The sequence below is a fragment of the Cellulosimicrobium composti genome (assembly GCF_010287905.1).
Classification (GTDB): domain Bacteria; phylum Actinomycetota; class Actinomycetes; order Actinomycetales; family Cellulomonadaceae; genus Cellulosimicrobium; species Cellulosimicrobium composti.
In genome coordinates this window covers 1-54,460 of record NZ_JAAFAN010000024.1, presented here as the reverse complement: position 1 = coordinate 54,460, position 54,460 = coordinate 1, and the positions used below count along the sequence as shown (strand labels likewise).

General features: G+C 74.3%; 51 protein-coding genes and 1 pseudogene. 34 read left to right on the top strand and 18 right to left on the bottom strand.

What is annotated here, in order from left to right; all coding sequences use genetic code 11:
* Positions 1 to 221 precede the first annotated feature (221 nt).
* From GYH36_RS09060 to GYH36_RS09050, 3 genes are all read left to right on the top strand, one after another.
* The gene (locus GYH36_RS09060; RefSeq protein WP_162289687.1) at positions 222 to 2,213 is read left to right on the top strand and encodes a thioredoxin domain-containing protein; all 1,992 of its coding nucleotides are present in this window, start codon (positions 222 to 224) and stop codon (positions 2,211 to 2,213) included.
* Between the two features lie 72 nt (positions 2,214 to 2,285).
* A complete protein-coding gene (locus GYH36_RS09055; protein ID WP_115942194.1) occupies positions 2,286 to 2,762 on the top strand; it encodes a dsRBD fold-containing protein in 477 nt (158 codons plus the stop codon).
* On the top strand, positions 2,759 to 3,019 hold the full coding sequence (locus GYH36_RS09050; protein WP_024841029.1) for an acylphosphatase: 261 nt from the start codon (positions 2,759 to 2,761) through the stop codon (positions 3,017 to 3,019). Before GYH36_RS09055 ends, GYH36_RS09050 begins: the two co-directional genes overlap by 4 nt.
* Positions 3,020 to 3,052: 33 nt before the next feature.
* Here the strand turns inward: GYH36_RS09050 and GYH36_RS20325 are convergent, their stop codons facing one another.
* Positions 3,053 to 4,174, bottom strand: a complete 1,122-nt coding sequence (locus GYH36_RS20325; protein ID WP_162289686.1) for a M15 family metallopeptidase — start codon at positions 4,172 to 4,174, stop codon at positions 3,053 to 3,055.
* 247 nt (positions 4,175 to 4,421) lie between these two features.
* Here GYH36_RS20325 and GYH36_RS09040 point away from each other — a divergent pair, with 247 nt between their 5' ends.
* Both GYH36_RS09040 and GYH36_RS09035 read left to right on the top strand, forming a co-directional pair.
* Positions 4,422 to 5,552 carry a T6SS phospholipase effector Tle1-like catalytic domain-containing protein gene (locus GYH36_RS09040; RefSeq protein WP_162289685.1) on the top strand — a complete coding sequence of 377 codons (1,131 nt, stop codon included), beginning with the start codon at positions 4,422 to 4,424 and terminating at the stop codon, positions 5,550 to 5,552.
* Positions 5,553 to 5,618: 66 nt separating this feature from the next.
* On the top strand, positions 5,619 to 6,164 hold the full coding sequence (locus GYH36_RS09035) for a DsbA family protein (RefSeq protein WP_312028570.1): 546 nt from the start codon (positions 5,619 to 5,621) through the stop codon (positions 6,162 to 6,164).
* 63 nt (positions 6,165 to 6,227) lie between these two features.
* Here the strand turns inward: GYH36_RS09035 and nhaA are convergent, their stop codons facing one another.
* Positions 6,228 to 7,643 carry a Na+/H+ antiporter NhaA gene (gene nhaA / locus GYH36_RS09030; protein ID WP_024841033.1) on the bottom strand — a complete coding sequence of 472 codons (1,416 nt, stop codon included), beginning with the start codon at positions 7,641 to 7,643 and terminating at the stop codon, positions 6,228 to 6,230.
* A gap of 400 nt (positions 7,644 to 8,043) precedes the next feature.
* Between nhaA and GYH36_RS09025 the strand changes: the two genes are divergently transcribed.
* From GYH36_RS09025 to GYH36_RS09010, 4 genes are all read left to right on the top strand, one after another.
* Entirely contained in the window at positions 8,044 to 8,523 is a 480-nt protein-coding gene (locus GYH36_RS09025; protein ID WP_024841034.1) for a nucleoside deaminase, read from the top strand.
* Between the two features lie 49 nt (positions 8,524 to 8,572).
* Positions 8,573 to 10,060: an NCS2 family permease gene (locus GYH36_RS09020; protein ID WP_162289684.1), complete on the top strand. Its 1,488-nt coding sequence runs from the start codon at positions 8,573 to 8,575 to the stop codon at positions 10,058 to 10,060.
* 94 nt (positions 10,061 to 10,154) lie between these two features.
* The gene (locus GYH36_RS09015) at positions 10,155 to 11,408 is read left to right on the top strand and encodes a molybdopterin molybdotransferase MoeA (protein WP_162289683.1); all 1,254 of its coding nucleotides are present in this window, start codon (positions 10,155 to 10,157) and stop codon (positions 11,406 to 11,408) included.
* A complete protein-coding gene (locus GYH36_RS09010; RefSeq protein WP_162289682.1) occupies positions 11,405 to 11,833 on the top strand; it encodes a molybdenum cofactor biosynthesis protein MoaE in 429 nt (142 codons plus the stop codon). The genes GYH36_RS09015 and GYH36_RS09010 overlap by 4 nt, the downstream gene beginning before the upstream one ends.
* Positions 11,834 to 11,861: 28 nt before the next feature.
* Here GYH36_RS09010 and GYH36_RS09005 read toward each other — a convergent pair whose 3' ends face one another.
* Positions 11,862 to 12,134, bottom strand: coding sequence for a DUF456 domain-containing protein (locus GYH36_RS09005; protein WP_024841038.1), 273 nt, complete (start codon positions 12,132 to 12,134; stop codon positions 11,862 to 11,864).
* Positions 12,135 to 12,220: 86 nt separating this feature from the next.
* On the bottom strand, positions 12,221 to 13,327 hold the full coding sequence (gene moaA / locus GYH36_RS09000; protein ID WP_024841039.1) for a GTP 3',8-cyclase MoaA: 1,107 nt from the start codon (positions 13,325 to 13,327) through the stop codon (positions 12,221 to 12,223).
* Positions 13,328 to 13,587: 260 nt separating this feature from the next.
* Here moaA and GYH36_RS08995 point away from each other — a divergent pair, with 260 nt between their 5' ends.
* The 3 genes from GYH36_RS08995 to GYH36_RS08985 are packed head-to-tail and all read left to right on the top strand — an operon-like array spanning position 13,588 to position 18,568.
* Positions 13,588 to 14,802, top strand: a complete 1,215-nt coding sequence (locus GYH36_RS08995) for an XdhC family protein (protein WP_024841040.1) — start codon at positions 13,588 to 13,590, stop codon at positions 14,800 to 14,802.
* Entirely contained in the window at positions 14,802 to 15,683 is an 882-nt protein-coding gene (locus GYH36_RS08990) for an FAD binding domain-containing protein (protein WP_024841041.1), read from the top strand. Before GYH36_RS08995 ends, GYH36_RS08990 begins: the two co-directional genes overlap by 1 nt.
* Positions 15,680 to 18,568, top strand: coding sequence for a molybdopterin-dependent oxidoreductase (locus tag GYH36_RS08985; RefSeq protein WP_162289681.1), 2,889 nt, complete (start codon positions 15,680 to 15,682; stop codon positions 18,566 to 18,568). Before GYH36_RS08990 ends, GYH36_RS08985 begins: the two co-directional genes overlap by 4 nt.
* Positions 18,569 to 18,640: 72 nt before the next feature.
* Here the strand turns inward: GYH36_RS08985 and GYH36_RS08980 are convergent, their stop codons facing one another.
* Complete coding sequence (locus GYH36_RS08980) at positions 18,641 to 19,282, bottom strand: nucleotidyltransferase family protein (protein WP_312028569.1); 642 nt, start codon at positions 19,280 to 19,282, stop codon at positions 18,641 to 18,643.
* Between the two features lie 235 nt (positions 19,283 to 19,517).
* On the opposite strand from GYH36_RS08980, the gene GYH36_RS08975 reads away from it, so the two are divergent.
* The gene (locus GYH36_RS08975) at positions 19,518 to 20,642 is read left to right on the top strand and encodes an SPFH domain-containing protein (RefSeq protein ID WP_162289679.1); all 1,125 of its coding nucleotides are present in this window, start codon (positions 19,518 to 19,520) and stop codon (positions 20,640 to 20,642) included.
* Positions 20,639 to 21,715 carry a hypothetical protein gene (locus tag GYH36_RS08970; RefSeq protein WP_162289678.1) on the top strand — a complete coding sequence of 359 codons (1,077 nt, stop codon included), beginning with the start codon at positions 20,639 to 20,641 and terminating at the stop codon, positions 21,713 to 21,715. Before GYH36_RS08975 ends, GYH36_RS08970 begins: the two co-directional genes overlap by 4 nt.
* A gap of 2 nt (positions 21,716 to 21,717) precedes the next feature.
* Here GYH36_RS08970 and GYH36_RS08965 read toward each other — a convergent pair whose 3' ends face one another.
* On the bottom strand, positions 21,718 to 22,128 hold the full coding sequence (locus GYH36_RS08965; RefSeq protein ID WP_024841045.1) for a winged helix-turn-helix transcriptional regulator: 411 nt from the start codon (positions 22,126 to 22,128) through the stop codon (positions 21,718 to 21,720).
* A 139-nt stretch (positions 22,129 to 22,267) separates the two neighbouring features.
* Here GYH36_RS08965 and GYH36_RS08960 point away from each other — a divergent pair, with 139 nt between their 5' ends.
* A complete protein-coding gene (locus tag GYH36_RS08960) occupies positions 22,268 to 23,146 on the top strand; it encodes an NAD(P)H-binding protein (protein WP_155099670.1) in 879 nt (292 codons plus the stop codon).
* Between the two features lie 51 nt (positions 23,147 to 23,197).
* Here the strand turns inward: GYH36_RS08960 and GYH36_RS08955 are convergent, their stop codons facing one another.
* Positions 23,198 to 23,602, bottom strand: a complete 405-nt coding sequence (locus GYH36_RS08955; protein ID WP_225873366.1) for a universal stress protein — start codon at positions 23,600 to 23,602, stop codon at positions 23,198 to 23,200.
* A 25-nt stretch (positions 23,603 to 23,627) separates the two neighbouring features.
* Complete coding sequence (locus tag GYH36_RS08950; protein WP_162289677.1) at positions 23,628 to 24,506, bottom strand: IclR family transcriptional regulator; 879 nt, start codon at positions 24,504 to 24,506, stop codon at positions 23,628 to 23,630.
* 68 nt (positions 24,507 to 24,574) lie between these two features.
* On the opposite strand from GYH36_RS08950, the gene eda reads away from it, so the two are divergent.
* From eda to GYH36_RS08920, 6 genes are all read left to right on the top strand, one after another.
* Entirely contained in the window at positions 24,575 to 25,234 is a 660-nt protein-coding gene (gene eda / locus GYH36_RS08945) for a bifunctional 4-hydroxy-2-oxoglutarate aldolase/2-dehydro-3-deoxy-phosphogluconate aldolase (protein ID WP_024841049.1), read from the top strand.
* Positions 25,235 to 25,236: 2 nt separating this feature from the next.
* Positions 25,237 to 26,364 (top strand): sugar kinase, encoded by a 1,128-nt coding sequence (locus GYH36_RS08940; RefSeq protein WP_024841050.1) that lies wholly within the window; start codon positions 25,237 to 25,239, stop codon positions 26,362 to 26,364.
* A gap of 189 nt (positions 26,365 to 26,553) precedes the next feature.
* Positions 26,554 to 26,925: a DUF8817 family protein gene (locus tag GYH36_RS08935; RefSeq protein WP_115942207.1), complete on the top strand. Its 372-nt coding sequence runs from the start codon at positions 26,554 to 26,556 to the stop codon at positions 26,923 to 26,925.
* A gap of 119 nt (positions 26,926 to 27,044) precedes the next feature.
* Positions 27,045 to 27,452 carry a TFIIB-type zinc ribbon-containing protein gene (locus GYH36_RS08930; RefSeq protein ID WP_024841052.1) on the top strand — a complete coding sequence of 136 codons (408 nt, stop codon included), beginning with the start codon at positions 27,045 to 27,047 and terminating at the stop codon, positions 27,450 to 27,452.
* 25 nt (positions 27,453 to 27,477) lie between these two features.
* The gene (locus GYH36_RS08925; protein WP_024841053.1) at positions 27,478 to 28,248 is read left to right on the top strand and encodes an SDR family NAD(P)-dependent oxidoreductase; all 771 of its coding nucleotides are present in this window, start codon (positions 27,478 to 27,480) and stop codon (positions 28,246 to 28,248) included.
* A gap of 78 nt (positions 28,249 to 28,326) precedes the next feature.
* On the top strand, positions 28,327 to 29,304 hold the full coding sequence (locus GYH36_RS08920; protein ID WP_024841054.1) for a bile acid:sodium symporter family protein: 978 nt from the start codon (positions 28,327 to 28,329) through the stop codon (positions 29,302 to 29,304).
* Positions 29,305 to 29,403: 99 nt separating this feature from the next.
* Here the strand turns inward: GYH36_RS08920 and GYH36_RS08915 are convergent, their stop codons facing one another.
* The 3 genes from GYH36_RS08915 to GYH36_RS08905 form a co-directional block, all read right to left on the bottom strand.
* Positions 29,404 to 29,862, bottom strand: coding sequence for a SufE family protein (locus GYH36_RS08915; protein ID WP_162289676.1), 459 nt, complete (start codon positions 29,860 to 29,862; stop codon positions 29,404 to 29,406).
* A gap of 155 nt (positions 29,863 to 30,017) precedes the next feature.
* On the bottom strand, positions 30,018 to 30,929 hold the full coding sequence (locus tag GYH36_RS08910; RefSeq protein ID WP_024841056.1) for a sulfurtransferase: 912 nt from the start codon (positions 30,927 to 30,929) through the stop codon (positions 30,018 to 30,020).
* Between the two features lie 152 nt (positions 30,930 to 31,081).
* Complete coding sequence (locus GYH36_RS08905; RefSeq protein WP_162289675.1) at positions 31,082 to 32,464, bottom strand: aspartate aminotransferase family protein; 1,383 nt, start codon at positions 32,462 to 32,464, stop codon at positions 31,082 to 31,084.
* Positions 32,465 to 32,552: 88 nt separating this feature from the next.
* Here GYH36_RS08905 and GYH36_RS08900 point away from each other — a divergent pair, with 88 nt between their 5' ends.
* The 4 genes from GYH36_RS08900 to GYH36_RS08885 all read left to right on the top strand — a co-directional run bounded on the left by GYH36_RS08900 (position 32,553) and on the right by GYH36_RS08885 (position 37,132).
* The gene (locus GYH36_RS08900; protein ID WP_162289674.1) at positions 32,553 to 33,479 is read left to right on the top strand and encodes a LysR family transcriptional regulator; all 927 of its coding nucleotides are present in this window, start codon (positions 32,553 to 32,555) and stop codon (positions 33,477 to 33,479) included.
* A gap of 68 nt (positions 33,480 to 33,547) precedes the next feature.
* A complete protein-coding gene (locus GYH36_RS08895) occupies positions 33,548 to 34,861 on the top strand; it encodes a sigma-54-dependent transcriptional regulator family protein (protein ID WP_312028568.1) in 1,314 nt (437 codons plus the stop codon).
* 161 nt (positions 34,862 to 35,022) lie between these two features.
* Entirely contained in the window at positions 35,023 to 36,546 is a 1,524-nt protein-coding gene (gene adh / locus GYH36_RS08890) for an aldehyde dehydrogenase (RefSeq protein ID WP_162289673.1), read from the top strand.
* Between the two features lie 118 nt (positions 36,547 to 36,664).
* Positions 36,665 to 37,132 (top strand): DUF779 domain-containing protein, encoded by a 468-nt coding sequence (locus GYH36_RS08885; protein ID WP_162289690.1) that lies wholly within the window; start codon positions 36,665 to 36,667, stop codon positions 37,130 to 37,132.
* A 210-nt stretch (positions 37,133 to 37,342) separates the two neighbouring features.
* Here GYH36_RS08885 and GYH36_RS08880 read toward each other — a convergent pair whose 3' ends face one another.
* Genes GYH36_RS08880 through GYH36_RS08870 form a run of 3 tightly spaced genes read right to left on the bottom strand, consistent with a single transcriptional unit; the run spans position 37,343 to position 38,937 of the window.
* Positions 37,343 to 38,083, bottom strand: coding sequence for a hypothetical protein (locus GYH36_RS08880; RefSeq protein WP_162289672.1), 741 nt, complete (start codon positions 38,081 to 38,083; stop codon positions 37,343 to 37,345).
* 25 nt (positions 38,084 to 38,108) lie between these two features.
* Positions 38,109 to 38,390 carry a DUF3892 domain-containing protein gene (locus GYH36_RS08875; protein WP_155099662.1) on the bottom strand — a complete coding sequence of 94 codons (282 nt, stop codon included), beginning with the start codon at positions 38,388 to 38,390 and terminating at the stop codon, positions 38,109 to 38,111.
* A 40-nt stretch (positions 38,391 to 38,430) separates the two neighbouring features.
* Entirely contained in the window at positions 38,431 to 38,937 is a 507-nt protein-coding gene (locus tag GYH36_RS08870; RefSeq protein WP_162289671.1) for a hypothetical protein, read from the bottom strand.
* A gap of 337 nt (positions 38,938 to 39,274) precedes the next feature.
* On the opposite strand from GYH36_RS08870, the gene GYH36_RS08865 reads away from it, so the two are divergent.
* The 7 genes from GYH36_RS08865 to GYH36_RS08835 all read left to right on the top strand — a co-directional run bounded on the left by GYH36_RS08865 (position 39,275) and on the right by GYH36_RS08835 (position 47,315).
* Positions 39,275 to 41,401 carry a hypothetical protein gene (locus GYH36_RS08865; protein ID WP_162289670.1) on the top strand — a complete coding sequence of 709 codons (2,127 nt, stop codon included), beginning with the start codon at positions 39,275 to 39,277 and terminating at the stop codon, positions 41,399 to 41,401.
* 92 nt (positions 41,402 to 41,493) lie between these two features.
* Positions 41,494 to 43,074, top strand: coding sequence for a class I SAM-dependent DNA methyltransferase (locus tag GYH36_RS08860; protein ID WP_203231716.1), 1,581 nt, complete (start codon positions 41,494 to 41,496; stop codon positions 43,072 to 43,074).
* Positions 43,067 to 44,242, top strand: a complete 1,176-nt coding sequence (locus tag GYH36_RS08855; protein ID WP_162289669.1) for a restriction endonuclease subunit S — start codon at positions 43,067 to 43,069, stop codon at positions 44,240 to 44,242. The genes GYH36_RS08860 and GYH36_RS08855 overlap by 8 nt, the downstream gene beginning before the upstream one ends.
* A 302-nt stretch (positions 44,243 to 44,544) precedes the next feature.
* Positions 44,545 to 44,715, top strand: coding sequence for a hypothetical protein (locus GYH36_RS08850; RefSeq protein WP_162289668.1), 171 nt, complete (start codon positions 44,545 to 44,547; stop codon positions 44,713 to 44,715).
* A 31-nt stretch (positions 44,716 to 44,746) separates the two neighbouring features.
* On the top strand, positions 44,747 to 45,427 hold the full coding sequence (locus tag GYH36_RS08845) for a hypothetical protein (RefSeq protein WP_162289667.1): 681 nt from the start codon (positions 44,747 to 44,749) through the stop codon (positions 45,425 to 45,427).
* Between the two features lie 50 nt (positions 45,428 to 45,477).
* Positions 45,478 to 46,707, top strand: a complete 1,230-nt coding sequence (locus GYH36_RS08840; RefSeq protein WP_203231715.1) for an AAA family ATPase — start codon at positions 45,478 to 45,480, stop codon at positions 46,705 to 46,707.
* Positions 46,704 to 47,315: a DUF4276 family protein gene (locus GYH36_RS08835; RefSeq protein ID WP_162289666.1), complete on the top strand. Its 612-nt coding sequence runs from the start codon at positions 46,704 to 46,706 to the stop codon at positions 47,313 to 47,315. The genes GYH36_RS08840 and GYH36_RS08835 overlap by 4 nt, the downstream gene beginning before the upstream one ends.
* A gap of 34 nt (positions 47,316 to 47,349) precedes the next feature.
* Here GYH36_RS08835 and GYH36_RS08830 read toward each other — a convergent pair whose 3' ends face one another.
* Both GYH36_RS08830 and GYH36_RS08825 read right to left on the bottom strand, forming a co-directional pair.
* Positions 47,350 to 48,603, bottom strand: coding sequence for a HipA domain-containing protein (locus tag GYH36_RS08830; protein ID WP_162289665.1), 1,254 nt, complete (start codon positions 48,601 to 48,603; stop codon positions 47,350 to 47,352).
* On the bottom strand, positions 48,600 to 48,872 hold the full coding sequence (locus GYH36_RS08825) for a helix-turn-helix transcriptional regulator (protein WP_246209294.1): 273 nt from the start codon (positions 48,870 to 48,872) through the stop codon (positions 48,600 to 48,602). Before GYH36_RS08825 ends, GYH36_RS08830 begins: the two co-directional genes overlap by 4 nt.
* A 259-nt stretch (positions 48,873 to 49,131) precedes the next feature.
* Here GYH36_RS08825 and GYH36_RS08820 point away from each other — a divergent pair, with 259 nt between their 5' ends.
* Positions 49,132 to 52,464 (top strand): type I restriction endonuclease subunit R, encoded by a 3,333-nt coding sequence (locus tag GYH36_RS08820; protein ID WP_162289663.1) that lies wholly within the window; start codon positions 49,132 to 49,134, stop codon positions 52,462 to 52,464.
* Positions 52,465 to 52,781: 317 nt separating this feature from the next.
* On the opposite strand, the gene GYH36_RS08815 is transcribed toward GYH36_RS08820, so the two are convergent.
* On the bottom strand, positions 52,782 to 53,240 hold the full coding sequence (locus tag GYH36_RS08815; RefSeq protein ID WP_162289662.1) for a hypothetical protein: 459 nt from the start codon (positions 53,238 to 53,240) through the stop codon (positions 52,782 to 52,784).
* Positions 53,241 to 53,416: 176 nt separating this feature from the next.
* Here GYH36_RS08815 and GYH36_RS08810 point away from each other — a divergent pair, with 176 nt between their 5' ends.
* Entirely contained in the window at positions 53,417 to 53,674 is a 258-nt protein-coding gene (locus tag GYH36_RS08810; protein ID WP_162289661.1) for a hypothetical protein, read from the top strand.
* Between the two features lie 19 nt (positions 53,675 to 53,693).
* On the opposite strand, the pseudogene GYH36_RS08805 reads toward GYH36_RS08810, so the two are convergent.
* Positions 53,694 to 54,460: pseudogene (locus GYH36_RS08805) on the bottom strand (hypothetical protein); the annotation flags it as partial.

Genomic DNA, 54,460 nt, shown 5'->3' with positions numbered 1-54,460 from the left:
CGCAGCGGGAGCGCCGGCGGGCGTTCCCCCCCCCCCCCCCCCCCTCACCCCGCCCCGGGCCGAACACGGGGTTGGTGTCGTTCTCCACGCCAATACGACACCAACCCCGTGCTCGGCCGCGCGCAACCTCGTGCTCGCCGCTGTGCTCCGCTGTGCGCCGATCGTGGGCGTCCCGGGCTCGTTCTGAGCGGGGCCGTCGCGGTCCTGGGAGAGTGGGGCGCATGGTCAACCGCCTCGCCGACGCCGTGAGCCCGTACCTGCGCCAGCATGCCGACAACCCGGTCGACTGGTACCCGTGGGGCGCCGACGCGTTCGCCGAGGCGCGGCGCCGGGACGTGCCGGTCATGGTCTCGGTCGGGTACGCGACGTGCTACTGGTGCCACGTCATGGCGCGCGAGAGCTTCTCCGACCCCGAGATCGCCGCGCAGCTCGCGCGCGGGTTCGTGGCGGTGAAGGTCGACCGCGAGGAGCACCCGGACGTCGACGCGAGCCTGCTCGCCGCGGCGAGCGCGTTCACCCCGGACCTCGGGTGGCCGCTCACGGTGTTCACCACGCCCGACGGCGCCCCGTTCTACGCGGGCACGTACTGGCCGCCCGTGCCCGTGGCGGGTCGCCCGGCGTTCCGGGACGTGCTCGACGCCGTCGCGCAGGCGTGGGAGCAGCGGCGCGACCAGGCGGTCGAGACCGGGGAGACGATTCGCGCCGCGCTGCGGGACGCGGCCGCGGGGCGCCGCACGGGGGTGCCGCGCGCGGCGGCGACGCCCGGTGCCGAGGTGCCCGGCACGCGCGCGCAGGACGGGCCGGTCGCCCGGCTCGCGGACCACGCCCGCACGGTGGTCGACCGGCTCGAGGCCGCGGAGGACCGCGTGCACGGCGGGTTCGGCGGCGCCCCGAAGTTCCCCGTCGCGCCCACGCTCGAGCTCCTGCTCGACGTCGCGGCGTCCTCGGTCGTGGACCCCGAGGTCGCGCGGCGCGCGCTCGTGCTCGCCGGGCGCACGGTCGACGCGATGGCCGCGAGCCCGCTGCGCGACGCCGACGGCGGGTTCTTCCGCTACGGCACCCGCCCGGACTGGTCCGAGCCGCACTACGAGCGGATGCTCTACGACAACGCGCAGCTCCTGTCGGCGGCGACGACGCTCGCGGTCCTGCGCCGCACCGGCCCCGCGGAGGCCGCGCTGCGCACGCCCGCCGCCACCCCGGGCGCGACCGACCCGGGGGACGCGACGGCCCGGGTCGCGGCCGACGTCGGGCGCTTCCTGCTGCGCGCGCTGCGCCTGCCCGGCGGCGCGTTCGCGAGCGCCCAGGACTCGGAGTCCGTCGTCGACGGCGAGCGCGTCGAGGGCGGCTACTACCTCCTCGCCCCCGCCGACCGCGAGCGCCACGACCCGCCCCCGCTCGACACCAAGGTGCTCACGGGGTGGAACGGGCTCGCGATCGAGGCGCTCGCGCGCGCCGGGCACCACCTCGACCTGCCCGACCTCACCGCCGCGGCGCGCGCCGCCGCCGACCACCTGCTGGCGACGCACGTGCGCGCCGACGGCACGCTCGTGCGCGCCTCGGAGGGCGGCGTCGTGTCCGACGCCGTCGCGACGCTCGAGGACCACGGCGCGTTCGCGTCGGCGCTCCTCGTGCTCGGCGGCCTCACCGGGGACGCGCGGTTCGTGCGCGCGGGGCTGCGGCTCGTCGACGCGACCGTCGGTCCCGACGGCACGCTGCGTCCCCCGCAGGGCACGGACCCCGTGCTCGCCGACCTGGGGCTCGCCGCGGGTGCGGCGGCGGACCCGTCCGAGGGCGCGGTGCCGTCCGGGCCGACGGCGGCCGCGCGGGCCGCGCTGCTCGCGCACCTCGCGACGGGCGAGCCCCGGTACCGGGACGCCGCGCTCGCGCACGTCGCCGCGTCGCCGTCGGCGAGCGAGCACCCGCTGGGCGCGGCCGGCGTGCTGCGGGTCGCCGTCGGGCTCGCGGAGCCGCCCCACCAGCTCGTGCTGGTCGCGGACCCGGACCTCCGCGACGCCTTCCGCGGGGCCGCGCGGGACTGGTACCACCCGGGCGGGCTCGTGCTCGGCGCGGCGCCCGAGGACGCGGCGGCGCTCGCGGACGACGGCGTCGCGCTGCTCGCGGGGCGCGGCCCGGGCGCGTACCTGTGCGCCGACTTCGTGTGCCGCCTGCCCGCCCGCGACCCCGCGGCGCTCCGGCTCCAGCTCGCCTCCTGAGCCGCGTCCCACGGGTGCGACCCGCGCACCGCGGTCGCATGATGGAAGGGCGGTGCGGCACGAGGAGGAGCCATGAGGGCATCGGTCGGGGACAGGATCGTGACCGCCTCGGGGGTCGTCGGCGGCGCGGTGCGCGACGGGGTGGTGGTCGAGCTGCGGCACGAGGACGGGTCGCCGCCCTACCTCGTCGAGTGGACGGACACGGGGGAGCGCACGCTCGTCTACCCGGGGTCGGACAGCTACGTCGAGCACGTGCCCGGGGCCGAGAACGGCGGCGGGACGGACACGACCAAGGTGTGGCGCGTGCAGGTGAGCGTCGTGGAGTCCGAGGGCCGCACGACGGCGGAGGCCGTGCTCGTCGCGGAGACGCCCGAGCACCTGCGGACGGTCGGCCGGGCGCGGCGCGACCCGCACGATCTGGACGTGCCGCTCATCGGCGACGAGATCGCGGTCGGGCGCGCGCTGCGCCGGCTCGCGGACCGGCTGCTCGACGACGCGGAGTCGGACATCGAGTCCTCGACGGGCGTGCCCGCGCACGTGCACCTGTGACGGCGCACGGCGGGGCAGCGACCGTGCGGGCCGTCGTGCACGGGCGCGTGCAGGGCGTCGGGTTCCGCTGGGCGACGCGCGAGCGCCTGGGCGCGCTGGGGCTCGACGGGACGGCGACGAACCTGCCCGACGGCACGGTCGAGGTGACGGCGTCGGGCGCGCCGGAGGCCGTCGGCCGGCTCGTGTCGTGGCTGCGCGACGGGCCGACGCCGGGCCGCGTGACGCGCGTCGACGTGGACACCGCGCCCGGGGAGTGAGGCGGGGACGCCGCCGGGCGGTGCGCGGCGGCGTCAGGAGTCGGCGCGCGCCAGCACCGACTCCCAGTGCCACGGCTCGGGCACGCGCCCGTCGGGCTCGGCGAAGTCGGGGTGCGTCCAGCCGTACGTCTCGGCGTTCTGCTTGAGCCACTCGTACTGCGGGGTGCCGAACGCCTGCACGCCGCCGCCGAGGTCGACCGCGTAGCCGAGGCCGTGGTTCGAGCAACCGGGCGGCGCGGCGATCGGCGACGACGGGTCGTAGAGCCCGGCCTGCTCCTCGTACGTGCGGTAGGCCGAGTTGATCGTCAGGTGCACGCCGAACCGCTCGACGTACGCGGCGTCGAGCGCGACGAGCCCGTCGAGCACGTCGGCCCGCACGCGGTCGTCCGGGGACCACGGGATCGCGGCGAGCTCGGAGTCGGGCACGCGGCCGCCGTCCGGGTCCCACTCCTGGTCGGGCGCGGGGCACGAGACGGCGTCCTGCGCGACCGTCAGCTCCTCCGTCGAGACGGACACGGTCGACAGGCTGGCCTCGAGCTCGCCCACGGCCCGCTCCAGCGCGGCGAGGTCGTCGCCCGCGAGCTCCGCCTCGGCGGCGCCCGACGCCGTCGCGGCCTCGTCGAGCGCGGTGCGCAGCCGCGCGCGCACGGCCTCGTCGGCGCCGAGCCCGTCGGTCGCGGCGTAGATCTTCTCGCCCAGCTCCTGGACGGGGACGAGGCCCGCCCGCGCGGCGGCGACCTCGTCGCGCGCGTGCGCGAGCATCGAGGCGTGCACGGCCTGAGACGCCGCGCGCAGCGCGTCCTGCGTGCCCGTCGTCCCGGTGGTCATCCGGGTGAGGAACGGCGCGTCGAGGAGGGAGCGGGCGCCCGCGACGTCGGCGGCCAGGGCCTCGCGGACCGCGGGGTCCGCGACCCGCCCCTCCGACGACGTCCACAGCTCCTGCGCGGTCGCGACCTGCGCCGCGAGGTCGTCGTACGCGGTGTCGCGGGCCCACGCGAGACCGCCGCCCCCGCCGCCCAGGAGCAGCGCGAGCGTCACGACGACCGCGACCCAGACGCCGCGGCGGCGGCGCGGCTCGCGCGCGTGCCGTCGGTCCCGGACGACGGGCAGCGGGCCCGACGGGTCGGTGGCGGGTGGGGTGCTCGTGGCGGTCACACCGCCAGAACCTACGCCACGCGCGCGCCCCGGCCGAACCGTCCGCCGGGTGCGCGGACACACGCTCACGGCTCGCTCACGAACCCTGCGCGAGGACCGCTCGTCCGCGGCCGGCGGGCGGCCCCGTCGGTGATCGGCGGCCCGCGAGCCCGGCGTCCCGGGCCGCCGTCGTGCATCACGTGCGGCGCCCGGGCCCTCCCCACATGGTGGGCCCGGCGACGGCGCCGGGAGGACCGGGGGAGGGGTCATGAAGCGGCTGGTGCTGTGCTGCGACGGGACGTGGAACTCGCCCGTCAACGCGAGCGTGTCCAACATCGAGAAGATCGCGCGCTCGGTCCGCACCGGGATCGGGCCGGACGGCGTGCAGCAGATGGTGTTCTCCGTCGAGGGGGTCGGGGCCCAGGGCTACCTCGTCGACCGGCTCCTCGGCGGCGCGTTCGGGTACGGGCTGACGCGCAACGTCGTGGCCGGGTATCGCCACCTCGCGCTCAACTACGAGCCGGGCGACGAGATCTACGTCTTCGGGTTCAGCCGCGGCGCGTACACCGCGCGCAGCGTCGTGGGGATGGTCGCGACGGTCGGGCTGCTCACGCAGGACGCGCTCGCGCGCGACCGGCTGTGCGACGCCGAGCGGATCTACCGGCTCCGCGACGCGCAGGAGCGCGCCGCGCAGGCCGCGGCCTTCCGCGCCGCGCACTGCCACGAGCACGTGCCCGTCGCGTTCCTCGGGGTGTTCGACACGGTCGGCGCGCTCGGCGTCCCCGGGCTCTCGCGCCGCCGCAGCACGTTCCACGACGTGCGGCTCTCGACCGACGTGGAGTGCGCGCGCCAGGCGCTCGCCATCGACGACCGCCGCATCACGTTCGAGCCGTGCCTGTGGGACGTGCCTGTCGCCATGGCGGCACGCGTCAAGCAGGTGTGGTTCCCCGGCGGGCACAGCGACGTCGGGGGCGGCGCGCGCGCCCGCGCGCTCTCGGACACGGCGCTGCTGTGGATGGTGGGCGAGGCGATCGCGCGCGGCCTCGCGTTCGACGAGGACCGCCTCCTCGCCCAGCTCCACCACGAGGACGCGTTCGTGTGCCGGTTCCGGCCCGGGCCGCTCTTCGGCGGTCTCAACCTCGTCAAGCGGCTGCACCGGCGCCCGCGGTTCCGCGGCGACCGGCGCGTGCTCGCGGGCGTGCCGACGCCGCCCGGCACCGTGGACGCCGTCTACCTCGCGCAGACGGCCGCGACCCTCACCGCCGACCCGTCGACCGCGTACGCGCGCCACGCACGCAACGTCGCGTGGTGGCGCCGGGACGCCGGTCCCGCGATCGAGGGCCTCGTCGAGCCGGTCCCCGGCGGGACCGACGAGTCGCGCCCGCTCGTCCTCGCGTGACCGCCCCGGGCCGCGCGGGGACCCTCCGCCGCTCACGGGCCGCCCGCGCGTGCCATGCTGGACGGCGTGACCGAGCAGACCGCAGCCCCGATCCCGGCCGAGCAGCTCGTCCCCGCCGACGCGCACGTCCTCGGCAACCCGGACGCGCCCGTGACCGTCGTCGAGTTCGGCGACCTCGAGTGCCCGTACTGCGCCGCCGCCGCGCCCGTGCTGCGGCGGACGGTCGAGGAGTCCGGCGGGCGCGTGCGCCTCGTGTTCCGGCACTTCCCCCTGTTCGAGATCCACCCCCACGCGCTCTCGGCGGCGCTCGCGGTCGAGGCCGCCGCCGCGCAGGGCCGGTTCTGGGAGATGCAGGCCGCGCTGTTCGAGCACCAGGACCACCTCGGCGAGGCCGGTCTCGCGGAGCGCGCCGAGGAGCTCGGCCTCGACGGCGCCTCCGTCGTGGGCGACGCCGCGCAGCAGTACGCCGCCCCCGTCCAGCGGGACTACGCCGACGCGCTCGCCGCGGGCGTCGAGGGGACGCCGACGCTGTTCGTCAACGGCCTGCGCTACGTCGGTCGCGTCACCCCGGAGGGCCTGCGCGCCGCGATCGAGGCGGCCGACCCGCGGTAGCCGCGGGGACCGGCCCGCGGCCCGGCCTCTCGCCGCCCGGCGGACCGGAGCCCGGCGCCGACGTCAGGCGGTCGCGGGCGGGCGCCAGGGGAGCGGCGGCAGCTCGGGCGGGGGACCGCCGGAGCCGGGGGAGCACAACGGCCAGCGCTCGCCGAAGGCGCGCAGCGCGATCGAGCCCAGGACCGCCGCGACGAGCGACCCGGCGAGGATGCCGATCTTCGCCTGCTCGATGAGGTGCTCGTCGTCGAACGCGAGCTCGGCGATGAAGAGCGAGATCGTGAAGCCGATGCCGGCGAGGATCGCGCCGCCGAGGAGGTGGGAGTAGCGCACGCGCCCGGGCAGGTCGCCGAGACCGAGGCGCAGGGCGAGCGTCGCGGCGCCGAAGATGCCGATCGCGTTGCCCGCGACGAGCGCGACGGCGACCCCGATCGTCACGGGCGACGTCGCGGCGGTCCGTAGCGTCTCGGCGTCGAGGCGCACGCCCGCGTTGGCGAGCCCGAACACGGGGACGACGACGTACGCGCTCCACGGGTGCAGGACGCGCTGGAGGCGCTCGCTCGTGGGGACGGCGGCGCGCGCGGCGAGCTCGGTGAGGTGCTCGCGCTCCGCCGTCGTCTCCTGGGCGAGACGCTTGGCGTACTTCGGCACGACGGCGACGTCGACGGGTCGGGCGGCGCGCGACGGGACGAGCAGGCCCACGAGCACGCCGGCGAGCGTGGCGTGGACGCCGGAGGCGAACACGGCGCCCCACAGGGCGATCCCGACGAGCACGTACGGCGTCAGGCGCCACACGCCGAGCCACCGCAGGACGAGCAGCGCGGCGACGAGCACGCCCGCGACGAGCAGGCCGGGCAGCCAGAGGTCGTCGGTGTAGAAGAGGGCCATGACGGTGATCGCGCCGATGTCGTCCACGACGGCGAGGGTGAGGAGGAACAGCCGGAGCTGGTCGGGGCAGCGCGGGCCGAAGAGCGCGAGGATCCCCACGAGGAACGCCGTGTCGGTCGACATGACGATGCCCCAGCCGTGCTGCGCGGGCGACCCCGCGTTGAAGGCGAGGTAGATGAGCGCGGGCACGGCGAGCCCGCCGAGCGCGCCGAGCGCGGGGACGGCCACGGTGCGGCGGTTGCGCAGCTCGCCGGTGGTCACCTCGCGGTTGATCTCGAGCCCGATGACGAGGAAGAAGACGGCCATCGCGGCGTCGTTGACCCACTCGTGCAGGTTCATCTCGAACGTCCACGGCCCGACGTGCCAGCCCGCGGTCGTCGCCCACAGGTCCTCGTAGGCCCCGGACCACGCGGAGTTCGCCCAGACGAGCGCGACGACGGTCGCGGCGAGCAGCAGCACCGCGCCCCCGGCCTCGGTCGCGAGGAACGAGCGCAGCGAGGGCGCGACGGGCCGGAGCTGGAAGCGCAGCGGCGGTCCCGGCCGCGTGGGCACGCGGACGATCGGGAACGACGACGGCGGAGCGGGCTCGCTCAACGAAGGCCTCCGTGGGGACGGGGACGGGACGGGCACGACGCCACCGGGGACGTCGGGCCTGCGCGGTGACGACTTCTGTCAACTGTTCCGGGCGCGCGATGCTTCCGCAACGGGCACCAAGCCCTCGCCCAGCGCGGGTAGTCCACATGGTGGAAAAGTTCTTCCGAAACCCTTGTGCCGTGGATCACGCGCTGCTAGCGTCGAGAGTGCCAACGGCGGGCCCGGGCCGAGCGGACGCTCGGTGGTCGACGCGATCGATCCGACACCGGCAGCTACCTACCAGGCGGAAGTGAACAACTCGCCTGCAGCGGCCCGCCGGCCGTCTCCTCCTCGCTCACCGACGAGCCGGAAGCCGGAGACGGAGCACCCGGCGTCGCTGCCCGAACCGTGGAGACTCACCATGGACACTCTTGTCGTGGACGCAGCACACCTGGACCGAGCCGTCGCCCTCGCGGTCGACAGCGTCGCGAACGCCGGAGGCCCGTTCGGCGCCGTGATCGTCACCGCCGACGGGCAGGTCTTCGAGGGCAACAACCGGGTCACCCAGGACAACGACCCGACCGCCCACGCCGAGGTCACGGCCATCCGCCGCGCGTGCGCGGCCCTCGGCACGTTCGACCTCACCGGCGCGACGCTGTACTCGAGCTGCGAGCCGTGCCCCATGTGCCTCGCGTCGGCCCTCTGGGCGCGCGTGCAGACCGTCTACTACGCCGCCGACCGGTACGACGCCGCGCGCGCCGGCTTCGACGACGCCGAGTTCTACGACTTCTTCGCCGCGGACCCGGCCGACCGGAGCATGCAGGTCGTGCACGAGCGCACCGCCACCGCCACCGCGCCGTTCGACGCCTGGCGCGTCCTCGAGTCCCGGATCGAGTACTGACCGGCCACGGCCGGTCGGCACACGATCCCGCACGAAAGGGCACAAGGACGTGACTCTCCTCGGCACGCGGCGGGAGACCGCCGAGAACGACGCACGCGGCACCGGGCCGGCGACGGGCCCGCTCGACCGCTTCTTCCGGATCACCGAGCGCGGCTCGACCACGGGGCGCGAGCTCCGCGGCGGGCTGGTGACCTTCTTCGCGATGGCGTACATCGTCATCCTCAACCCCCTCATCCTCGGCGGGACGAGCGCCGAGAACGCGCCCGTGGACGTCGCGGGCGGGTGGCTCCAGACCGCGCAGGTCGGCGCGATGACCGGCCTCGCCGCCGGCGGCCTGACGATCCTCTTCGGCCTCGTCGCGAACCTCCCGTTCGCGCTCGCGGCCGGGCTGGGCATCAACTCGTTCCTCGCCGTCGCCGTCATCGGCGACGTGACGTGGCCCGAGGCGATGGGCCTCGTGCTCGTCAACGGCCTGCTCATCGTGCTGCTCGCGGTGACGGGCGCGCGGTCGGCGATCTTCAACGCCGTCCCGCGCCAGCTCAAGGCGGCCATCACCGTCGGCATCGGCCTGTTCATCGCGTTCATCGGCTTCGTCGACGCCGGGTTCGTCACGCGCACCCCGGGCGGGCCCCCGGTCCAGCTCGGCGACGGCGGGTCGATCACCTCCGTCCCGACGCTCGTGTTCGTCGTCGGCCTGCTCACCATGGGGATCCTCGTGGCGCGCAAGGTCAAGGGCGGGCTGCTCGTCGGCCTCGTCGCGACGACCGTCGTGGCGATCGTCGCGGAGTCCGTGCTCCACCTCGGTCCGGGGTCCGAGCAGAACCCCGGCGGCTGGCACCTCACCGTGCCGACGCTGCCGAGCTCGCTCGTCTCCGTGCCCGACCTCGGCCTGCTCGGGCAGTTCTCGTTCGGCGCGTTCGACCGGATCGGGGCGCTCGCGGCGACGATGCTCGTGTTCACGCTGTTCTTCACGAACTTCTTCGACGCGATGGGCACGATGACGGGCCTCGCGAAGCAGGGCGGGCTCGCCGACGCGGACGGGAACTTCCCGCGCATCAAGTCGGCGCTCGTGGTCGAGGGCGTCGGCGCGGTCGTCGGGGGCGCGACGTCGTCGTCGTCGAACACGGTGTTCGTCGACTCCGCGGCCGGCGTGGGCGAGGGCGCGCGGACCGGCCTCGCGTCCGTCGTCACGGGCAGCCTGTTCCTCGTCGCGATGTTCCTCACGCCGCTCACGGCCGTCGTCCCGATCGAGGTCGCGAGCGCGGTCCTCGTCGTCGTGGGCGCGATGATGATGCGCGAGATCAAGGAGATCGACCTCGGCGACTTCACCGTCGCGCTGCCCGTGTTCCTCACGGTCGTGACGATGCCGCTCACGTACTCGATCGCCAACGGCATCGGGATCGGGTTCGTCACGTGGGTCCTGCTGCGGACCGCGTGCGGGCGCGCGCGCGACGTCCACCCGCTCCTGTGGGTGGTCGCGGCCGGGTTCGTCGTGTACTTCGTGCGCGGTCCCCTGACCGCGGTCGTGGGAGGCTGAGCCTCGGCACGACCGCTCGGCCGACGGGCCACCCGCTCCTCCGGGTGGCCCGTCGGCGCGGGCGGTGCACGACGCGCGGACGGGAGGACGAGGCATGGCCGCGAGAGCACGCGTGAGCGTCGACGAGCACCGCGCGGACGTCGCGGCGCTGCTCGCGCCGCTCGTGGAGGCGGCCCGACGGCGGGAGCGCACCGACGTCGTCGTGCTCGCCGAGGCGCTCGGCCGGGTCCTCGCCGGGGACCTCGTGGCCCCCGTGCCCGTCCCGCTGTTCCGCAACTCCCAGATGGACGGGTACGCGGTCCGGGCCGCCGACGTGGCGGGTGCGAGCCCAGAGGCGCCGGCCCGGCTCGCCGTGGCCGCCGAGATCCCCGCGGCCCCGGGCGTCCCGCCCCGGCTCGCGCCGGGCACCGCGGCGCGCATCATGACCGGCGCCCCCGTCCCCGAGGGCGCCGACGCCGTCGTCCCCGTCGAGGACACGGCCGCCGGGTCGTTCGCCGCGACGCCCGCCGCGGACGAGGTCGCGGTGCACGTGCCCCGGGCGCCGGGCGACTTCGTGCGCGACGCGGGCTCCGACGTCCGGGCCGGCGACGTGCTCCTGCCCGACGGGACCGTGCTCGCGCCCCACCACCTCGCCGCAGCCGCGGCGTGCGGGGTGGGCGGCGTGCCCGTCGTCGCGCGCCCGCGCGTCGCCGTCCTGTCGACGGGCTCCGAGCTCGTCGGGCCCGGCGACGTGCCGGGGCCGGGGCAGGTGTTCGACGCCAACGCGGACGCGCTCGGCACGGCCGTGCGGCGCGCGGGCGGCGACGTCGTGCTCACCGCGCGCTGCGGCGACGACCCCGCCCGGTTCGCCGCGGTGCTCGCCGAGGCGGCCGGCGCCGCGGACCTCGTGCTCACGTCGGGCGGCGTGTCCCAGGGCGCGTACGAGGTGGTCAAGGACGTGCTCGGCGGGGCGGGTGCCGGCGTGAAATTCCGCTCCGTCGCGATGCAGCCGGGCGGGCCCCAGGGCTTCGGCACCGTGCACGGGACCCCGGTCCTCACGTTCCCCGGCAATCCCGTGAGCGCGCAGGTCTCGTTCGCGATGTTCCTCCGCGAGCCGCTGGAGCGCGCCGCGGGGCTGCCCGCCGTGGACCGCGTGCGCACCGCCGTCCTCGCCGACGCCGTCGTGTCGCCCGCGGGGAGGCGTCAGCTCCTGCGGGGGGCGAGCAGGCCCGACGGCACGGTCCGCGTCGTCGGGGGAGCGGGGTCGCACCTCGTCGCGTCGATGGCGCGTGCGGACGTGCTCGTGGACGTCCCCGCGGACGTGACAGAGTGGGCCGTCGGGACCGAGGTGGAGGTGCGGGAGCTGTGACCGAGACGCAGGACGTGAGCCGCGTGACGACCGACGTGCTCGACGACGCGGTGTCGCGCGCGGTCGAGGACGCCGTGGCGAGCCCGGAGTACGGCGCGGTCGTCACGTTCCGCGGGGTCGTGCGCGACGTCGACGGCGGCCGCGGCGTGACCCGGCTCGACTACGAGGCGCACCCGGACGCGACCGCGGTGATCCGGCGGTGCGTCGCGGGCGTCGCCGCCGAGACGGGCTTGCGCGTGGCCGCCGTCCACCGGTACGGGAACCTGGAGATCGGCGACGTCGCGCTCGTCGCGGCGGCGGCCGCGGGCCACCGGCGCGAGGCGTTCGAGGCCTGCTCGCTGCTCGTCGAGCGCATCAAGGCCGAGGTGCCCATCTGGAAGCGGCAGCACTTCGACGACGGCGTCTCGGAGTGGGTCGGTCTCTGACCTCCGGGTCGTCCGGCGTCGCGCGCCGTCAGCGCGTGGCGGGACGGTTGTCCAGCAGCATCCCGACGCACAGGCCGACGGCCGTGCCGAGCACGAGGCCGAACCAGCTCAGCACGACGGTCCCGACGACCGCGCCGATCGCCGCGCCCAGGACGCTCCGCGTGCCGGCCTTCCAGGAGTCGGACCGCTCGTCGGTCCGGTAGATCGGCAGCGCCGAGCCGCTGTTGTCCAGGGTGGTCGCGGTGGCGTGGTCGGTGGAGGAGGAGGGGCGGTTCGTGGGGGCGGGGGAGATCGTCGTCACGACATCCATGGTAGGAAGCCGTGCCCGATCTGACCTGGGGCGATGCGCCGAGGTGAGCGGCTTCACCCTATGATCTGCGCCACCCGTCAGCCGCCGATCGCGCCCATGCTGCGCGACGTGGCGGCGAACGCGTCGGCGGCGAGCGTCGGGGCGTCGCTGCCGTGCGCGAGGGGCTTGCGCCACATGGCGCCCTGCCACGCGCGGGCGAGGGCGTCGTCGCGCGCGTCCTCGTCGAGGTCCGTCGCGCGCAGGATCGCGCGCAGGTCGGTCTCGTCGTCGCCGAACAGGCACGAGCGGACGGTGCCCTCGGCGGTGAGCCGGGTGCGGTCGCACGCGCCGCAGAACGAGCGCGTCACGGACGCGATGATGCCGACGGTCTGCGGGCCGCCGTCGACGAGCCACTCCTCGGCGGGGGCGGACGGGTCGTCGCGGCCGACCTCGAGCAGGTCGAAGCGGCGCCCGAGCACGTCGAGCAGGTCCGTCGCGGAGACGAGGTCGTCGCGCGTCCAGCGGCCGTCGGCGTCGAGCGGCATCTGCTCGATGAAGCGCAGGTGGCAGCCGTGGTCGACGGCCCACGCCAGCAGGTCCGCCGCGCCCGCCAGCGTCTCCGGCATGAGCACCGCGTTGAGCTTGACGGGGGCGAGTCCGGCGGCGAGCGCGGCGCGGATCCCGGCGAGCACGTCGGGCAGCCGGTCGCGGCGCGTGAGCCGCGCGAAGTGCGCCCGGTCCACGGAGTCGAGCGAGATGTTGACGCGGTCGAGCCCGGCGTCGACGAGCTCGTGGACGCGCTTGTCGAGGCCGATCGCGTTCGTGGTCAGGGAGAGCGACACGTCGGGCGCGGCCGCGCGCGCGGCGCGCAGGATGTCGGCGAGGTCGCGGCGCATGAGGGGCTCGCCGCCCGTGAACCGGACGTCGGTGATGCCGAGCCGTCCGACCGCGACGCGCACGACCCGGCCGATCTCCGCGGGCGTGAGGAGGTCCTCGCGCGGGATCGCGGGCAGGCCCTCGGCGGGCATGCAGTACGTGCAGCGCAGCGAGCACTTCTCCGTGATCGAGATGCGCAGGTCGCGGGCCACGCGGCCGTAGCGGTCGACGAGCGCGTCCGTCGCGGGGCGCTCCGGGGCGAGGGCCGACGTCGCGTCGGCGGGCGCGCCCCGACGCAGCCTGGGCATCCCGAGCGAGACCGCGGTCATGGCCCGATCGTAGACGCACCGTGGGCCGCGGCCGTGACCGCGGCCACCGCGCGTGCTAGCGTGGAGTCCGTCGGATGGAAGTGTTCTTCCATTCAGCGGAACATCTCTCCTGGCAGCGAGAGCGATCCAAGGGCGGATTCAAGCCCTGCGCCCCGGGCGCGTCGCCGACGACGCGCGACCGGGCACGCAGGGGACTCACCGCAAGGGTTCACTGGAGAGGACGCCGGTACGCCGGCACCCTGGCGGAAGCGAGGCCCACGATGCTCCACATCGTCGACCGGCTCGTCCCGTGGCTCGGCCCGGGGCAGCCCCCGTTCGCCGTCGCGACCGTGGTCGCGGCGTCGGGCTCCGTGCCGCGGCCGGTCGGGACCGCGATGGCCGTGCGCGCCGACGGCGCCGTGCTGGGCAGCCTCTCCGGCGGGTGCGTCGAGGGCGCGGTGCACGACGCGGCGCTCGACGCGATCGCGACCGGGCAGAGCCGCCGCGAGACCTTCGGCTACAGCGACGCCGACGCGTTCGCCGTCGGCCTGAGCTGCGGCGGCACGCTCGACGTGCACGTCCAGCCGGTCCTCCCCGGCGACGACGCGGCCCGCGCCCTCGCGACGCTCGCCGCGTCGACGGCGGACCCGGGCTCGCTCGGCGCGGCCCCCGTGGCGCTCGTGCGCCGGATCGACGGCCCGGCCCGCACGGCCGTGGTCGTCGACGACCCGGCCCGTGCCGACGAGGCGACCGTCGCCGCCGCGCTGCACGACGTCGTCGGCGAGGCCGCGACCGGCGCCGCGGCCGCGCAGGTCGTCGCCCTCCTGCACGCGGGCGGCACCGCGACCGTCCACGCCGCGCACGGCGCGCCGCGCCCGGGGACGACCGACGACGCGTGCGACGAGAGCGAGCCCGTGACGCTCCTCGTCGAGACCCGGCTGCCCGCACCACGCTTCCTCGTCTGCGGCGCCAACGACTTCGCGGGCGCGCTCGTGCGGCACGTGCGGCTCCTCGGCTACCGCGTCACCCTCGTCGACGCGCGCGAGGTGTTCGCCGACGCCCGGCGCTTCCCCGAGGCGGACGTCGTCGTGGAGTGGCCCGACCGGTACCTCGCGGCCGAGGCGGCCGCGGGACGCCTCGACGAGCGCTCCGCCGTCGCGGTGCTCACGCACGACGCCAAGTTCGACGTGCCGCTCCTGCGCCTCGCGCTCGACCTGCCGCTCGCGTACGTCGGCGCGATGGGCTCGCGCCGGTCGCACCGTCAGCGCGTCGAGGCGCTGCGCGCCGAGGGCGTCACCGACGCGGGGCTCGCGCGCCTGCGCTCGCCCATCGGCCTCGACCTCGGCGCCGTCACGCCCGAGGAGGTCGCCGTCTCCGTCGCCGCCGAGGTGGTCGCCGTGCGGCACGGGCGGGCGGACGTCGCGCCGCTGAGCCGCACCGACGGACCGATCCACGGCGCCGCGCCGTCCGCCCCCAACCCCGAGGAGGCCCCCTGATGGACCTGAGCACCGTCACCGACCTCGTCCCGACCGCCGACCCCGCCGACTGGCGCGAGGGCGACGCGTGGCTCGCGGGCGGCACCGTCCTGTTCTCCTACGGCAGCCAGACGCTGCGCCGCCTGCTCGACCTGACGAGCGCGGGCTGGCCCGCCCTCACCGTCACCGCCGACGGGCTCGAGATCGCCGCGACGTGCACCGTCGCCGAGCTGTACGCGTTCGAGGACACCGCGCAGGCCGCGCCCGTGCGCGAGCGGTGGACCGCGCTCGACCTCGTGCGCCCGTGCTGCGACAGCTTCGTCGCGTCGTTCAAGATCTGGAACACGTCGACCGTGGGCGGCAACGTCTGCACCTCGCTGCCCGCGGGCCCGATGACCTCGCTCACCGCGGCGCTCGACGGCGTCGCCGAGGTCTGGGGGCCGGGCGGGTCGCGCCGCACCCAGCCCGTCGCCGAGCTCGTCACGGGCGAGATGCGCAACACGCTCGCCCCGGGCGAGCTCCTGCGCGCGATCCACGTGCCCGACCACGCGCTGCGCGCGCGCACCGCGTTCCGGCGCCTGTCGCTGTCGAACCTCGGGCGCTCCGGCGTGCTGCTGATCGGCAGGGTCGACCCGGGCGACGCCGGAGGAGGGCTCGTCCTCACCGTCACCGCGTCGACCCGCCGGCCCGTGCAGCTGCGGTTCGCCGCGGACGCGCTCCCCACCGCCGACGACCTCGCGGCCGCGCTCGACGCCGCGATCCCCGCCGACCTCTACCACGACGACATCCACGGGCTGCCCGCGTGGCGCCGCGACATGACCTACCGCCTCGGCGAGGAGATCCGCTCCGAGCTCCTCACCGGGCCCGTCGACGCCACCACCCCGGACGGAGGCACCCGATGACCGCGCCCGACCCCCGCCCCACCCCGCCCGTGACGATCGACGGCCGCGCCGCCCAGGGCGAGCCCCGCCCGGGCCAGTGCCTGCGGACCTACCTGCGCGAGCAGGGCGCGCTCGGCGTGAAGAAGGGCTGCGACGCGGGCGACTGCGGCGCCTGCACCGTGCACGTCGACGGCGTCCCCGTGCACTCGTGCGTGTACCCGGCGCGGCGCGCCGCGGGCCACGAGGTCACGACGATCCAGGGCCTCGCCGCCACCGCGTGCCCCGGCGACGGGCCGGGCGCGGGCGCGTGCGACCACGACCCGCACGGCCCGGGCGACGCGCTGCACCCCGTGCAGCAGCAGTTCCTCGACGCGCAGGGCTTCCAGTGCGGGTTCTGCACCGCCGGGATGATCATGACCGCCGCGACGTTCGACGACGCGCAGCGCGAGAACCTGCCGCGCAACCTCAAGGGCAACCTGTGCCGCTGCACCGGGTACCGCGCGATCGAGGACGCGGTCCTCGGCCGCGGCGACACCACCGGCACCGCGCCCGGCACGGGCGAGCGACCGCCGTCGGGCGAGGAACGCGCGTTCGGGCAGGACGCCCCGGCCCCCGCGGGGCGCGGGGTCGTCACCGGGACGGTGCGGTACACGCTCGACGTGGACCCGGCCGACCACCCGGGCCTGCTGCACCTCAAGCTCGTGCGGTCCCCGCACGCCCACGCGCGCGTCGTCGCGATCGACACCGCGGACGCGCTCGCGGTGCCCGGCGTCCACGCCGTCCTCACGCACGAGGACGCGCCCGCGACCCGGTTCTCGACGGCGCAGCACGAGCTCTTCACGGACGACCCCGACGACACGCGGATCCTCGACGACGTCGTGCGGCACGTCGGGCAGCGGGTCGCCGCCGTCGTCGCCGACACCGTCGCGGCCGCCGAGGAGGGCGTGCGCCGCGTGCGCGTCGAGTACGAGGTGCTGCCCGCCGTCGTCGACCCCGAGGACGCGATGAAGCCGGGCGCGCCGCTCGTCCACCCCGAGCTCGACGCCACCGACGCGCGCGTGTCGCGGCCCGAGGCGAACGTCGTCGCCGAGGTGCACAGCGAGCTCGGCGACGTCGAGCGCGGGCTCGCCGAGGCCGACGTCGTGCACGAGGCCACCTACCGCACCCACCGCGTGCAGCACGCCGCGCTCGAGACGCACGGCGCCATCGCCTCGATCGACGAGGAGGGTCGCCTCGTCGTGCGGTCGTCCACCCAGGTGCCGTTCCTCGCGCGACGCCACCTCGCGCGCGTCCTCGACCTCGACCCGGACCGCGTGCGCGTCCTGTGCGAGCGCGTCGGCGGCGGGTTCGGAGGCAAGCAGGAGGTCCTCACCGAGGACGTCGCCGCGCTCGCCGCGCTGCGGCTCGGCCGGCCCGTCCAGCTCGAGCTCACGCGCAGCGAGCAGTTCACCGGCACGACGACGCGCCACCCGTTCCGCATCCGGGTGCGGGCGGGCGCACGCCGCGACGGCACGCTCACGGCCCTGCACCTCGACGTCCTGACGAACACCGGCGCGTACGGCAACCACGGCCCCGGCGTCATGTTCCACGGCTGCGGCGAGTCGCTCGCCGTGTACCGGTGCGAGAACAAGAAGGTCGACGCCCACTGCGTCTACACGAACACCGTGCCCGCGGGCGCGTTCCGCGGCTACGGGCTGTCGCAGATGATCTTCGCCGTCGAGTCCGCCGTCGACGAGCTCGCGCGACGGCTCGGCATGGACCCCGTCGAGCTGCGCCGCCGCAACGTCGTGCTCGACGGCGACCCCATGCTCTCGACGCACCCCACGCCCGAGGAGGACGTGCTCTACGGCAGCTACGGGCTCGACCAGTGCCTCGACCTCGCCGCCGACGCGCTCGAGCGCGGGCGCGCCCGCGACGTCGCCGCGTACGGCGCACGCCCCGACGGCCTGCCCGACCTCGGCCCCGAGTGGGGCGTCGGCGAGGGCACCGCGCTGTCCATGATCGACACCGTCCCGCCGCGCGGGCACTACTCCCACGCACGCGTGCGCCTGCGGGCCGACGGCGTCGTCGAGGCCGAGGTCGGGACCGCGGAGTTCGGCAACGGCACCACGACCGTGCACGCCCAGCTCGTCGCGACCGCGCTCGGGCAGGAGCCGGCCGCCGTCGTCGTGCGACAGTCCGACACCGACCTCGTCGAGCACGACACCGGCGCGTTCGGCTCCACCGGCACCGTCGTCGCGGGCAAGGCGTCCCTCGCCGCCGCGCAGGACCTCGCCGAGGCCGTGCTCAAGGCCGCCGCGGGCGTCACCGGGACCGCGCCCGAGCACTGCCGCCTCGTGCCCGGCGGCGTCGACTGCGCCGGCACCGTCCTGCCGCTCGCCGACGTCGCGCGCGCCGCCCACGGCAGCGGCGTCGACCTCGTCGCCGAGGGCCGCTGGGGCGGCACCCCGCGCTCCGTCGCGTTCAACGTGCACGGCTTCCGCGTCGCCGTCCACCGCGGCACCGGCGAGATCCGCATCCTGCAGTCCGTCCAGGCCGCCGACGCGGGCGAGGTCGTCAACCCGCGCCAGTGCCGCGGCCAGGTCGAGGGCGGCATCGCGCAGGCGCTCGGCGCGGCGCTGTACGAGAACGTGGTCGTCGACGGGACCGGCCGCGTGACGACCGACATCTTCCGCCAGTACCACCTGCCGACCTTCGCGGACACCCCGCGCAGCGAGGTCTACTTCGCGCGGACGTCGGACACGGTCGGGCCGATGGGGGCCAAGTCGATGAGCGAGAGCCCGTTCAACCCCGTCGCGCCCGCGCTCGCCAACGCGATCCGCGCCGCGACGGGCGTGCGGTTCACCGAGCTCCCGCTCGCGCGCGACCGGGTGTACCTGGGGATCAAGGAGGCCGCGGCTCGCTGACCGTGCTGGGGTCGGCGCCCGGGGGAGGGTCTCCTCCGGTCGTCGTGGGCGTCGGTGCGGTCGTCCCGTCCGTCAGTCGAGGAGGTCGAGGTCGGTCTCGGTGTCGAGGTCGCGGCCGTCGCCCGGGTGGTCGACGACGTCGACGAGGTCGGAGTGGGTGCGCAGGAAGTCGCGTGCGCCGTGGTCGCCGTGGGCGCTCGCGGCCGCGGGTGCGGCGAGCGCGGCGTCGACGACGAGCGGGTGCGCCCAGCGCGGGCGCGGGCCCGCCGTGACGTCCGGCACGACGGCGGCCGTCCAGCGCGACGCGGTCACGCGGCCGGGGCGGTGGGCCGCGAGGAGGCGCGCGACGTCGTCGGGACCGACGCCGGGCTGGTCCACGTGCGCCACGACGACGCGCGCGGGGGAGAGGTCGAGCGCGGCGGCGACGCCGACGCGCAGCGACGACGCCATGCCGGACTCCCAGGTGGGGTTGTCGACGACGTGGACGCGGGCGTCGTCGAGCGCCGCCGCGGCGCGCACCCGCGCGGCCTCGGCGCCGAGGACCACGACGACCGCGTCGCACCCGCCCGCGAGCAGCGTCGCGGTCGCGTGGTCCACGAGCGTGCCGCCGCGGTGGGGGAGCAGCGCCTTGGGGCCGCGCCCGAGCCGGGTCCCGGCGCCCGCGGCGAGCAGCACGGCGACGGTGCGCGGCAGGGGGTCGGTCGGCTCGGGCACCCGGCCAGGATAGGGCGCCGCGCGCCGCTGCGGCCGGGAGCGCCCCGGCCCCGGGCGCGTCCGTGGGAGCGGCGCGCGCCGTCGTCCGCGACGGTCCGGCGACCTGGCCTCTTGACCATCTCTTGGGGACTTCATCGGCGGGCCGGGGTGCCGCTATGCTCGGCGCGCCGGGACGGGGCCCGCCGGTCCTGACGCCGGCCCGGGTCCCGCCCGCACGACGAGCGAAGGAGTCCGGATGAGCTTCATGGAGAAGCTGCGCGGCCAGCTGATCGACATCATCGAGTTCCTCGACGAGAGCCGGGACACGATCGTCTGGCGCTTCCCGCGTCAGGGGAACGAGATCAAGAACCAGGCGAAGCTCGTCGTGCGCGAGGGCCAGACGGCGGTGTTCGTCAGCGAGGGTCGTCTCGCCGACGTGTTCGCCCCGGGCACGTACACGCTCGAGACGAAGAACCTGCCGATCCTGTCGACGATCCAGGGCTGGAAGTACGGGTTCAGCTCGCCGTTCAAGGCGGAGGTGTACTTCGTCGCGACGCGCCAGTTCACCGACCTCACGTGGGGCACCCAGAACCCCGTGATCCTGCGCGACCCCGAGCTCGGCGCCGTCCGCGTCCGCGCGTTCGGCACCTACGCGCTCCAGGTCGTCGACCCGTCGGCGCTCCTGCGCCAGCTCGTGGGCACCGACCCGCAGTTCCGCACGGACGAGATCGGCGACTACTTCCGCCGGCTCGTCGTCGGCCAGCTCGGTCCGGCTCTCGCCGAGACGGAGGTCGCCGCGATCGACCTCGCCGCGAACCAGCGCGAGATCGCCACGCGCCTGGCCGGCCAGCTCTCGGAGGACCTGTCCGAGTACGGCGTGACCGTCCCGCGCTTCGTCCTGGAGAACGTCTCGTTCCCGCCCGAGGTCGAGGCGGCGCTCGACAAGCGCACGCAGATGGCCGTCGTCGGGAACCTCGACCAGTACACGAAGTTCCAGGCGGCGAACGCGATCGAGGCCGCGGCCACGAACCCGGGCGGCGCGGGCGACGGGCTCGGGCTCGGCGCGGGGATGGGCATCGGTGCGGCCATGGGCCAGCAGCTCGCGCAGTCCCTCGGAGCCCCGGCCCAGCCCGCCGCGGCGCCGGCGGCGCCGCCCGCCGGGCCCCCGCCGCTGCCCGGCGCCGGGTCGCCCTGGTACTGGGCCGTCGGCGGCACGCAGGCGGGCCCCGGCAGCGTCGCCGACCTCGGGGCGCGCGTCCGCGCCGGCGAGGTCACGCGCGACTCGCTCGTGTGGCAGGAGGGCATGGCCGCGTGGACGCCGGCCGGGCAGGTCCCGGCGCTCGCGTCGCTGTTCGCCGCGACCCCGCCGCCCCTGCCGTGAGCGACACCCAGGACGCGCTCGTCCGCACGCGCTGCGACGCGTGCGGGTCGCAGCTCGCGTACGCGCCGGGCACGCAGCACCTGCGCTGCGTCGCGTGCGGCGGGACGGTCGCGATCGAGCACGCGCCCGGCGACGCGGTCGACGAGCACTCGTTCGACGCGTGGGCCGCGGCGCAGGGCGGCGTGCGCGCCGGGATCCTCGACGCCCGGACGCTCGTGTGCGACGGGTGCGGCGCCACGACGCAGGGCACCGACCTGTCGCTCGCGTGCCGGTTCTGCGGCGGGCACCTCGTCGCCGCGGCCGAGACCGACGGGCTCGTGCAGCCCGAGGCCGTCGTCCCGTTCGCGGTCGAGCAGGCCCAGGCGCGCGAGGCGTTCCGGCGCTGGGTCCGCTCGCGGTGGTTCGCGCCGCGCGAGCTGAAGAAGGTCGGGGACACCGAGTCGCTCCACGGGTCGTACGTGCCGCACTGGACGTTCGACGCGCGTACCTCGTCCGCCTACACGGGACAGCGGGGCGACGCGTACTGGGTCACCGTCAAGAACGGCGACGAGGAGCGCCAGGAGCGTCGCGTGAGCTGGACGCCGGTCGCGGGACGTGTCGCGCGCGACTTCGACGACGTGCTCGTGCCCGCGTCCTCCCAGGTGCCCGAGCGCGACCTCGCCCGGCTCGGGCCGTGGCCGCTCGCGCGGGCCGTGCCGTTCCGCCCCGAGTACCTCGCCGGGTTCGCGGCGGCGCGCTACGACGTCGAGCCGCCCGCGGGCCTCGCGCATGCCAAGGAGAGGATGGCGACGGTCATCCGCGACGACGTCGAGCGCGACATCGGGGGCGACGAGCAGCGCGTCGGCTCGGTCCGCACCACGTACGCGGACGTGATGTTCAAGCTCGTGCTCCTGCCGCTGTGGATCGCGACGTACGTGTACGCGGGCGCGCAGTGGCAGGTCATGGTCAACGCGAACACGGGCCAGGTGATCGGGCGCCGTCCCTACAGCGTCGGCAAGATCGTGCTCGCCGTCCTCGCGGGACTGCTCGTCGTGGCGGCGGTCGTCTGGTGGTACGTGCGCTCGCAGACGTGAGCTCAGGCGTCCCGGCGCGCGTCGTACGCGCGCTGGGACGCCTCGACCTCGCCCACCGCGCCCTCCAGGACGTCGATGAGGTCCGCGAGGCGGTCCGCGACGCGCCGACCGAGGTCGGTGAGGGAGTACTCGACGTGGGGCGGGATCGTCGCCCGCACCTCGCGCACGACGATCCCGTCGCGCTCGAGCGCCTGGAGCGTCTGGGCGAGCATCTTCTCGCTCACGCCGTCGATCCGGCGCCGCAGCGCGTTGAAGCGCACCGCGCCGTCGCGCAGCCCGGCGACGGTGAGCACGCCCCAGCGCCCCGTCACGGCCGCGAGGACGTGCCGCGAGGTGCAGTCGCGCTGGAAGACGTCGGCCACCATCGCGTCGGTGGGTCCGCCGTCCTCGACGGGGGGCGCGTCGGTCGTCATCGCCCCAGGATACGGCGCTGCGGCGCAGCCAGCGCTGTGACCTTCACAGCACAGGCTATGGGTTGGCACTGTCGAAAAGTAAGTGCATGCTGGAGGTCGCGGCCGTCCGGCCGCCGTCACGCACCACAAGGAGCCACGCATGTCCGTCGCCGTCACCGGAGCCAGCGGTCACCTCGGCCGCCTCGTCGTCGAGTCCCTCCTCGCCCGGGGCGCTGACCCCTCCCGGGTCGTCGCCCTCGCGCGCACCACCGCGCGGGCCGCCGACCTCGCCGACCGCGGCGTCGAGGTCCGCGAGGCCGACTACGCCCGCCCGGACACGCTCGCGCCGGCGCTCGCGGGCGTCGACGTCCTCGTGCTGGTCTCGGGCTCCGAGGTCGGGCGGCGCGTCGAGCAGCACCGCAACGTCGTCGAGGCCGCCCGGGCGGCCGGGGTCGCGCGCGTGGTCTACACGAGCGCGCCGCGCGCCACGACGTCGGCCCTCGTCCTCGCCCCCGAGCACAGGGCGACCGAGGAGCTGCTCGCCGCGTCGGGGCTCGCCACGACGGTGCTGCGCAACAACTGGTACACGGAGAACTACGTCGGCGACGTGCTCGCGGCCCGCGAGACCGGCGAGATCGTGTCGAGCGCGGGCGACGGCCGCGTCGCGAGCGCGAGCCGCGCGGACTACGCCGAGGCCGCGGCCGTCGTCGCCCTCGCGGCGCACGAGGACGCCGCCGCGCACGCCGGCGCGGTGTACGAGCTCGGGGGCGACGTCGCGTGGACGTTCGACGACCTCGCCGCCGCCGCGGCCGAGGTCCTGGGTCGCCCCGTGACGTACCGGCGCGTGTCGTCCGACGAGCGGCGCGAGCTGTTGCTCGCGGCGGGGCTCGACGCGGGCACGGCCGGGTTCGTCGTCACGATGGACGGCGACATCCGCGACGGGCTGCTCGCCGAGACGACGGGCGACCTGCGCCGTCTGCTCGGCCGCCCGACGACGCCGCTCGTCGACGGCCTGCGGGCCGCCGTCGCGCAGGGCTGAGCCGGCGGTCGCGGCCGTCCGGGACGCCGGGCGGCCGCCCGGGGGCGTCCGTCAGTGGGACGCCTTGACCACGAGCACCGGGACGGGGGAGTCGAGCAGCACGCGCTGCGTCGTGCTCCCGAGCAGGAACTTGCCCACGGGCGAGCGCTTGCGAGCGCCCACGACGACGACGTCGGGCGTCGTGCGCTCGGCCGCGCCGACGATGGCCTCGGCCGGGTCGACGTGCTCCGGGCGGTAGGAGATCTCGGGTCGGGCGACCTCGGCGGGGAGCGTGTCGAGGAGGTGCGCGAGGCTCGCGGGCACGCCCGCGTCGGCGTCCTGGGGCGTGAGGACGAGGACCGCGAGGTCGGTCGCGCGGTGGACCGCCTCGGCGACGGCCGCCCGGAACGCGGTCTCGCCCTGCGGGGAGTCGTTGTACGCCACGAGGACGGTCATCGCGAGGGGCCCTTCCGTCATTCCGTCGTGCTGCGGTTGAACTCTCTCACAGGGCGGCGTCGGTTGCGCTCCGGCGGGACCGCGGGGCGCCGCGACCGGCGAGCACCGCGTCCGGGACGGTGAGCGTGGGGGGCAGCAGGGGTGGGACGACGTCGCGCAGGACCGCCTCGACCTCCCGGCGCCGGCGCGCGCCGAGGCGCTCCGCGGGCGCGGTGACGCTCACGGCCGCGACGGACTGACCGCCCCGCAGGACCGGGATGGCGACGCAGCTGATCCCCGGCTCGTTCTCCTCCGTCTCCGTCGCGAAACCGCTCGCGCGGGTCGCCTCGCACGTCTCCCGGAGCGCGGCGGGGGAGACCGGGTGGTCGTCCGGAGCGGCGGCGGCGTACCAGGCGAGCGCGTCGTCGTCGAGCGGGCGGTGGGCGAGCAGCGCGCGGCCGAGCGCGGTGGTCGCGGCGGGGCGGCGCCGCCCGACGGCGGACCACACGCGCACGGCGCGCGCGGGCTCGACCTTGTCGAGGTAGACGATCTCGGTCCCGGCGAGCGCGCCGAGGTGCACGAGCTCGTCGGTCGCCCGGCACACCGCGACGAGCGCGGGGTGCAGGAGGGCGGGGAGGTTCTCCTCGCCGAGGTAGACGGTCGCGAGCGCGGTCGCGGCGGGCCCGAGCCGGTAGTCGCCGGTCGTGGCGTCCTGCTCGGCCCAGCCGCGGTACCGCAGGGCCGCGAGCGTGCGGTGCAGCGACGCCTTGTGCAGGCCGAGGGAGCGCGCCAGGTCGCCGAGCGCGACGCCGGCGGGTCCGGCCGCGGCGAGCGCCTCGAGCGCCACGAGCGCCTTGTCCACGCTCCCGAGCGGGCTCGCGTGCCCGGCGGGCGCGGCGTCGTCGTCGCGCCCGCCACCGCCCGGCGTGGTCCCGGCTTCCGCCATCGCCGCTCCTTCGCCTAGGGTGTTCCGTAGTGAACAACGAGCGTTCACCATAGCGAAACGGAGTGAGGATGTCATCCCCAGCACCCCTGGAGGCGATCGCCCGGGCCCGCGTCGTGCCGGTCGTCGTCGTCGACGACGCGGCGCAGGGCGTGCTCGTCGCGAGCGCGCTGCGCGACGGCGGCCTGCCCGTCGCGGAGGTCACGTTCCGTACCGCCGGGGCGCGCGCGGCGATCGAGGCGGTCGCGCGCGAGGTGCCCGAGGTGCTCGTGGGCGCCGGGACCGTGGTGACCGCGGCCCAGGTCGACGAGGCCGTCGAGGCCGGGGCGCGCTTCCTCGTCTCGCCCGGGCTCTCGGCCACCGTCGTCGGCCGGGCGCAGGAGCTCGGCGTGCCGGTCCTGCCGGGGGTCGCGACGCCGTCGGACGTCATCGCCGCGCTCGACCTCGGCCTCGACGCCGTGAAGCTCTTCCCGGCGAACGTCCTCGGCGGGCCGGCCGCCGTGAAGGCGCTCTCGGCGCCCTTCCCCGGCCTGCGGTTCGTCCCGACCGGGGGCGTGGGGGCCGCCGACCTGCTCGACTACCTCGCGCTGCCCGCCGTGCTGGCCGCAGGCGGCTCGTGGATGGTCGAGGCGTCGCTCGCGCGCGCGGGCGATGCCGCCGAGATCACCCGCCGCACGCGCGAGGCCGTCGCGCTCGCCGCCACCGCCCCCCGCCCCGCCGAAGGAGCCTGACCATGACCGACACCGCCGCCGCGTCCGCCCCGGCCCCGCTCGCCGTCCGCCCCGCCGCCGAGTGCGCCTACGACGTCGTCGCCCTCGGGGAGGTCATGCTGCGCCTCGACCCGGGGGAGCGCCGCATCAGGACGGCCCGCCGCTTCGACGTGTGGGAGGGCGGGGGCGAGTACAACGTGGCGCGGGGCCTGCGCCGCGCGTTCGGCCTCCGCGGCGCGATCGTCACCGCGCTCGCCGACAACGAGGTCGGGCGCCTCGTCGAGGACCTCGTGCTCACCGGCGGGCTCGACACGCGCTGGGTGCAGTGGCGCCCGTACGACGGCATCGGTCGCACGGTGCGCAACGGCCTGAACTTCACCGAGCGCGGGTTCGGGGTGCGCGGCGCGGTCGGCGTCTCCGACCGCGGGAACACCGCGATCGCGCAGCTGCGCCCGGAGGACGTCGACTGGGACGACGTGTTCGGCCGTGGCGTGCGCTGGTTCCACACCGGCGGGATCTTCGCCGCGCTCTCGGCGTCGACGGCGGAGGTCGCCGAGGCGGCCATGGCCGCCGCGCGCCGTCACGGCACGGTCGTCTCCTACGACCTCAACTACCGGCCCTCGCTGTGGACGGGCATCGGCGGCGTCGAGCGCGCCCAGGAGGTGAACCGCCGCCTCGCACGGTACGTCGACGTGATGATCGGCAACGAGGAGGACTTCACCGCGTCGCTCGGGTTCGAGGTGGAGGGCGTGGACGAGAGCCTCACCGACCTCGACACCGCGGCGTTCCGCGCGATGATCACGCGCGCGGCCGAGGAGTACCCGAACTTCCAGGTCGTCGCGACGACGCTGCGCGCGGTGCGCACCGCGACCGTCAACGACTGGGGCGCGATCGCGTGGTCGCGCGTGCAGGGGTTCGCGGAGGCGACGCACCGTCCCGGCCTGGAGATCCTCGACCGCGTGGGCGGCGGCGACTCGTTCGCGTCCGGGCTCGCGTACGGGCTCATGGAGCTCGGCTCGATCCAGGAGGCGGTCGAGTACGGTGCCGCGCACGGCGCGCTGGCGATGACGACGCCCGGCGACACGTCGACGGCGTCGCTCGCCGAGGTCCGCGCGCTCGCCTCGGGCGGTAGCGCGCGTGTGCAGCGCTGACCCGCGTGCGCGGGGCGGGTCGCGGGCCGTCGGTCCCGCTCCGCGTTCGGACTCCCGTCGCACCCCCCGCCCGCGCCCGCGCGACGCCCCGCCGTCTGCGCGTTCTGCGCGTTCCAGGCATCTCGGGCGGCGCGCGCGGCCCGGGGTTAGGGTGGACGCGCGGTCGCGGGGGCAGCTCGGGAGGTGGACGTGTCGGGACGGGAGTCGCTCGCGCCGAGCCTGCCCCGACGGCGCGTCGATCCCGCCCTCGACCTGGCGCGTGCCGTGGAGCACGCGCGGATCCTGCGGGGCGCCGGCGACGCCGCCGGGGCCGCTCGCGTCCTCGACCGCGCGTTCGACGCCGAGGGCGTCCGCGCCCGCACCGTGTCCGAGCCCCTGCGGTTCCGCGCGCTCGTGCTGCGCGCCGACCTCGCGCTGCGCCTGCACGACGACGCCGGGGCGGCCCGGTTCCTCGCGGGCGCCGAGGCCCTCCCGCTGCTCGCCGACGCGCTCGCGGCCCTCGACGACGAGCGGCACCTCGCCGAGGAGCTGCGCGAGCAGCTCGGCGCGGACGAGGGCTGAGCGGACGAGGACGGGCGACGCCGCCGCGCGGGAACCCCGGCGGGTGGCGGCACGTTGGACTGCCAGCACCGCGCGACGAGCCGTGCGGACGACGACGCCCACCCGAGCGGAGGACCTCCATGCTGTGCCCCATCGACCAGAGCGTGCTCGTCATGACCGAGCGCAAGGGCGTGGAGATCGACTACTGCCCGACGTGCCGCGGCGTCTGGCTCGACCGCGGTGAGCTCGACAAGATCATCGACCGCTCGCTCGAGAGCGAGATCGCGGCGGAGGTCGCCGGGCCCGCGGCGGCCGCGCCGCCGGCGCCCGCCCCCACGTCGTACCCGCCGGCGCCCGCCCCCGCCTACGGCTCACCCCGGCCCGACGCGCGGCACGACGACCGGCGCTACGACGACCGCGACCGCTACCGCGACGACCGCTACCGCGACGACCGGGACCGACGCGACGACGGGCGCGACGGGGACGATCCCCGCTACCGGAAGCGCAGGAAGAAGGAGTCGTGGCTCGAGGACCTCTTCGACTTCTGACGCGGGCCGTGGTCGACTGTGCCGCGTGACCGTCCTCGACACGTTCTCGCTCGCCGGCCGCACGGCCCTGCTCACGGGCGGGAGCCGCGGCATCGGGAAGTCCGTGGCCCGCGCGCTCGGCGAGGCGGGAGCGCGCGTGGCGCTGACCGCGACGACCGCCGTCGCCGCCGAGGAGGCCGCGGCCGCACTGGCGGCGGACGGCATCGAGGCCCGCGGCTACGCGCTCGACGTGACGGACCGTGACCAGGTGGACGACGTCGTCGCGCGCGCGGCGGCGGACCTCGGCACGGTCGACCTGCTCGTCAACAACGCGGGCGTGTCCATCGGCGGCGCGGCGCTCGAGATCGGTGACGACGTGTGGCACCGCACGCTCGCGACGAACCTCGACGGCGTCTGGTACTGCTCGCGCGCCGTCGCCCGGTCGCTCGTCGCGCAGGGCCGGCCCGGCACGATCGTCAACGTGGGCTCGATCTCCGCGTCGATCGTCAACCGGCCGCGGTGGCAGCCCGCCTACCTGGCGTCCAAGGCCGCGGTGCACCAGCTCACCAAGGGCCTCGCCGCGGAGTGGGCCCCGCACGGCATCCGCGTGAACGCCGTCGCGCCGGGGTACGTGCGCACCGAGGCGTCGCCCGTGGACCGGCCCGAGTACTACGACGACTGCGTCGCCCCGGCCGCGATGCGGCGCTGGGCCGAGCCCGAGGAGATCGGCCCGCCCGTCGTGTTCCTCGCCAGCGCCGCGTCGAGCTTCATGACGGGCGCCGTCGTCACGGTCGACGGCGGGTACACGCTCTTCTGAGCGGCGCCCCGGGCTCGCCCGGCCGCGGACCGGTCGCCCGCGCGGCGCGGGCGGCGCGCCGGGCTAGGCTCGGTCCCCGTGCGCGCAGTCCTGAGCCGGTGGGTCGACCCGTTCGTCGTCACGCTGCTCGTCGTGCTCGTGCTCGGGCTGGTGCTCCCCGTCGGGCCGGGCGCGCAGCGCGTGGTCGACGCGGTGGCCGACGTCGCGGTGACCGTCCTCTTCCTCGTCTACGGCATGCGCCTGTCCACGCGCGAGGTCTGGGCAGGTCTGCGCAACTGGCGCCTGCAGGGCGGGATCCTCGCCGCGACGTACGTCGTGTTCCCCGTGCTCGGGATCGTCACGGCGTGGGCGGTCGAGCCGCTCGTCGGGGCGCCGCTCGCCGCGGGCGTGCTCTACCTGTCCCTGCTCCCGTCGACGGTGCAGTCGTCGGTCGCGTTCACGTCCGTCGCGCGCGGGAACGTGGCGGGCGCGATCTGCGGGGCCACGGTGTCCAACGTCGCGGGCATGGTGGTCACGCCCCTGCTCGTGCTGTGGCTCATGACCGGCGCGGACGGGGGCGCCGACGCCCCGAGCGGCGGCCTCGGCGGCCTGCGCACGGTGCTGCTGCAGCTCCTGCTTCCGTTCGTCGTCGGTCAGCTCGTGCAGCCGTGGGTCGGCGACTGGATCCGTGCTCGCCGGTGGCTCACGCTCGGCGTGGACCGCGGCACGATCCTCGTCGTCGTGTTCGGCGCCGTCGCGGCGGCGACGTCGGCGGGCGTGTGGTCGAGCGTGTCCGGGTGGTCGGTCGTCGCGCTGCTCGTCGTGAGCGCGCTCGTGCTCGCCGTGATGCTCGCGCTCACGTGGTGGGGCGGTGCCGCGCTACGCCTGTCCACCGAGGACCGCGTCGCGCTGCTCATGTGCGGGTCCAAGAAGTCGCTCGCGACGGGCCTGCCGATGGCCGCGGTGCTGTTCCCCGTCGCCGTCGCGGGCGTGGTCGCCGTGCCGGTCATCGTGTTCCACCAGCTGCAGCTCGTCGTCTGCGCGGTCCTGGCGCGACGCCTGGCCCTCCGAGACTGACGCCCATGACCCGACCGACGCCGACCATGCGGAGGTGGCCCGTCGCGGCGGCCGGGCGGGCGACGACCGCATGTTCGGCGGGTCCGGACGGGCCTCCCGTCAGCCGCGGGCCGCTACCTGCTCGCGCACCTGGCGCTTGGCGCGCGTGAGCATCCCGTTCATGCCGCCGATGCGCAGCGGGCTCACCGCGCGCGTCAGGCCGATCGACATGGGGAAGTCGTCCGGCACGTCGAGCACCTCCTGCACCGTCAGGCCGGAGAGGCCCTGCGCGAGGATCGACGCGAACCCGCGCGTCGTCGGCGCCTCGGCCGGCGCGGTCGCGTAGAAGTGCACGACGCCCGCGTCGTCGACCTCCGCGAACGCGCGCACGGGGGACTGGCACTCCTCGATGTGCTCCAGCAGCCCGGGCGCGCTCGCGTAGCGCTCCGGGAGGTCGGGCAGCTCGTTCGCGAACTCGAGCAGGAGCTGGAGACGCTCGCGCTCCGGCAGCGCGAGGAAGTCCTCGCGGATCTCCGCGAGAGCCGCGGGCAGGGACGGGGCGTCGGACGAGGAGCTCATGGTGTCGATCCTTGCATCGGGGGCGGGCGACCGGGACTCGGTCCCACCGTGCGGAACGCCCGGCGTGCGCCCCGTATGCCCGCGGACGCCGACGGCGCGCGGCGCGCCCCACGAGGGAGCGGGCCGCGCGCCGTCGGGCACGCGCGGGACGCGGGTCAGTTGAGCGACGCCGGGGCCTCGCCGGGCTCCTCGCCCTTGACGATCGGCACGCGCACCGCGTTGCCCCACTCGGTCCACGAGCCGTCGTAGTTGCGGACCTTGTCGAAGCCGAGCAGGTAGGTCAGCGCGAACCACGTGTGGCTCGACCGCTCGCCGATGCGGCAGTACGTGACGACCTCGTCGTCCGTCGCGAGGCCGAGGCCGCCCTCCTGGTAGATCGCCTCGAGCTGCTCGCGCGACTTGTACGTGCCGTCCTCGGCGACCGCGGTCGCCCACGGGACGTTGCGCGCCGTCGGGATGTGTCCGCCGCGCAGCACGCCCTCCTCCGGGTAGTCCGGGATGTGCAGGCGCTCGCCCGTGTACTCCTGCGGGGAGCGGATGTCGACGAGCGGGCCGTTGCCGATGTGCGCGAGGACGTCCTCCTTGAACGCGCGGATCGTCACGTCGTCGCGCTCGACGACCGGGTACTCCACGGCCTCGGGCGCCGGGACGTCCGTCGTGATCTCGCGGCCCTCCGCGATCCACTTGCCGCGGCCGCCGTCGAGCAGGCGCACGTCCTCGTGGCCGAACAGCGTGAAGACCCACGCCGCGTACGCGGCCCACCAGTTGTTCTTGTCGCCGTAGACGACGATCGTCGTGTCGCGCGCGATGCCCTTGCTGCCGAGGAGCTGGGCGAAGCCCTTGCCGTCGATGTAGTCGCGCGTGTCGGGGTCGTTGAGGTCGGTGTGCCAGTCGATCTTCACCGCGCCCGGGATGTGACCGGTCTCGTAGAGCAGCACGTCCTCGTCCGACTCGACGACGACGATGCCCGGCTGCCCGAGGTGCTCGGCGAGCCAGTCGGTGCTCACGAGGCGGTCGGGGTGGGCGTACTGGCTGATCTTCTCGCTGGTGTCGAGGGGTGCGGGCATGGTGTCCTCCGTGCGCGGGTGAAGGGTGGTCCGTCCGAGCGTCAGGCTAGGTCTGCTGTCCGCATCACGGAAGGCCCGTCGCGCATGCTGAGACTGTGTAAACGCACGCAGCGGACGGTCGTGCGAGCCCCTCCGGCCGCCCGACCGGGCCGTCAGCCGAGGAGCTCGCGCGTCGCGTCGCCGAGCGCGCGGTCCAGGATCGCCAGCCCGAGGTCGAGCTCCTCCTCGCTCACCGTGAGCGGCGGCGCGATGCGGAACACGCCGCCCATCCCGCGCAGCTGCACGACGTTCATGTGGAGCCCGAGCTCGAGCGCCCGCCGCGTGACCAGGGCGCCGAGGTCGTCGGCGCCCTCCTTGGTCTCGCGGTCCCGCACGAGCTCGATGCCCTGGAGCAGGCCCCGCCCGCGCACGTCGCCGATCGCGGCGTGGCGGTCCTGGAGGTCGAGGAGGCCCGCGCGCAGGCGGTCGCCCAGCACGCGCACCCGGTCGTCCATGCGCTCGCCCTGGAGCACGTCGAGCACGGTGTTGCCGACGGCCGCGACGAGCGGGTCGGAGACGTGCGTCGTGAAGAAGAGGAACCCGCGCTCGTGGGCGCGCTGCTCGATCTCGGCGCTCGTCACGACGGCCGCCAGCGGCAGCCCCGCGCCGAGCGTCTTGGAGAGAGTGAGGACGTCCGGCACCACCGGCTCCTCGCCGTCGCGGCCCTCGAACGCGTACCACGTGCCCGTGCGGCACAGCGCCGTCTGCGCCTCGTCGAGGATGAGCAGCATCCCGCGCTCGTGGCACTTGTCCCGCAGCGCGGCGAGGTAGCCCGGCGGGAGCTCGACGATGCCGCCCGAGCTGAGGACCGGCTCGACGATGCACGCCGCGAGGCTGCCCGTCGACTGCACGTCGACGAGGTCGAACGCGAGGTCGAGCTGGCGGCGCCAGTCGTGCTCGCCGTCGGGCGTCAGGTGGTCCGGCCGGTACGCGTTCGGCACGGGGACGACGAGGTTGCCGGGCGCCGTCGGGCCGTACCCGCGCCGGCCCGCGCTGTACGTCGCGGCGGCGGCCGCGTGCGTCATGCCGTGCCACGAGCCCGCGAGCGAGACGACCTCGTGGCCGCCCGTGACGAGCTTCGCCATGCGGATCGCGGCCTCGTTCGACTCGGCGCCGGTCGAGAGCAGGAGCACCTTCTCGAGGGGGTCGGGCAGGGTCCCGGCGAGACGGCGCGCGAGGTCGACGACCGGGCGCGACAGCATGCCGGAGAACAGGTGGTCGAGCGTCGCGACCTGGTGACGGACCGTCTCGACGATCGCGGGGTGCCCGTGGCCGAGGATCGCGCTCATCTGGCCCGACGTGAAGTCGAGGACACGTCGGCCGTCGGCCGTCGTGACGAAGCTGCCGGACGCGCTCTCGACGATCTCGGGCGTGAACGGGCCGCCGTACCGGACGAGGTGCCGGTCCGCGTCGGCCCAGAAGCGGGACGCGTCGTCCGGCGCCGCGGGCGACGCGACGGGCGACGGGACGAGGGCGGGGGAGGAGGCGGCCGTCATGCGTCGAGCGTAGGGACAGACGTCTGTGCACGTACAGCACGAGTCTGCGTACAGTCTGTGCGGAAAACGCGCACAGACCGGAGGTCCCGTGCTCAACGCGGCACGCCTGCAGATCCTCGCGCGGCTCGACAGCCTCGGCACGGTGCGGGCCGTCGGCGCCTCGCTGCACCTCAGCCCGTCCGCCGTCTCCGCCCAGCTCGCGACGCTCGAGGCCGAGACCGGGACGCGCCTCGTCGAGCGCGCCGGTCGCCGCGTCCGGCTCACGCCCGCGGGCCGCACCCTCGCCGCGCACGCGCGCGTCATCCTCGACCAGATGGCGCTCGCGGAGGCCGAGCTCGCGCACCCCGACGGGCACCCCGCGGGCGCCGTGCGGGTCGCCGCGTTCTCCAGCGCGGTGCGTGCGCTCGTCATCCCCCTCGCCACACGGCTCGCCGTCGAGCACCCGCGCGTCGAGGTCGAGGTCGTCGAGCTCGACCCGCGCGAGAGCGGGCCGGCGCTGCGTCGCGCCGACGTCGACGTCGCGGTCACCGCCGACCTCCTCGACGGCGCCCGGCTCGCCGGGCCCGACGTCGCGACGGTCCCGCTGCTGGAGGACCCCGTGGTCCTCGTCGCCCCGAGCGGGACCGGTGGCGCGGACGGACCGGTCGACCTCGCCGGCCTCGCGGACGCGCGCTGGTCGGCCGACCTGCCCGGCCGGTACCTGTCCACGCTCGTCGAGAGCGCGTGCCGCGACGCCGGCTTCGAGGCGCGGGTCGTCGCGCGCCTGCCGAGCCACGAGCTGCTCCTCGCGCACGTCGAGGCGGGCCTGTCCGTCGCGCTCCTGCCGGGGCTCGCCGTGGACCCGCGCTACGACGTCGTCGCCCGGCCGCTGCGCGCGCCGCGCACCCGGCCCGTGTACGCGGCCGTGCGGCGCGGGGCGCCCCCGACGGCCGCGACGAGCGTCGTGCTCGCAGGACTGCGCCAGGTCGCGCGGGAGGCCGACGCCGCGCTCTCGGCGCCGGGCGCGGCCCGGTGAGCGCCACGGTCGCGTGCCGCGCGCCGCGGCCTACACTGGGCGCACCGCACGACGACGTCGGAGGCCCCGTGCCGCGCACCCCCGCACCGCCGCTGCGCAGCGACGCGCACCCGCGACGCGCCGACGCGCGCCGCGACCCCCGCTCGGTGCGCGCCGCCTACCGCTCGTTCCTCGACAGCGGCGTCCTGCCCCACGGCGTGCACCCCGTCGTCGCGGACTCCTGGCGCCGTTCCCTGCACAGCGGCGTCGACCCCGAGGGACCCCGCACCGGCTCCGGCCTCGCGCACGACGACCTCGTCGCGTACCGCGAGGCGCACCCGCTCGCGGCCGTCATGCCCGTGGTGCGCGAGCTCGTCGTCGACGCCGCCGTGGACGACGGTCTCGCCGTCGCCGTGTCCGACGACGCTGGCCGGCTCCTGTGGGTCGAGGGCAACCGCGCGCTGCGCGAGTCCGTCGAGCGCGTCGGCTTCGTCGAGGGGTCCGTGTGGCGCGAGGAGCGGGTCGGGACGAACGCGCCCGGGACCGCGCTCGCCGCCCGCCGCGCCGTGCAGGTCCTCGGCGCCGAGCACTTCTCGCGGCCCGTGCAGGCGTTCAGCTGCACGGCCGTGCCCATCCACGAGCCCGGCAGCGGCCGCGTGCTCGGCGTGCTCGACGTCACGGGACGCCAGTCGGCCGCCTCGGGCGTCGTCCTGTCCCTCGTGCGCGCGACCGTCCTCAGCCTCGAGCGCGAGCTCGCCCGGCGCGCCGCGACGGGTGAGCAGGCCGGTGCCGCCGGACCGGTGCCCGGGCCGCCGGGCGACGGGCGCCCCGAGCTGCTCGTCCTCGGGTCGACGCCCGTGCTGCGCGCGCCCGACGGCCTCGACCACCGCCTGTCGCTGCGGCACGCCGAGATCCTCGCGCTCCTCGCCGCGCACCCGCGCGGGCTCTCGGCCGACGAGCTCGCCGTGCTCCTGCACCCCGGCGACCTGTCCGACGTCACGGTCCGCGCCGAGGTCTCACGCCTGCGCCGCGTCGCCGGGCCGCTCCTCGCCGGGTCACGCCCCTACCGGCTCGCGCGCCCGCTGCGCACCGACGTCGACGTCGTGCGCGACCGGCTCGCGCTCGGCGACGCCCTCGGCGCGATCGCCGCCTACCGCGGGCCCGTGCTGCCGCGCTCCGGCGCACCGGCCGTCGAGCACCTGCGCGCCGAGCTCACCGCCGAGGTGCGCACGGCCGCCCTCGCCACCGGGGACCCCGACGTCCTCGACGCCTGGACCCGCACCGACGACGGCGCCGAGGACCACGCGGCGTGGACCCGCCTCCAGCAGGTCGCGCCCCACGGCAGCCCGCTGTGGGTCCGCGCCCGGGCCCACCTCGACCTCCTCGACGACGAGCTCGCCTGACGCCCACCGCTGCAACGGTCCTGCAACCCTCGCCCGCCTAGCGTCGTGCCACGGCGCGACGACGCGCCGTGCCGCGCACCGCCGTCGGGCGTCCCCCCGCCCGGCGGCGACCTCCCAGGAGCGCGGCGAGCACCACGAGTCAGCACTGCGAGGAGGCAGAGATGACGGTCTACGCAGCCCCCGGCACGGACGGGGCCATCGCCGAGTACAAGCCCCGCTACGACCACTGGATCGGCGGTGAGTACGTCGCGCCGTCGAGCGGGCAGTACTTCGAGAACCCCAGCCCCGTCACGGGCCGCACGTTCACCGAGGTGGCCCGTGGGAACGCGGACGACGTCGAGCGCGCCCTCGACGCCGCGCACGGCGCCGCCCGCTCCTGGGGCCGCACGAGCGCGACCGAGCGCGCCGTGATCCTCAACACGATCGCCGACCGCATGGAGCAGAACCTCGAGCGGATCGCCGTCGCGGAGACGTGGGAGAACGGCAAGCCCGTCCGCGAGACCCTCGCGGCCGACATCCCGCTCGCGATCGACCACTTCCGCTACTTCGCGGGCGCGATCCGCGCGCAGGAGGGCTCGATCTCCGAGATCGACGAGGACACCATCGCGTACCACTTCCACGAGCCGCTCGGCGTCGTCGGGCAGATCATCCCGTGGAACTTCCCGATCCTCATGGCCGTGTGGAAGCTCGCCCCGGCGCTCGCGGCGGGCAACTGCGTCGTGCTCAAGCCCGCCGAGCAGACGCCCGCGTCGATCCTCTTCCTCATGGACATCATCGGCGACCTGCTGCCGCCCGGAGTCGTCAACGTCGTCAACGGGTTCGGCGTCGAGGCGGGCAAGCCGCTCGCGTCCAGCCCGCGCATCCGCAAGATCGCGTTCACGGGCGAGACGACGACGGGCCGCCTGATCATGCAGTACGCGAGCCAGAACATCATCCCCGTCACGCTCGAGCTCGGCGGCAAGTCGCCGAACATCTTCTTCTCCGACGTCGCCGACGCGCGCGACGACTTCTACGACAAGGCCCTGGAGGGGTTCACGATGTTCGCCCTCAACCAGGGCGAGGTGTGCACGTGCCCGTCGCGTGCGCTCATCCAGTCGTCGATCTACGACACGTTCCTCGGCGACGCGGTCGAGCGCACGAGGGCGGTGAAGCAGGGCAACCCGCTCGACACCGAGACGATGATCGGCGCCCAGGCGTCGAACGACCAGCTCGAGAAGATCCTGTCGTACATCGAGATCGGCAAGGCCGAGGGCGCGAAGGTCCTCACGGGCGGGTCGCGCGCCGAGCTCGGCGGCGACCTCGCGGGCGGGTACTACGTGACGCCCACGATCTTCGAGGGCAAGAACTCGATGCGGATCTTCCAGGAGGAGATCTTCGGTCCCGTCGTCGCGGTCACGGACTTCTCCGACTTCGACGACGCCATGACGATCGCCAACGACACGCTCTACGGGCTCGGGGCCGGCGTCTGGTCCCGGTCGGGGAACACCGCCTACCGCGCGGGCCGCACCATCGAGGCCGGGCGCGTGTGGACCAACTGCTACCACGCGTACCCCGCCGCTGCCGCGTTCGGCGGGTACAAGGGCTCCGGCGTCGGGCGCGAGAACCACAAGATGATGCTCGACCACTACCAGCAGACGAAGAACCTCCTCGTCTCCTACTCGGCCCAGAAGCTCGGCTTTTTCTAGGCCGCTCGGCCCCGCCTCCGCCGAACACGGGGTTGGTGTCGTTCTCCACGCCAATACGACACCAACCCCGTGCTCGGCGGTGAGCAACCCCGTTCTCGCGCTGCCGCAGGAGGTTCTCGTGCCCGACGACGTCCCCTCGCCCCGCGCGACCGGCGCGCCACCCGCGCGGGTCGCCCTCACCGACGCCGCCGCCGTGCTGCTCGCGCGGCTGCGCGCCGTCCACGGCGAGCTCATGTTCCACCAGTCCGGCGGGTGCTGCGACGGGTCCTCGCCGATGTGCTATCCGCAGGGCGACTTCCTGCTCGGCGACGCCGACGTGCACCTCGGCGACCTCGTCGTCGCCGACGGTCCCGACGAGGCGGACGCTCCCGGCGGCGCGGCGGGTCGGTTCGTCGTGCCCGTGTGGATGAGCCGCGCGCAGTTCGAGTACTGGAAGCACACGCACCTGACGATCGACGTCGTGCCCGGCCGGGGCGCCGGGTTCAGCGTCGAGGCGCCCGAGGGCGTGCGGTTCATCATCCGCTCGCGCCTGCTCACCGACGACGAGTGGGCCGCGTCCGTCGATGCGGAGTCGACGGCGCCCTGACGCTCGGCCCGCGGAGCAGAGCGAGGTCCGCGAGGTCAGGGGTCCGCCGACGGGTGTGCGCCGAGCGCCTGTCGCCAGGCGGCCCGGTCCGTGGGTACGTCGGAGACCGGGAGATCCGCCCGGCCGCGAGCACCGTCGGGGGTGCGGCGGGTGGCCGCGACGTCGCTGGAAGCGAGTGGCGCGGACAGCACCTGCGAAGGATCAGCGAGGTCAGAACGTCCAGGCGTCCTCGAGCGTCGTGTAGACGACGTCGACGTGGTCCCAGTCGAGCGAGACGTTCATGGTGAGGTCGGCCGGGTCTGCCACGCCGAACCCCTGCTTCCAGGTGATCGACTGTCCGGGGAGCACGGGTGCGGTGGGCGCGCCGCCGTATCCCTGGTCGGAGTCGTAGACCTCGTCGCCGGCGGACCCGGCGCTCGTCACCTGGGTGTACCCGGACGACGTCCAGGTGGTGCTCGTCCCGTTCGTGACCGTGAACGTGAAGCTCAGGTAGGTCGGGAAGTCGCCCACCGCGGCCCACTCGCTCGGGGTGAAGTAGCCGTCGTTGGTGACGGTGAGCGTGAGGCCGTCCTCCCACTCCATCGGGGTGCCGAAGGAGGTCACGGGGTTCTTCGTCGCGGCCTCCGCCTCGTCCTTCCCGGTGGTGTATCCGGCGTCGTAGCCCTCGCGGTACTCCTCGGTCCGCTCGGACAGGAACCCCGCACCGGCGCGGGCGCCGGTGGTGGAGCCGTGCTCGTACCCGAGGTCGTAGCCCTCCTGGTACGTGCCGATGAGGGTGTTGTCGTCCGAGGTCGTCTCGGTCGTGGTGGTCTGCGCGACCGGCGTGACGTCGGGGGAGACGGGTGACGCGATGCTGCACGCGGTGAGCGACGCGACGAGCGAGAGCCCGGTCGCGAGGGTGCGAAGGCCGCGCGGGCGCGGCACGGACAGGGGCTGGGTGTACGGAGACATGTCGGTCCTTCGGGTTCGGCGCGCGTCAGTGGCGCGGGAGGTGCAGGAGGTTGTCGGTCTCGCGACCGTTCGCGACGGTCGCGATGTAGCGGGTGCCTCGCGGACTCACGCGAGCGATGACGTCGGCCTGGTTGTGCGTGACCTCGTCGAACGTGCGGAAGCGCTCGCCGCGACGGATCGCGGCGTGCACGGCCTCGCGCGTCCCGGCGCGCAGCGGCCCGGTCGTGGTCGCGGAGTAACGGACCTCGACGACGTGCTCGTTGCTGGTGCCCGGGTATGCGACCCGGACGGAGCGGATGAACGGCATGGTGGACTCCTGTTCGTTGGCGTGGTCAGGCGGTCGGTCGTCAGTCCTCGACGACCAGGAGGTCGAGGCCGGAGTCGGGGTGGTAGGACCACGTCGCGGTGAAGCGGTCCCAGGCGTCGCTCTGACGCCCGTCGAGGGCGCGGGTGGAGTCGATCTGGGCGACCACGCGGTCGGGGACCTCGAGCTCGAGCAGCAGGCACGCGACGTCGGTGTACTCGGCGCCGACGAGGTCGTCGTCGCCCTGGGTGTCGATCAGGAGCGTCCGGTCGTCGTCGGCGAGCCGGATGCCGTCGGCGCCGTCGGGGAGGCATGCCTCGTGCGCTCGGGCGAGGGCGGACTCGTCGCCGCGGACCGCGAGGACGATGAGCACCGCACCGAGCGCGACCACACAGGCGACGACGCCGAGCACGATTGCTCGTCCCCGGCGCGAGCGCGCCGGGCCGTTCAGCTCCGGGAGCGACGGCTCCCCGACGGTGGCGGTCGCCTCGGGTGCGTTCTCCTCGGCAGCCTGAGGCCCGGGGATCTCGGGTGTAGGTCCGGTGGTCATGCGCGCTCCTCGGGTTCGCTGGCCGGCTCGGTGGTCATGCGGTCTCGCGGCGGCGTGAGCGACACGCAACGCGGGCACAGCCCGCGTCCTTCCCGGAGGGGGTAGACGAAGCCGCACCGGCACCTCACGTGGCTCGGGGGGTGTTTCATCGAGGGCTCCTCGTCGGATCGCTGCCGCCGGCCGTCGTGGCCGAATCCGAGGAGAGTGGCAGTGCGCGGAAATTCTGGGCAGCCACGGAGGCGATAAGGGGCGATATCAGCGCGGTGTGCTAGGCGAGCACTGCGGCCCGTCTACAGTCGGCGGGAAGATCCACCCCACGAGCGAGGAGGTGACGGCCGTGATCTCGTCGACCACGCCGCTGCTCGCGGACCTGCGTCTCACGCTCGCCGACATTGCGGAGCTGGCCCACGTCCGTCGGCCGGTGGTCTCGGTCTGGCGCCGGCGCCACGCGTCCGGCGCGACTCCCTTTCCTGCACCGGTCGCCGCACCGGGTGGGAACGCCTCGACTCCCTTGCGGTTCCGCGCGTCGGACGTCGTGGACTGGGTCGAGGTGAGCGGTCTGGGCAACAACCGCGCGTTCCGCGCGGACGTGGCGCTTCGAGCCGTGCTCGACGGTGAGTCCGGACCACCCGACGACGTCGCCTTCGCCGGGCTCACCGCGCTGCTGCGGCTCAAGGCCTACGCTCCTGAGCCCCTCGCCTCCCTCGACGCGGACGACATCCTCGACCTGGCCGACGAGCTGGACCCGGACGACGACTCCGTCTATGCCGAGGTCGAGGCGCTCCGCCCCCATACCGACAGGTTCGCGGCGCTCGCGGATCTCGCCGCCGGCTCGGCGTACACACCGGGTGCCGCGGTGGAGGTACTGCTCGCCGACCGGTTCCGTGCCCGTCGCGAGGCGCTCACCCGTTCGGCGCTCGTTCCCGCGGCGCTGGCGCTCCTCGCCGACCTCGCCGGGGCGGTCGTGGGCGACCACCTGGCGTCGGGAGTGACGGTGGCCCGCGCCGTCGCGGACCCGTACCCGGGTTGCGGGGACCTCCTCGCTGCCGTCCTCGGGCGCGGCGAGGTCGTCGAGACCCCGACGGCCTACGTGCCGCGCGGCGACGCCCACCGCCTCGTGCGTCGTCGACTCGGCGCGCACGGCTGGTCGGTGCGGTCCCTCGAGACCGAGCCGGTCGCCGTTGCTCACGGGACGCGGGAGCTCCCGCTCGTGGTGACGCAGGTCCCGCCCGTCGGTTCCGGCGTGCTCGACGACATCGCCGTCCTCGAGCGGATCGAGGACGTCGTACTGGGGCTGGCACAGGGTCAGCACGCCCTGGTGCTGGGGCCCGCGAGCGCGCTCGTGGACGCGTCGTCGTCGCCTGACGCGGAGTCGGTGCGGTCGGCGCTGCTGCGCACCGACCGACTGCGAGCCGCGGTCCTGCTGCCGGCAGGTCTCGTCGTGGACCGTTCGCGCGAGCGCCTGGCGCTGTGGATCCTCGGGGACGGTCACCCCGACGTCGACATCGCGGACCGCTGGACGCTCGTCGCCGACCTGTCCGGGGTCGCCCCGGTCGCCGGCACGTTCCCGCGCGCGGTGGTCGAGGATCTCGCGACGGACGTCGTCGCCGCGCTCGGAACACCGGGTGACGTCCAGCGGCACGCCTTCCGGTTTGCCCAGTTCGTCTACACGCGGAAGGTGCTCGCGTCCCGAACCGGGTTGTTGGACACCGCTCGTCCGGTCGTGCGTGGTGCGCGAGACGACGCCGGCGCCGGCGTCGTACGCGTCGGTGAGCTCGTCGAGCTGCTCGACGGCGCATCGCGTCCCGCGCTCGGCGTGGCGGTGCAGCGCGGGGAGGCCGAGCCTGCCCGTCGCGTGCGCCTGGGCTCTCTCGTCGACGGCGGCGCGGTCCGTCGGGTGCCGGGGAACAGGCTCGAGGAGTCGGACGTGCGCGCCGCGGGCCCCGACCCGGCGGGCGCGTCGCGCGTGATCGGGGTACCGGAACTGCTCGGGGACGAGGAGGTCGGGGCGCGCGTCGTCGACCGTCTGGAGTTCGCCGGACGCTACCCGGCGGGCCGCCTCACCGAGCCGGGTGACGTCGTGTTCTGCACGACGCCGCGCCCGGCCGCGCTCGTCGACACCGAGGGCTTCTCCGTCGTCGCCTTCCCCGCCCGGGTGCTGCGTCTGCGGGCGCACCGGCCGGACGACGCGCCGGGCGTCGTCGGGACCGACGCGAGGCTCGTCCCCGAGGTGCTCGCGCGCGACGTCGCATCCCAGCCCCGCGGGTCGCGGTGGCGGTCGTGGGAGGTCCGGATCGTACCGGCCGGGGAGGCGGACGACATCGCGGCGGCGCTCGCGCGGGTACGCGAGCGCCGAACCGCGGCGCGGTGGGAGCTGGCGTACCTGGAGGAGCTGGAGAAGGTGCTGGTCGACGGCGTCACCACCGGTGTCGTACGCATGCGCAAGGATGAGCCCGGCTCGTGAGCAGGGCTGTTCACGAGATCACGTCGAGGAAGCGAGCAGAAGTGCCCCCGAGGAAGAAGCAGGTCGTGGCGACGCCGAGCACGGCGACCACCATGAAGGAGCTCAAGGACACGCTCTGGAAGGCCGCGGACAAGCTACGCGGCTCCATGGACGCGAGCCAGTACAAGGACGTGGTCCTGGGGCTCGTGTTCCTGAAGTACGTGTCCGACGCGTTCGAGGAGCGGCGCGGCGCGATCCTCGCCGAGTGCGTCGCGGACGGGCTGACCGAGGAGGACGCGCAGCCGCTGCTCGAGGACCAGGACGAGTACCGCCGGGCGGGCGTGTTCTGGGTCCCGACGCGGTCGCGCTGGGGCTACCTCGCGCACCACGCCAAGGGACGCGCGGCCACGACCGCGGAGCCCGGCGCGACGATCGGTGAGCTCGTCGACGACGCGATGGCGCACATCATGGGTGCGAACCCGGCACTCGCGGCGACGCTCCCGACGATCTTCAACTCGAACAGCGTCGACCAGCGCCGTCTCGGCGAGCTCGTCGACCTGTTCAGCTCGGCACGGTTCACCGGCGTCGGCGCGATCCGGGCGCGCGACGTGCTCGGCGAGGTCTACGAGTACTTCCTCGCAAAGTTCGCCGCCGCCGAGGGCAAGCGCGGCGGCGAGTTCTACACGCCGCCCGGCGTGGTGCGCGTGCTCGTCGAGATGCTCGAGCCCTACTCGGGCCGCGTGTACGACCCGGCGTGCGGGTCCGGCGGCATGTTCGTGCAGGCAGAGAAGTTCCTCGAGCGCCACGGCGCCGACCCGCAGGCGATCTCCGTGTACGGGCAGGAGCTCAACGAGCGCACCTGGCGCATGGCGAAGATGAACCTCGCGGTGCACGGCATCACCGGCCAGCTCGGCTCGCGCTGGGGCGACACGTTCGCGCGCGACCTGCACCCCGACGTGCAGATGGACTACGTCATGGCCAACCCGCCCTTCAACATCAAGGACTGGGCCCGGGCCACCGACGACGCCCGCTGGCGCTTCGGCGTCCCGCCCGCCGGGAACGCCAACTACGGCTGGATCCAGCACATCCTGTCCAAGCTCGCACCCGGCGGGTCCGCCGGCGTCGTCATGGCCAACGGCTCGATGTCCTCCAACTCCGGGGGAGAGGGCGAGATCCGCGCCCAGATCGTCGAGGCCGACCTCGTGTCGTGCATGGTCGCGCTGCCCACGCAGCTCTTCCGGTCCACCGGGATCCCCGTATGCGTGTGGTTCTTCGCCACGGACAAGACGGCGGGCGCACGCGGGTCCGTCGACCGCACCGGGCAGGTGCTCTTCCTCGACGCCCGCAACCTCGGCCACATGGTCGACCGCGCCGAGCGTGCGCTGTCCGACGACGACATCGCGAAGATCGCCGGCACGTTCCACGCCTGGCGCGGGACGAAGTCGGCCGTCGACGCCGGGCTGACGTACGCGGACGTCCCTGGCTTTGCCTACTCCGCCAGCCTGGCCGAGATCAAGGACGCCGGCTACGCACTCACCCCCGGGAGGTATGTCGGCGCCGTCGAGGTCGAGGACGACGGCGAACCCGTCGAGGAGAAGATCGCGAGACTCACCAAGGACCTCTTCGAGCAGTTCGAGGAGTCGGCACGGCTCGAGCAGATCGTCCGCGAGCAGCTAGGCCGGATCGATGGCTGAGTGGCGCAGGGCCTCGTTGCGCGAGTTCGTCGAACTGCAGCGAGGGCAGTCGTACAAGAGCGCGTACCTTGACGAACCGGGACCCTGGCTCCTCGGACTCGGAACGATCGCGCGGAACGGCGGCTTCCGAGGAGAGAACCTGCGTCGGTACGGCGGCCCAACGCCAGACCGCATGCTCGTGCGGCCAGGGGACATCTATGTCTCGCTCAAGGACGTGACCCATGCTGCCGACCTGCTCGGTTCTGTCGCTCGGTTCCCCGATGGATTGGGGCCAGGGCGGCTGACCCAGGACACGATTCGTCTCGATGTCGACGATGAACTCATCGATCGCGGATACCTCTACTGGCTGCTTCGTTCTCCTGACTACCGTGCGCATTGCAGGAACCTGGGCACGGGAACCACGAACTTGGACCTCAGCAGAGAGGACTTCCTGCGCTACTCCTTCATGCTGCCCGACCGTCGGGAGCAGGAGGCGATCGCGACAACGCTCAGTGCCTTCGACGACAAGATCGTGGCCAACGCTCGCCTCTCCGCCACCGCTGATGCGTTGGCGCGAGAGCTGTTCGTCGCGGCCGCCGGGGAGAGCGAGGCGACGGTGCTGCTCGCGGATCTTGCGTCCAACTCGCGTGAGGTGGTTCAACCCGCGGAAGCGATCGGGGCCTACGTAGGTCTTGAGCACGTCCCTCGCCGACGGATGTGGCTGGAAGAGATCGGCGACTCCGGAACGGTGACGAGCGCAAAGTCGCAATTTCGGCGCGGCGACGTCCTCTTCGGAAAGCTGCGCCCCTACTTCCACAAGGTGGTCTCGGCGCCGACGGACGGCGTCTCGTCGACCGACATCCTTGTCGTCCGGGCTCACGAACCTCGGCTTGCGGGCTTCGTTCTGGCCGCCGTGACGAGCGACGCGTTGGTCGAACGCGCAGTTGCTGCCAGCGAAGGGACGCGAATGCCGCGGGCGAGTTGGAAGGACCTGGCGTCGTGGCCGGTGCCGTGGCCCGGGCGTGACACTGCGCTCGAGCTCAGCGGTCGTGTCGCTGTGCTCCGGGATGCGGTCGAGGCGCGGCTTCGGGAGAACGTGACACTGGCTGCGACACGGGACACGCTGCTGCCGCAGCTCATGTCGGGGAAGCTCCGGGTGCGCGAGGCGGCCGAGATGGCAGGACTATGACGCTGCCTCGCGTGTCGCCGGGGTTCAGCACGCCCGTGCCCGCGTCGGACGCACGCCCGGGGTGCCCGACGTGCGGACGCATGCTCGCCGCGAACCCGGACGGGTCGTGGCCGCCGCACCTGGATGCGACCAGCACCGCCGTCTGCCCCGGCCCGCGCCGCACTGCGCGGCGAGGTGCCGCGCGGACGGACGCTGCGCCGTCGGGCAGGATTGCCGGGAACGGGGCAGCCCCGACCGCCGCGGGCCCGAGCGCGCCGGACCCGGACGCCCTGGCTGAGACCCCGCGCCGTCGTGCGCAGGACGTGACGGACGAGGACCGCCCGACCTATCTCGAGCGTCGCGAGGCCCGCTTCCGCGAGCGCGCGATCCTCGACCTCGACGACGGCCCGGCCGGCGAGGACCTCGACGACACGCTCTACCGCGCACGCGAGTCCCGCGGTGGCCTCCCGACGCCGGGGAGGGGCCACCGATGACGAGGAAGACAGCGAGCGGGAGGGATCCGCGATGACCGAGACGTTCAGCTCGATGGTCGACGACGCGCTCGCGGACCTCAAGGAGCGGGTCGAGGAGTGGCAGGGAATCGCCGAGTCCGTGTCCGACTCCGTCGAGGCCCTCGAGTCGTTCCTGTCGGATCGCTATCAGCAGGTCGACTCGTCTGCTTACGAGGTCGACGACCTTCTCGCCGACGAGCACTGGACCGCGGTGGAGAGTCAGATCGACGACGCCGAGGCGGCGCTCGACGGTGCTGACGGCGAGCTCGTCACGCTGAGCGTCCTCCAGTGCGTCGCCGACGGCGGAGGCGCGGTCTCCGGGTTCTCGGGGCAGGTGTCGAGTGCCGTCACGGTGCGCGCGACCCCCTGGGTGTACGTGCAGACCCCGAGCCACGAAGAGTCCGATCTGAGGGCCATGGAGTATGAGGACTATCTCGCGTGGCTCGACGATCGTCGCGACGAGTCGGCTCACGGGGTGCGTGACGAGCTCGATGCCGCACGCGACGCGCTCGGAGAAGCGATCGGTTCCGCGGGCGACGGTGAGACGGTCGCCGCGCTGCGTCATGCGACGGCAGCGCGACACGCGCTCGGGCGGGCGCGTCAGGCCTACGACGAGTGGTTCGCCGTCCTAGGCACGATCTCGAACGTCGAGCCCGGGATGCTGGGATCAGCGGCCACGGGAGGCCTCTGGTGAACTCTGTCGTCGACGCGACCATCAACTGACCTGGCAGAAGGGGGACATGCATGCTGCTCACCTCAGGGCAGACCCGTAGTCTCGACGGCATGAGTGCGACGCGACGGTTCGACATCAACCGCGTCCGGCTGCAGCACTACCGCAGCATCAAGCGATGTGACGTGCTGCTGGAAGATCTCACCGTGCTCGTCGGCCCGAACGGTTCCGGGAAGTCGAACTTCGTCGACAGTCTCCGCTTCGTCAGCCAGTCACTCGGCGAGAATCTCGACAACGCACTGCGCGAACGTGGGGGTGCCGCGGAGGTCAGGCGGCGCTCCGCTGGGCATCCGACGCACTTCACGATCGAGCTCAACTTCACCGGTGACGGTTTCACCGGCGGGTACATGTTCAAGATCGGCGCCGTGAAGGGCGGGGACTACCGGGTTACCCACGAGCGGTGCGTCGTGCACCGCGACGACACGCTCGCCGACGAGGACGTGTTCTACGAGGTTCGTGACGGTCAGCTGGTGGCGTCGTCGTTCCTCACGCCGCTGCCCCCCAGCGCGGACGACCGCCTGTACCTCGTGCACGCCGCCGCGATCCCCGACTTCCGGCCGGTGTTCGACGGGCTCAGTGACGTGAATGTCTACAACCTCAACCCCGGCGTCATGCGTGCCCCCCAGCGGCCCGATGCCGGGGATCTCCTGCGGCGCGACGGCTCCAACATCGCCTCCGTCCTCGAGCACCTGCGGAGGACCGCGCCCGGTGTCAAGAACAAGGTCGAGGAGTACCTCCGCCTGGTGGTGCCGGGTACCGTCGCCGCCGAACGCGTCAGCTACGGCGCCTACGAGAGCCTCGAGTTCCGCCAGCACGTCGAGGGGCGTGAGGATGCGTGGACGTTCCCGGCCACGTCGATGAGCGACGGCACCCTGCGCGCGCTGGGCATCCTGGTCGCACTCTTCGCGCCAGGGAGCAGCGGATACAGCCCGATCGGCATCGAGGAGCCGGAGACCGCACTCCATCCCGCAGCAGCGGGCCTGCTCCTCGAGGCGCTGTCCCTCGCCAGCCGCGAGCGTCAGGTCGTGGCGACGAGTCATAGCCCCGAGCTCCTGGACTCGAGCGACCTGCGGCCGGAGAACATCCTGACGGTGCGCGCGGAGGCTGGCGTCACCTCGATCGGGGCGATGGCTCCGGCCGCCGCGGAGGCGCTGCGCGACGGCTCGTACACCGCCGGCGAGCTGCTCCGTGTCGACCAGCTCCAGCCACCTCTGCCGATCGAGCAGCCGGGGCTGTTCGAGTGAGCGGCGCGATCGTCATCGCGTCGGTCGTCGAGGGGCACGGGGAGGTGACCGGCCTACCGGTGCTTCTCCGCCGCATCGCTTTCGAGCGACACAACATCCACGTGGACGTCCTCAAGCCCCACCGGGTTCCGCGCGCAAACATGGTGCGTCGCCCCGACGAGCTGCAGAAGGCGGTGCGGTTGCAGGCGAACCGTGTGCGGGGTGCCGGTGCAGTCATCGTTCTCACGGACTCCGACGACGACGATCCGGAGAAGCTGCGCGCGCGACTTCAGGCCACTGTTGACGGCGCCAACACGTCAGCGCCCGCCGTCGTATCCGTCGCGGTGCGCGAGTACGAAGCGTGGTTCCTCGCGGGCATCGAGTCGCTCCGAGTGCACCCCTCCGTCCTCGATGACGCGACGTACGAGGACGACTGCGAGGCGCCGAGGAACCCCAAACTGAGACTCGAGATGCTCATGACGGAGTCCTACGGTTCCGTTCGGCATCAGGTCGCCTTCAACGCTCGGCTGGACCTGGACGAGGTTGCCTCGAAGTCCCCGTCGTTCAGGCAGTTCCTCGACGCGGTCGCCGCAGTAGTCGACCCTGGCTGCGAGGCGGCGCAAGGCTGACAGCACGGTGGTCGGGAGTCTTGCCGCGGTGGTGTCAGCGCCGCGGAGAAAGGGAGTCGGCCGATCGTTCGACGGCCGCTGCGCGCTCAGCCACCAGGGCGTGCACGTCGTCCTGGGGGAGGGCGACGTCGATGTCGTCGAGCCCGCGCCGCACCGCCTGCGCGGTCTCGACGATCGTCCCGACCACCTCGCTGCGGCGCATCCCCCAGGTGGTCGCCTCGTCGACCAGGTGCGCACCCGTGATGAGGTCGAGGCGGTTGCGCCCCGCGACGGCGAGGCCGGAGTGACGGTACGTCGACGAGGCGAGGTAGACCGGAGCGGCGTCGTACAGGGGCGCGACGCTGTAGGACGCCTCGGCGTCGATGAGCAACGAGTAGTTCTTCGCATGGGCGTCGCCGTTGCCGATGATCGTGTTGAAGGCGACGAGCCGGAGCAGGTCTTTTCGCAGGAGCGTCGGGTCGACCGCTTCGGCGGACGCCGCACGAGCGACGGCGGCAAGCCGACCGGGCGACTGACCTGACGGCTCGTACTTGTCCTGGGCCGCTAGACCGAGTGCCTGCGCGAGGTCTTCCTGGTGCGTCCGACGCCCGCCCGTGCGGTCGTACCGTTCGACGACGATCGCCTCTCGCCCGTCGATCTCCACCAGCTCGCTCCGCGCGGCCGGGATACCGCTTGCGCGAGCCAGGCACAGGGTCCAGTGCTCCAGCCGCACCAAACGCTCGATGCCCGTCCCGCCCAAGGGCTCGGGCTTGATGATGTGGGTGGACAGCGCGCCGTCGGCCGGCCACGACCAGCCGGATTCGGACCGGTGGAGCAGCACCTTTGCCTGCACCCCACCCAAGGACGCCGTCACGGCGAGTCCGTCCGGCGGGTCGAGCGTCGGCAGCTCCGTGACCAGCGCCGCAAACTCGTCGTCGTCCAGCGGGCGGAGGTGTCCACGGCCCAGCCCGATACCCTCCGGCACGAGCTGCACCGCCCCAGCACACTCGACACCGACGTGGGCGAGGAGCGCGAACGTGTCGGACGGCCGGACGTCGTGCTCGCGTTCGAGCGCGGCACGCACCGGGCCCTCCGGGAGCAGGTTGTCGAGGAACCGGTGCACCGAGACGCCGTCGACCCGCCGCGGCGTGAGGGGCAGCGAGAGCGAGAGCGGGCGGCTTCCCTCTCCCCAGCGCTGGAGCGCTTCGTCCGAGAACTGCAGACGCAGCCGTCCGTTGCGCAGCTGACGTACCTCGCCCAAGGGTTCGCTGCGCAGGAAGAGCGCGAGAACGTCAGGCCGCGCGGTCACGACTCGCCGTCCTGCGTACGCGCCTCGACGACGAGGCGTGCTCCCCGCGGAACCAGGACGAGTTCGTAGCCGCAGGCGGCTGCGACGTCGAGGAGCGTCGTGCTCGCGACGGGCGCCCCGCGCTCGAGCCTGGACATTGTGGGACGCGAGCTCGACGCGCGCTCCGCGAGGTCGCTCTGTGTCAGTCCGCGCGTCTCCCGAGCGCGGCGGACGGCCTCGCCCAAGGCGTCCGGTGTCCGGGCTCGGAACCACCGCACTGGAGCGCTCATATCTGATTCACCTCGTACGAACGTGGGCAATGCATCGCATCTGATGCAACTCAACCGTACACCCGTAATGCATCAAATCCGATACATGCCGCGCGATGCTTCGTCGAGGTTCCGGCAGTGAAGGAGAACTGGCTCGATACACCCGGTTATCGTGCCGGTGACGCCGCGACGGACCTCGCTCGGAGATTCTGGGGATCGGACATCGTCCGCAGTAGTCTCACGATCAGCCCGAGAACGGGCACCGACGCCCGGAGGAACAGTGCGCAGCAACGAAGCCGAGTGGGAGCACCTCGCGCTCGACCACCTCGCCGGGATCGGCTGGCAGCACCTCGACGGGCCGGCCATCGCGCCCGGCGCGACCTCCGCCGTCGGGCACCCGGGGTACGCGACGGGGGGCGAGCCGCTCGCCCAGCGCGAGTCGTGGGACGAGCTCGCCATCCCGAGCCGCGTTCGTGCTGCGCTGAGGCGCCTCAACCCAGACGTCCCGCGTGACTACCTCGAGCAGGCGCTCGTCGAGATCCTGCGCCCGACGTCGCAGGACGCGATCACCGAGAACAAGCGCGTCCACGACGTCCTGGTGGACGGGTACCGCGGCGTCACGTACGTCGAGGGCGGTCGTCACCAGACCCCGACCATCCGCCTCGTCTCGTCCCGCGAGGACGAGAACGAGTGGCTCGCCGTCAACCAGGTCCGCGTGGTCGACGGCGACGTCGAGCGCAGGTTCGACATCGTCCTCTACCTCAACGGGCTGCCAGTGGTGGTCATGGAGCTCAAGGACGCCGGCAGCGCGCGGGCAGACGTCGCCGCCGCGCACGCGCAGCTCACCACGTACGTGCGCGAGCTGCCCATGGCGTTCCGCGCGTGCGTGCTCACCGTGATCAGCGACGGGATCGTCGCGAAGTACGGCACGCCGTTCACGCCGCTCAACCACTACTCGCCGTGGAACGTGGACGACGACGGGCGCGTGGTCGGGCCGACGGGGACGCCCGTCCCCGCGGTCACCGACGCCGACGAGGCCGCCGACCGGGACGGGCGTGCCGTCGACGGGATCACGGACGACGTCGCCGAGGGCGAGGTGCCTCTCGCCTCTCCGCTCGAGATCATGCTCGACGGGCTGTTCAACCCCGAGCGGTTCGTCCAGCTCCTCCGTGGGTTCGTCGCGTTCGACGAGGACGAGGGCGGACTGACGAAGCGGGTCGCCAAGCCCCACCAGTACTTCGCCGTGAGCAGGGCGCTCGAGGCGACGATCCGGGCCGTCGAGACCGACGGTCGTGCGGGCGTCGTCTGGCACACACAAGGCTCCGGAAAGTCCATGGAGATGGAGCTCTACGCCGCGCACGTGGCCCGGCACCCGAAGCTGTCGAACCCGACGATCGTCGTCGTCACCGACCGCACCGAGCTCGACGGGCAGCTCTACGAGACGTTCGCACGCTCGCGACTGCTCACCGAGGCCCCGCGGCAGATCAGGCGACGTGCCGAGCTGCGCGACGAGCTTGCGTCACGCACGACTGGCGGGATCTACTTCACCACCCTGCAGAAGTTCGGGCTGACCGCGGACGAGAAGAACGCGGGCGCCAAGCACCCCGTGCTGTCGGAGCGACGCAACGTGATCCTCGTCGTCGACGAGGCGCACCGCTCGCACTACGACGACCTCGACGGCTACGCGTGGCACCTGAAGAACGCGCTGCCGAACGCGACGCTCATCGCCTTCACCGGGACGCCGATCTCTACCGCCGACCGGAACACCGAGAAGGTCTTCGGCGACGTCATCGACGTGTACGACCTCACGCGTGCGGTCGAGGACGGCGCGACGGTGCCCGTGTACTTCGAGCCGAGGCTCGTCAAGGTCGCGTTCGCCGAAGGCCTCGACGCCGAGACGATCGACGCAGCGGCGGACGAGGCGACCGCCGGTCTCGACGACGTCGAACGGGACCGCATCGAGAAGTCGGTCGCCGTGGTGAACGCCGTCTACGGCGCGCCGGCGCGACTGCGCGAGCTCGCTGCCGACCTCGTGCAGCACTGGGAGCGGCGCCGCGACGCGATGGAAGAGCTCGTGCGTGCCTCCTCGGACCCCGACGGCGCACCGGGCAAGGCGCTGGTCGTCGCGGCGACGCGCGACATCTGCGCGCGCCTCTACGACGAGATCGTCGCGCTGAAGCCTGACTGGCACTCCGATGACCTGCACGCCGGCCGGATCAAGGTGGTCTACTCCGGCACGGCCACGGACCAGCCTCCGGTCGCGAACCACGTGCGCCGCGACTCGGAGAACGCCGTCGTGAAGAAGCGGCTCAAGGACCCCGACGACGAGCTCGAGATCGTCATCGTCAAGGACATGATGCTCACGGGGTACGACTCACCCCCGCTGCACACGCTCTACCTCGACCGGCCGATGCGGGGCGCCCTGCTCATGCAGACGCTCGCACGCGTCAACCGCACCTTCCGGGGCAAGAACGCCGGCCTGCTCGTCGCCTCGGCGCCCATCGCCGAGAATCTCCGCGCCGCGCTCGCCGAGTACACGGTCCGGGACCAGGGGGCCCGACCCGTCGGACGAACCGTCGACGACGCGGCCGAAGTCGTCGCCGACCTGATCGCCCGCCTCGGGGATCTCGTCGACCCGTCGGGGTGGCGCTCGCGACTCACGTCGGCGCTCGCGGCCGGCTCGCGCCGGGCGTACCTCGACACCGTCCTCACGACCGTCGCCTGGCTGCGTGACCCGCGCACGCCGGGGAACGTCGGCACGTCGGAGGGCGAGGAGACGCGCGGAGCCGAGTTCCGCCGTCGCGCGGCGGCGCTCGCCCGCGCCTGGGCGATCGCCGGCCGGTCGGAGGCGGTCGCGGGCCTGGCCGATGACGCGCGCTTCTACGAGCAGGTCCGGGTGTGGATGGGCAAGCTCGACGCCGAGGAGCGCCAGGCGCGGGGCGAACCCGTGCCCGACGACGTGCAGCGGCTCCTCAACCAGCTCATGGCGACCGCCGTCGTCTCGGGCGAGGTCGTCGACGTCTACGCGGCCGCGGGGCTCCCGCAGCCGCGGCTCGACCGGATCGACGACGACTTCCTCGCCGCCGCCCAGGCCGCCCCCAACCCCCAGCTCACGATCGAGGCGCTGCGCAAGCTCGTCACCGAGGAGGCGCGACGGCTCACGCGCGGCAACCTCGCTCGGCAACAGGTCTTCTCGGAGCGTCTGCAGTCGATCATGACGAAGTACGTGAACTCCAACCTCACGTCGGCCGAGGTCATCGCCGCGCTCGTCGAGATGGCGAAGGAGGTCGCCGCGGAGGAGTCGCGTGGGCAGCGGTTCGAGCCGCCGCTGAACCGCGACGAGCTCGCCTTCTACGATGCGGTCGCGACGAACGAGTCGGCCGTGGACGTGCAGGGTGATGACGTCCTCGCCCAGATCGCACGGGACCTCGTCGCCGTCCTGCGCCGGGACGTCAAGACCGACTGGACCGTGCGCGACGACGTGAAGGCCAAGCTCAGGTCCTCGATCAAGAGGCTGCTCATCAAGCACAAGTACCCCCCGGACAAGCAGCCGGAGGCGATCGTCCTCGTCATGCAGCAGATGGAGTCGATGGCACCGCGCTACGCGGCATGAGCCGTCTCACGACGACGTCGAGCCGCCCGACGGCGCCTGTGCTGGTCGGGACCTGCTCCCGCGAGGCGACCGGAGGTGCGTGATGGAGCTCCGGGCCGATCCCTCGACTGGTCACCCGGCCGAGGGGCCCCACCCGCACGCGCTCTGCGTGCTGTTACCTGCCCACCGCAGGGTGATCGGCGAACGCGTACCCGCAGGTTCGACCGAGGACACCACCGGGAACCTCTTCGACCCCCCTCGTCCAACGACTCCGAGCGGTTGCGGCGCGCGACCGCGGAGCTCTACGCCGAGGAGGGCACCACGCCGCTCGCCGTTGGTCAGGGACCGCCGCACGTGCGAGGGTGTCGGGTATGACCGATCTGCTCCCGTACCGCGACGACGCGGACGACGTCGAGGTCCCGCTGCTCGGGGGTGACGTCTCGGACGGCGTCGTCCGCCGGGGCGGCACCGTCCGCCGCCCCCGTGGGCCGCACAGCCCCGCCGTCGAGGCGTACCTGCTGCATCTCGAGCGCGCGGGCTTCGAGCGCGCGCCGCGGTTCCTCGGGATCGACGACGACGGCCGGGAGGTCGTGACGTTCCTGCCCGGCGAGATGGGCGGGCGGCCGCCGCACGCGTGGGCGACGGCGGAGGACGTGCTCGTGCAGCTCGGCGAGTGGCAGCGCGCGCTGCACGAGGTGTCGCGCGACGTCGTCCTGCCCGACGGCGTCGCGTGGCGCGAGCGTCCGCAGTTCCGCGAGGTGCCGGACGTGTTCGACGAGCCGGACGTCGTCGGCCACAACGACGTCACGGTCGAGAACGCCCTGTTCGTCCCGGCGGGGGACGACCCGGACGGGCCGCACCGGCTCGTCGGCGTGATCGACTTCGACTCGCGGGCCCGACGACCCGGCTGCTCGACGTCGCGACGACGCTGCTCTATTGGGCGCCGGTCGCGCCGCCCGAGGCGCGCCCCGACGTGCTGCGCGACCTCGACGCGCCGCGGCGTGCGCGCGTCCTCACGGAGGCGTACGGGCTCGACCGGTCCGAGCGGCTCGCGCTGCTCGACGTGCTCGCGCAGCGGTTCGCGCGCTCCTGGTACGCGATGCGGCACGCGGCGCAGACGCGCGGTGGGGGCTGGCAGCGCATGTGGGACGACGGCGTCGGGGACCGCATCCGCGAGAACGAGGCGTGGTTCGCGGCGCGCCGCTCGGACTTCGTGCACGCCCTCGGGTGAGGGCGGCGCGGGGAGCCCGTCAGCCGGCGAGCGGGTCGGTGGCCTTGAAGTACCACGGCTGGTAGCCCTCGAGGGAGAGCGTCCAGAGCCCGGGCGCTCCCGCGGGCACCGCGACGCACACGTTGCCCGTCACGGTGTCGTCGGTCCCGATGAGGCCGGTGCCCACGAGCGCGTGCGGCACGGCGCCGCACTGCCCGTCGACGTGCACGCCGTCGTCGCCGACGAAGCCCACGTCGACGGCACCCCAGGCGCTGACCTGCGAGCTCGGGCCGTAGTAGATCGCGGTCACGGGCACGATCCAGTACTCCGTGCCGTCCGGCGGCGGGACGTTGACGTCGTCGTGCGCGAGGATCTCCGCGGTCGCCTCGTAGGGCTCCTCGAGCAGGACCTCCCACTCGTCCCCGCCCACGGTGTAGCCGTCGAAGAGCCAGGGGTCCTGGCGCGTCCCCGAGCCCTCCCAGCCGCCGTCGGACCAGTCGTCGGTCCAGCCGTCGTCCGTCCAGTCGTCGGAGTACGCCGGCTCGTCCAGCCACGCCACGAAGGCCGCCCCGGCGTCGGTCGCGACGCCCGCGGCGAAGCCCGCACCGCCGCCCACCGCGAGGCACACGAGCCCGACGGCGAGCGCGACGACCGTCCGCGACGGCCCGCGCCGCGGCGTCGGCGGGACGCCCGCCCCGGTCGGGACGGCCGGGCCGGGGCCAGCGACGTGGCCCGGTGCCACGGCGGGCGGGACGCCGACGGTGCCGTGCGCGGGGCCGGGGACCGCCGGCGCGGCCGGGCCGAGAG

What these genes read in the sequence shown, in the direction of transcription:
- GYH36_RS09060 (WP_162289687.1), top strand. Translation starts at nt 222, where the DNA reads ATGGTCAACCGCCTCGCCGACGCCGTGAGCCCGTACCTGCGCCAGCAT.
- GYH36_RS09055 (WP_115942194.1), top strand. Translation starts at nt 2,286, where the DNA reads ATGAGGGCATCGGTCGGGGACAGGATCGTGACCGCCTCGGGGGTCGTC.
- GYH36_RS09040 (WP_162289685.1), top strand. Translation starts at nt 4,422, where the DNA reads ATGAAGCGGCTGGTGCTGTGCTGCGACGGGACGTGGAACTCGCCCGTC.
- GYH36_RS09025 (WP_024841034.1), top strand. Translation starts at nt 8,044, where the DNA reads ATGGACACTCTTGTCGTGGACGCAGCACACCTGGACCGAGCCGTCGCC.
- GYH36_RS09015 (WP_162289683.1), top strand. Translation starts at nt 10,155, where the DNA reads ATGGCCGCGAGAGCACGCGTGAGCGTCGACGAGCACCGCGCGGACGTC.
- moaA (WP_024841039.1), bottom strand. Translation starts at nt 13,327, where the DNA reads ATGACCGCGGTCTCGCTCGGGATGCCCAGGCTGCGTCGGGGCGCGCCC.
- GYH36_RS08995 (WP_024841040.1), top strand. Translation starts at nt 13,588, where the DNA reads ATGCTCCACATCGTCGACCGGCTCGTCCCGTGGCTCGGCCCGGGGCAG.
- GYH36_RS08990 (WP_024841041.1), top strand. Translation starts at nt 14,802, where the DNA reads ATGGACCTGAGCACCGTCACCGACCTCGTCCCGACCGCCGACCCCGCC.
- GYH36_RS08985 (WP_162289681.1), top strand. Translation starts at nt 15,680, where the DNA reads ATGACCGCGCCCGACCCCCGCCCCACCCCGCCCGTGACGATCGACGGC.
- GYH36_RS08975 (WP_162289679.1), top strand. Translation starts at nt 19,518, where the DNA reads ATGAGCTTCATGGAGAAGCTGCGCGGCCAGCTGATCGACATCATCGAG.
- GYH36_RS08965 (WP_024841045.1), bottom strand. Translation starts at nt 22,128, where the DNA reads ATGACGACCGACGCGCCCCCCGTCGAGGACGGCGGACCCACCGACGCG.
- GYH36_RS08960 (WP_155099670.1), top strand. Translation starts at nt 22,268, where the DNA reads ATGTCCGTCGCCGTCACCGGAGCCAGCGGTCACCTCGGCCGCCTCGTC.
- GYH36_RS08955 (WP_225873366.1), bottom strand. Translation starts at nt 23,602, where the DNA reads ATGACGGAAGGGCCCCTCGCGATGACCGTCCTCGTGGCGTACAACGAC.
- GYH36_RS08950 (WP_162289677.1), bottom strand. Translation starts at nt 24,506, where the DNA reads ATGGCGGAAGCCGGGACCACGCCGGGCGGTGGCGGGCGCGACGACGAC.
- eda (WP_024841049.1), top strand. Translation starts at nt 24,575, where the DNA reads ATGTCATCCCCAGCACCCCTGGAGGCGATCGCCCGGGCCCGCGTCGTG.
- GYH36_RS08940 (WP_024841050.1), top strand. Translation starts at nt 25,237, where the DNA reads ATGACCGACACCGCCGCCGCGTCCGCCCCGGCCCCGCTCGCCGTCCGC.
- GYH36_RS08930 (WP_024841052.1), top strand. Translation starts at nt 27,045, where the DNA reads ATGCTGTGCCCCATCGACCAGAGCGTGCTCGTCATGACCGAGCGCAAG.
- GYH36_RS08915 (WP_162289676.1), bottom strand. Translation starts at nt 29,862, where the DNA reads ATGAGCTCCTCGTCCGACGCCCCGTCCCTGCCCGCGGCTCTCGCGGAG.
- GYH36_RS08910 (WP_024841056.1), bottom strand. Translation starts at nt 30,929, where the DNA reads ATGCCCGCACCCCTCGACACCAGCGAGAAGATCAGCCAGTACGCCCAC.
- GYH36_RS08905 (WP_162289675.1), bottom strand. Translation starts at nt 32,464, where the DNA reads ATGACGGCCGCCTCCTCCCCCGCCCTCGTCCCGTCGCCCGTCGCGTCG.
- adh (WP_162289673.1), top strand. Translation starts at nt 35,023, where the DNA reads ATGACGGTCTACGCAGCCCCCGGCACGGACGGGGCCATCGCCGAGTAC.
- GYH36_RS08880 (WP_162289672.1), bottom strand. Translation starts at nt 38,083, where the DNA reads ATGTCTCCGTACACCCAGCCCCTGTCCGTGCCGCGCCCGCGCGGCCTT.
- GYH36_RS08875 (WP_155099662.1), bottom strand. Translation starts at nt 38,390, where the DNA reads ATGCCGTTCATCCGCTCCGTCCGGGTCGCATACCCGGGCACCAGCAAC.
- GYH36_RS08870 (WP_162289671.1), bottom strand. Translation starts at nt 38,937, where the DNA reads ATGACCACCGGACCTACACCCGAGATCCCCGGGCCTCAGGCTGCCGAG.
- GYH36_RS08860 (WP_203231716.1), top strand. Translation starts at nt 41,494, where the DNA reads ATGAAGGAGCTCAAGGACACGCTCTGGAAGGCCGCGGACAAGCTACGC.
- GYH36_RS08855 (WP_162289669.1), top strand. Translation starts at nt 43,067, where the DNA reads ATGGCTGAGTGGCGCAGGGCCTCGTTGCGCGAGTTCGTCGAACTGCAG.
- GYH36_RS08845 (WP_162289667.1), top strand. Translation starts at nt 44,747, where the DNA reads ATGACCGAGACGTTCAGCTCGATGGTCGACGACGCGCTCGCGGACCTC.
- GYH36_RS08840 (WP_203231715.1), top strand. Translation starts at nt 45,478, where the DNA reads ATGCTGCTCACCTCAGGGCAGACCCGTAGTCTCGACGGCATGAGTGCG.
- GYH36_RS08825 (WP_246209294.1), bottom strand. Translation starts at nt 48,872, where the DNA reads ATGAGCGCTCCAGTGCGGTGGTTCCGAGCCCGGACACCGGACGCCTTG.